The sequence below is a fragment of the Acinetobacter sp. YH12126 genome (assembly GCF_013418745.1).
Taxonomy (GTDB): domain Bacteria; phylum Pseudomonadota; class Gammaproteobacteria; order Pseudomonadales; family Moraxellaceae; genus Acinetobacter; species Acinetobacter amyesii.
The window spans coordinates 1-57,671 of record NZ_VPBM01000004.1 but is presented as its reverse complement, the minus strand read 5'-3'; the positions used below and the strand labels follow the sequence as shown (position 1 = coordinate 57,671).

Genomic DNA, 57,671 nt, shown 5'->3' with positions numbered 1-57,671 from the left:
ATCAAATAGAGTCATTGGTTGGATGTAAGCCAAACCAATAATAATAATGTGCCAGAGTCCAAGCGTTTTTTGCAGTTTAGCTGCCGATTGAGTCCCAGAGATATTTGTCAACGGCGTTATCCTCTTATCGTTGATCAAGGATCAGTCATATTCTAAGGATCGTTTGAGACGAACGATCCCCCCTACGTTTTAAAACAAAAGTGCGCCAATCTACTCCAAATTGGTACATTTTGTCAGTAACTTTGAAATTATTTTTAGCAGAAATTATGCCAGTTTGATTAAAAAATAACTGATATTGCGTTCTGCAATTGAAAAGCCCGATGTTTAAAAAAACATCAGGCTTAATTTTTCGCTATATTCGCTTATTTTTCAGCAATTACCAAGCTTTTTTTAGAATAGTTTTGAGGTCTTCTAAGCTGGCTTCTTTAGGATTATAAATAATAGATCCATCATTCAGTGCTTTCTCTGCCACTTCATCTAATTGAGCTTCAGTCACTTTACCTGTTTCACTCAAAGTACGTGGTAATTTGGTCAAACTAAACAAGCGGTCACGCATGGCTAAAAGCGTTGAAATGGCTTTTTCAGCGCGGAGGTTGGCCGGTGTTTGTGCATAAATATCAGGACCAGCCAGTGGTAATAGCAATTCAGCAATCTTATCGCCATTCACTTCTTTGTTGTATTCCAACACATACGGCAAGAATAAATTCATGCATAATCCATGGGGCAGGTGAGCAACAGCACCTAAAGCATGACCCAATGAGTGGACTAATCCAACCATCGAATTCGAAAATGCAATTCCTGCCATTGTAGACGCTTGTGCAAGTTCTAAGCGCCCATGTGCATCGCTGGTATTATCTAATACACCAAATAAGCTATTGCTAATTTTCTTGATTGCGGCAGTTGCATAGGCATCTGAAATCGGGTTCGCCGCCATGCACGTATAGGCTTCAATGGCATGCGTCATCGCATCCATCGCTGTCATTGCTGTAAGATGAGGTGGCAAAGTTTGCGTCATACGTGGGTCAAGAATTGCTGCATGTGGCATCAAATAATTCGATGCAAAAGCCATTTTAACATTCTTTTCAGGGTCAGAAACCACAGCGACCATAGTCACTTCTGAACCTGTCCCTGAGGTTGTTGGAATCACAAAAAATGGTTTTAAAAGTTTTGGTAAGTTGTGCGCACCTGAGTATTTCAGTAAGTCATCACCACCTTCAGATACCAAGATGTTGGTTGCTTTAGAGGTATCAATCACTGAACCGCCACCGACGGCAATAATGGCATCACATTGGTTGTCCCGGTAAAGTTGAGCCGCTTTACGTACGGTTTCTAGACTTGAGTCTGGCGGAACATCATCAAAAATATAGCCAATCACCGTCTCGGTACTTTCAAATGCCGCTTCAATCGGTGCAAGTAATTGATTACTGCGAACGCCTTTGTCAGTAATGATCATGGGGCGTTTAGCACCCAAAGTAGACAGTTCGAATGGAATGTGTTCTAAAGCAGCATGGCCAGCAATCACTTTTACAGGACAGAAAAATTCGTAATATGGTTTAGCCATGTGTTATGCGCTCCGTTTTAAATAAGACTGGGCTACTTTTAAATAAATATTTGCAGCACCGCTCAGTTTTTCTTTTAGGCTTAAATGTGTTGGATATTCTTTGACAGCCAATTCAGCCACCAATTTAGGTAAAATTAACGCTTCCATTTTGTTGAGACAACGCACCAGTCGGATGGCATAAGACAAATCACCATCGGCGATCATGCGGTCATTGGCAAAGGCTTGTGCGGTACTTTCTTGAAATGAGAAGACCAAAAAGGCATGATTCAAATGCTTAAACGTAATGGTTAAGTCAGGCTTTTGAGTGCCGGGTGTGAGGAGTTTGAGTTGATGGTCTTCCGTGACTTGCGCGACAAATGCAGCACCATTAGGAAAAACATTCATAGATAAAATAAAATTAACTGGAAATTTAGCAACTTCTTGTTTAATTTCTTCATCGACCTGGCTCGCCATGACCAGACCTCTGCCAATCACATCCATCATGAGTTTGACATAGGCCTGCTGGAGCACGGGTTTAACGGATTTAGTTGCAATCACGTGTACATCCCTTATCTATAATTATTAATTTAGAGCTTTTACTCTAAATTATTTTATTTGAGAAAGCAAAGTCTTTTATAGTTGTTTGACTGTTACGTCTTTAAAGTAACCACTGTTTTTCAAAGTATCAATGATATCGACGCATAAGTTTTCAAATTTAGGGTAATCTTGCACCAAATCTTGTATACGAACCATTTCTAATCCAGCATAGCCACATGGATTAATGGTATGAAAACCAAATAGATCACAATCGATATTCAGTGCCAAACCGTGATAACTGCGGCCTTTACGAATTTTAAAACCGAGAGAACCAATTTTGCGTTCTGCAACATAAACACCGGGTGCATCAGGCTTGGCATAAGCGTCGATGCCGTACTTTTTCAGCAGTTCGATCATCAAGTTTTCTGCATAGGAAACCAGCGTACGCACGTTCCAACCTAAGCGATTTAAGTCAAACATGAAATAAGCGACCAACTGACCCGGTCCATGCCAAGTGACTTGTCCACCACGGTCTGTTTGTACCACAGGGATGTTACTTTGCACCAAAATATGTTCAGGTTTGCCAGCTTGCCCCTGAGTTAATACATCGGGATGTTGCAATATCCACAGCTCATCGGGTGAGTATTCATCTCGCTGTTCGGTGAGAGTTTTCATCTCTAAAAAGCGGTCTGCATAAGGGGTAAGGTGGTTATATTGACGAATGATTAATTCGGGTTTTTGAACAGTTTCAGTCACGTATTTCGTGTCCTTTTCTATCAAAGTCATGTATGGATTATAATGAATTAGACGTACAAAAGGGGGGTTAAATACTGAATTACTTGAGGGTATTACTATTATACTTAGACATAAAAAAACACGCCCTAGAGCGTGCTTTTTTATTTAAATCAACAGAATTACAGCGCGGTACGAATGTGTTTACAAGCTGCTAAATCCGCATAGACCGCATGTACTTGTTCTAACTCTTCGAAACGTAATTGAGCAGTAATTGAATGATATTTACCTGTACGAGATGGAGTCACAGTCATTTTACTGCCATCAAAATCAGGAAAATGTTTAACAAAAATTTCATTCACTGCAAGGCGAAGTTCTTCACCTGCATTACCAATCAATTTAATAGGGTAGTCCATAGGGAAGACCCAAAGATGCTCTTGCAATTCACGTGAAGGAGCGCGATTAGTCATATCAGTCATGGGACGCCTCATTATTTAAAAATACCTGCAATGAGCAGGTATTTGGAATCATTTGCTACATGCTCATAATATGGGGCGGAAAACCCCATATTCAAGCCTGCATTGTCCTAGTTATAGGTTAATCATTCTCAAGGAATGAACGCAGATGTTCTGAGCGTGAAGGATGACGTAATTTACGCAATGCTTTCGCTTCAATCTGACGAATACGTTCACGTGTTACGTCAAACTGTTTACCCACTTCTTCCAAGGTATGGTCGGTTGGCATATCGATACCGAAACGCATTTTCAAGACTTTCGCTTCACGTTCAGTCAAGTTTTCAAGAACTTCACGTGTTGCTTCTTTTAAGCCTTCTGACGTTGCAGCGTCAATAGGAGAGGTGATATTACCGTCTTCAATGAAGTCACCAAGATGCGAATCTTCATCATCACCAATTGGTGTTTCCATTGAAATTGGTTCTTTCGCAATTTTAAGCACTTTACGAACTTTCACTTCGTCCATTTCTAAACGTTCACCTAATTCTTCTGGTGTCGGTTCACGACCCATTTCTTGAAGAAGTTGGCGAGATACACGGTTGATCTTGTTAATGGTTTCGATCATGTGTACTGGAATACGAATAGTACGTGCTTGGTCGGCAATCGAACGCGTAATCGCCTGACGAATCCACCAAGTTGCATAAGTAGAGAATTTATAACCACGACGATACTCGAATTTATCCACCGCTTTCATCAAGCCAATGTTACCTTCTTGGATCAAGTCGAGGAATTGCAAACCACGGTTGGTGTATTTTTTCGCAATCGAAATTACCAAACGTAAGTTCGCTTCAACCATTTCCTTTTTCGCACGGCGAGCTTTCGCTTCACCAATCGACATACGTTTAGAAATGTCTTTGATGCCTTTAACATCTAAACCAAGTTCTTTCTCGATGTCAGCGATTTTTTGTTGGAATGCCAGAACGTCAGGGCGGACTTTTTCAAGATAGCCTTTCATTTCTGCAGGTGCTTTAGCAATTTGTTCATCTAACCAAGCAAAGTTAGACTCTTGGCCTGGGAATGACGTACGGAATTGAGTACGGTCCATACGACCACGACGTACTGCATAGCGCATAACTTCACGTTCAGAAGTACGGATTTGGTCATGGGTATTACGAATCAAATCAGAGATGATGTCGAATAAACGTGGTGTGAATTTGAACATCATGAACACAGTTGCAAGTGCTTCAAGTGCAGCAGCAGCTTCTTTACTGTTACGACCATGTTTTTCAATTGCAGCTTTAGTGACTAACCATGCTTGTTCAAGCTCAGTGAAACGTGCTTTAGCAATTTCAGGATCTGGACCAGATTCGCCTTCAGAATCATCATCACCTTCAGACTCTTCTTCTTCATCGTCATCATCAAGTTTGACATCTTTAGTTGGCTTGTTGGTTGACGCTTCATCTTCATCGATCTCAGAATCATCTTCATCGATCACTTCTGGGATGGCTTCGTCAGATTCTGGATCTAAATAACCAGAAAGAATATCAGCTAAACGGCGTTCACCCGCTTCATAATCTTTATATTCTTGCAATACAACTTCGACTGCATTTGGCCAATAAGCAATAGAATGTAAAACGTCACGAATACCTTCTTCGATGCGTTTTGCAATGCTAATTTCGCCTTCACGTGTCAAAAGCTCAACTGTACCCATTTCGCGCATATACATACGCACAGGGTCAGTGGTACGACCGGGTTCATTTTCAACAGATGCAAGTACAGCAGCGGCTTCTTCTTCAGCAACTTCGTCAGTCGCTTCGCTGCCACCTTCAAACATTGTATCGTCAGTTTCTGGTGCACGATCATGTACCGGAATACCCACGTCATTCAACATCTGAATGATGTCTTCAATCTGTTCACTTTCAGTGATTGAGTCCGGGAGATGATCGTTAACCTCGGCGAAAGTTAGGTAACCTTGCTCTTTGCCTCGGCTAATCAGAGCCGCTACTTGAGAAGTAGGGGAAGTCATATCGCTCATCTTTGCTTACTCTTCGTTGAATCTGTGGCAGTAAAAAACCGTGCATTTTAGCACGATCGTCTCATTAAATCTTGTTAATAGCTGACTTATCCCATTAGGACGGTACAGCATCAAGCTGTCCAATGAGATATTAAAAATTTAAATTCAGTAATTTAGGTGGGGCTGAAATTGTTGTTTTCAAGTTCATCCCATGCATCGATTATTTTACGAGCCATCTTTGACTGTCATAAAAATGAAGGACGCAGGGTGGATTATATCATGCCACAGGTTTTGGTAAGAAAAAAAGACCTATTTTTAAAGTTTAGTTGTTAAAAAAACAAATAAAACTTGACAATATTTTATATCCCATATAAATAGCGGCTAGACCCCTTCAATTTTTTTCATTATGAGGTAGTTTTGGTGTCTTCTACAGATTTTGAACTAGATGATAACTACGGTGATGATGATGTGAATTTCGATGAGGCCAGTGCAAAAACTAGCGCGAAAGAATCGTTAGAAAAGCGCCGACTTATTGATGACCTTCTGGCTCAGCGCCGTCTTGAACGTGAGCTTAAAGATTTTGATTACGACATCGACGATGACGATGATTTTGATGACGAAGAAGACTAAATAGCGATTTAGCATAGCGGTTGAAAATGCTATGCTTACGCATTAAGTTTCTAACTCTGGATTTGAAATGAGTGCTTTAGATTTAGACCTTTTGAGTGACTATCTAGACGGCGATGACAACGAGCATGGTCTAGATTTTGCAGCGACTCATGGTTTTTTATGTGCAATTGCAGTAGGCCCAGCTTTTGATAAATGGCTAGACGAACTTTTTGATAACAATCAGAAAAAAGTACCTGCTGAAATTATTGCACAAGTAAAAGCATGGCTCGAATCGATTCGTCAGAATCTTGCCAATGAAGATGGTATTGAATTTCCATTTGAAATTGAAGAAGCCGATGTTGAATCAAGTCTTGGTGACTGGAGTGTTGGCTTCGTTGATGCCATGTTCCTAAACGAAGATGCATGGTTCACCGACGAGTTTGAAGAACAATTGGTAGATTTAACTTTGCCAATCATGGTGTTCAGCGGCATTGATGAAGAAGATCCACAAATGGAATCTTTCCGTCGTAATGGTCAGTTGATGGATGAACTTGCAGAAGAAATCCCAACCAATTTGAACGAATTATATTTGATGTATCACACACCAAATTAATTTCGACGAAATTTAAAAAAAGCACCTTGGGGTGCTTTTTTTAGCGCTATACCTTTTCAATTCAAAGTTAGTCTAAAGGCTTAACTACGTTTGGCTTTTAAGAAGCTCTTTGCCATCCATCCAAAAGATAAAGCCAACATGAGGTAATGGATGAATAAGGTAAAGCTGATAGCAAGCAGCCAGACCCAAGCGGGTAATTGCGTTAGCGCCATTTGAATAAAGGCTTGGGTTTCAGGGAAGATCAAGAGACAAATGACAGTCGCGACGACACTAATCAGTACGGAAGCTAAAATACAGCTCCAAATCAAAGTTCGCTTTTCTAACTTATTTGGCACTCGCTGATGGTCTTTAACAAAGCTAGATGCTGCAGCAAGACCGCCCACGATGAGACAGGTAATAGATGAACCACCAGGTAAATCAAAGAAAGATTCGATGGCTGCGACAGCAACCATGGCGAGTGCATAAGCAATGCTAAATGTGATGATGTATTTTTTCATTATTCAATGTTCATATTTTCGTTATATAAAGGGAGAGTATAACTTACCCGAAGTTTCTTCACTGAATTTTAAGTTTTAGTGAAGGGTATTGATTCAAATTCTAACGGAATAATTTAAAAAAATTTATAATTTTTTAGCGCAGTAGTCTGCATACCAACCATAGGCAATATGAAATATTGTGCCATGAATGGCGACCAAACAAAGCATAACCACAGCAGTTAGCCCGATGCCTGCATGATCTACAGACTTCATAATGCTTTCGGCATTGGGATTCATTAGCACCAAAAACAGCACAAAAAAGCTACCAATGATGATTGCAACGGCACTGGAGCCCCAAACCAGTTGAATCTTTTCATGGTTGCTAGGCACGCGTTGTTCTTTCTTTACAAAATGCCCAACGCTGATTAATGCACATGCCACCAATGTAGGAATTAATGTAATACCACCAAGATTTAATCCAAAAATTAATACGGTAATCAAAAGCACCAAGGCGATGCTATAAACAGCAGCAAAGTGTAGGAGATAGTGTTTCATTTAAGCCCCAAAACAAAAAATTAACGAGGTCGACGTTGATGTCGACGGTACAAAATCCAACTAATAATGATGACTGTGATTAGAATAATCACATGGCCAACTTTACTAAATATTTGCTGCATTAACTGCTGATTTTCACCTAAATAAAAACCCATACAAGCTAAAAAAGTGGTCCAAATAATTGTACCTAAACCACTATAAAACATAAACTTCCAAAATGGCATGCGGCTCATTCCAGCAGGAATACTAATGAGAGAACGCACAGCTGGAATCATTCGTCCGAAAAATACAATGCGGTGACCGTATTGCTCAAACCATGCTAGAGATTTTTTTACATCTGCCGATTTGATAAATAAATACTTTCCATAGCGATCGACGAAGTGAAAGATGGATTCATGCTTAAATTTATAACCAATCCAATATAGCAATGCAGCCGCCAGTAAAGAACCGACACAACCTGAAATAATGACACCAATGAGGAGTAGTTGACCTTGGGAGGCAGAATAGCCAGCCGACGGCATAATGATTTCAGAGGGGATTGGGGGGAAGACATTGTCAAGAAACATGAGTAGGGCAATACCGAGATAACCCAATTGTTCCATGATTGAAATGATCCATTCAGTTAAAGTCATGGTAGCTAAGGCAGAGAAAAGGTGTATTTATCCTATGTTGAAAAGCGCAGTGGGTAAAGTTCCGTTTTAAATATTCCTGAAACCACATAAGTAAAACAACAAATATTGAGTTCACCTTGTATTAGGTAGCACGTAGGCTGAATTAGAAGGAAAAGTATGAATACGTGATGGCCTTAAGATATGCTGAATGATATAAGGCTGAATAATTGAAAGGCTTAGATCATAGTTTTTATAGTATTGAGTGTACGCTGTTCAGTTTGGATTTTATTTAGATTTCGGAGCTTTAGCAGCTTTAAAAATCGTTTTATATACTGAACAGTGTAGGACTAGGTTGCAATAAGTGACGTTGTAAGGTGCGTAAATTAATCATCATGTTCCATATTTAACAGTGTGTGAATATAGACTTGACGTAAGCTCAGAGATAAAGCAAATGGAATCACACAAAGTCCAAGAATGTTGAGCATAGTGGGTTGTAAATGCAATGTATAAGCAATAAATAAGGCAAAAATTGCACCAATGCATGTAGCAACACTGACTATCAAAATATGCGACTGTTGGTTAAGGAGATGTTTTAATTCTCCTGCACTTTCTTTTACATGGGGAGCGGGTAAAGCAAGGCGCCTTGAGGTTGCAATTGGAGAGTTGATTAATTTTGGCATAATGCTTTCCTTTTCAATTATCTATAATGATTTTCTCGGATCAATTGATCAGAATAAGCATAAATGCGCGAACTGATTCTCGTAAATAACCAGATATAGTTATTTTGTCAAAAAAATTAAGTCACTGTTGAGAATGCGTAAAAAAAGCCCTAAAAATAGGGCTTTTATTTATATATCGTTACAACAAATTTTCCTTAGAGACGCTTACGTTTTGCTGCCACAATTTGTGATTGACGCATACGGAAGCCTGCTTTTTGCTGTTCAGTAGTTTTGTCGATACAGTATTTGCATGATACGCCGTGTTCGTAGCTCGGAAGTTCAACTTCAGCAGGAGCCAGTGGCCAACCGCATGCGTGACATTTGATATTTTCGCCTTCTTCCATACCGTGAGTGACAGCAGTACGACCGTCAAATACGAAACATTCACCTTCCCACATGCTTTCTTCAACAGGGGTTTCTTCTAAATATTTTAAGATACCGCCTTTAAGGTGATAAACCTCATTAAAGCCTTCTTGAAGTAAAAGTGAGGTTGATTTTTCACAGCGAATACCGCCTGTACAGAACATGGCAATTTTCTTATCTTTATGCTGCTCAAGCTCTTTTTTCACGTATTCAGGGAATTCACGGAAAGTCTCAGTTTTCGGGTCAATCGCACCCTTAAATGTACCTGCTTTGTACTCATAGTCGTTACGTGTATCAATTAGGATTACGTCATCACGTGTAATTAGTTCATTCCATTCTTTAGGATCAAGATAGTGACCGACTAAATCACGTGGTTTCACTTCCACACCTAAAGTCACTATTTCTTTTTTCAGTTTGATCTTCATTTTACGGAATGGTTTATCCGTACTATGCGATTCTTTGTATTCCATCGCATTAAAGCCTTCATTGAGAAGGAATTGATGGATGATATCTACAGATTTACGGTCACCGGCAACAGTACCGTTAATACCTTCACCTGCCACAATTAGAGTACCGCAAAGGTTGATGGTTTTTACCAAGTCTAAAAGACGTTGTTGAAGATCGGCAGGATCTTGAACTTCTTTGAATTGATAAAGTGCGGCAACAACCCAACCAGAGGTCGCTTGCTGTTCTACAGGTGCAAGCTGTTCTACAGTAGCGTTCATGGAGTACTCCAAATGAATAAACAGGATAAAAATTAAGGCGCACATTCTACCGTGATTTGAATGAATAAGCGAGTAAAGCGGTGGCTTTTAACCACACATTTGATCATAGCTTCATTTCAGTAGTTTTAGCGTGTATAGTCATGCCGAGTTGTTTTTATCCCATAAATATTGCTTGAATGGAGCCGGTTTTGAGTACTGATCGTCGAATTGCCTCGTTAACCCCATGTGCAGGGCGTTGTTCTACGGTATTTGGTGATTCAGTCTGTCGTGGTTGCCGCCGCTTTAACCATGAAGTCATAAAATGGAATACCTATACAGCAGAGCAACACACGGCCATTTGGTGTCGTTTAGATGCACAATTAGATCAAATTTTAATACCGATGTTGCCGCAAGCAGATATCATCCATGTCGAAGGCTTTGTCTTGTCTAAGCGAGTTCGCTTACGTCCAGATGCAAGCAAAGGCCGTAAACTGTATCACGCACTCAAGCTCTGCGAAAAAAACCGTCATTTCACAGATGAAAGTGGACTCGGGATACATTACAAACAGGTGCGACCGTTGTGGGATGAATTTGAGCGTCGTGTTTTAGCACTCGCCACAGCCAGCTATGATTTGGCATTTTTAAGAGCAGATGCCATTCGCTTGCATTTATTGCAAAACATGGATGAAGAGGACTAAGTCCTCTTTTTTTATGTATGAAATTTATCGTGATGTAAAAAAATAAGTGAAGGAATCTCAGCGTGAATTATTCGGAGTACTTTTTATATTGTGTGGCAGTCATTGTGATGATTGCAACGCCTGGACCTGTCATGCTGTTGGTCGCAAGTTCAGGTTTACAAGGCGGATATAAAAAGGCATTTCAAACCATTGTGGGGACAAATTTTGCGTCACTGATTTTGATTGTGCTGTCAGTGTGCATTTTAAAAGGCATTTTAAATGCTAATGCGCATTGGCTCGATGGCATCAAAATACTGGGTTGTTTATATATTGCTTATATTGGTTTTGATATTTTAAAAGAAGTAACTATACAGCCCACTGCACAATCTCTGCAGTTAAAAGCAGCACAAGGGGGTTTTAAGCAAGGACTAATTGTGGGGATTTCAAATCCTAAGGATATTATTTTCTTCGCGTCATTTTTTCCGCAGTTTGTAGGAATTACTCCTCATCTTAATCTGAGTTTAATTGTGTTGACCCTGAGTTGGATCGTTTTAGATTTCGCAACTTTGTCTTTGGTATATTTGTCTTTTCATCGATTGTCGAAATCACGCTGGTATAAAAAATTGTTGGCACTGTGTGGGTTGATTTTAGTGGTAGTTGCCATCTACGGGATCTATAGCATATTCACGGTTTAATTCTTAACTTGAAATGTGCAGTAAAAAATAAAAAAGGCTGATTCAATCAGCCTTTTTTATGAACGTGTAGAGCTTTAATTAATTCGCACTAGAGATTGTGCTGTAAACGATATTGCACAATTTCTTCAATGGTGAGTACAGTCAAATGATGGGTTTGTGCATACGCTAAAACTTGTACGCCATTCGCCATTGTGCCGTCTGGGTTGGTTAATTCACACAAAACACCTGCAGGTTTTAAACCAGCCAGACGTGCCAAATCAATGGTGCCTTCAGTATGTCCGCGACGGGTCAATACGCCGCCTTCACGCGCACGTAAAGGAAAAACATGACCCGGACGGTTTAAGTCACTAGCCACAGCACCATCTTTAATTGCGGCTTTGACTGTAGTTGTTCGGTCTTTTGCTGAAACGCCAGTAGTAACACCTTCCGCAGCTTCAATGGTTACGGTAAAGGCAGTTTTAAAATGGCTAGAGTTATCAGACACCATGGGTGGAAGTTCTAAATGATTAGCCTGAGCATCGGTTAAACACAGGCAGACAATCCCTGAACCGTCACGAATCATGCGTGCCATGGTTTCTACAGTCAGTGTTTCTGCAGCAACAATCAGGTCGGCTTCATTTTCACGGTCAAAATCGTCCATGACTAAAACAGGCTTGCCATGACGAATGTCTTCTAAGGCTTGCAGCATTCGCTGTTCTGCAGGTGGAAGGGCAGAAAAGAAAATTTCGGGTTGAATTAAACTAGACATTGAAACGCTCGCGTAAATTTTAGATACGGTTGAACATTTCAGGACATGTGAAATAGTGGCGTTACGATATATATTGAAAATGATCAATGATATAGAGATGTGACGTCGTCTTCTTTCATCCGGACTATACCGTCGGCTCAGGTATTGCACCTGATCTGCGAATCGCGTTTAAACGATTGGCTCGTGGGCTTTTTGTAGGGCTTTCAACCCAGCAAATTTACCACCGGTGGGGAATTTAACCCCGCCCTGAAGCGATGTGTCTTGAGTATAGACCTGTTTGAGTGATGATGGGGGGATTATTGCTTAGAATCATTTGCAAAATTTTAGATAAGTAAAGTTATAAGATTGGATTTGTAAGCATTTATATAAAGTGTGTCAAAGCATGCTATCGTGCCGATAAATCAACCATGATTGCATAATGATAAAAAATGACCGTTCCTCAGCATTCTCAGCAGCAGAATATAAAGCTGCATCGTTCACAGTTAGATCAAGAGTTTTCAACAGATCTGTTTCAAGATGTACAGGTTATTCGGTATCTGCAAGTGATTGGTGTTGCACTGATAGCTGCCAGTTTCGTGTATTTGATCGCGGCAAACTGGTTGATGTTGCCAAAATTCATTCAATTGGCAATTCCAATGTTGCTGTTGCTACTGAGTGCTGTGACGAGTGTATATTTTGCAAGGCATGCTTGGATTCAGCAAAGTTTAGATGCTTTAAGTGCTTTGTTGCTCGGATTGAGTTTGGCTGTGATTGGACAGGTCTATCAAACAGGTGCAGACAGTTATCTGTTATTTTTAGTCTGGGCTTTGCTGCTTTTACCTTGGTTATATCGACCGAATATCGGAGTCTTTGCGTTACTGTGTTTGATCAGTCAATTGGCATTATTTTTATATTTTAAACAAAGCTATTTAATCGTTGATCATTCTTGGGGGTATTTACTCTGTATGAATGTATTGACGGCAATTTGTGTGACCTATTGTTTGAAATATTATGCTGCACTGCGCTTAGTATTTATTGCATTTATTACACTAATGTCGATGTATTGCATGTTTTTATACTGTGGAAATGGGGTAGATCAGTATCAATGGCAATATTTAATTTTTGCCTTGTTGCTTCCAATTTATCTGATTATCTATTTTTATCGACAACAGCGTGCATTAGAAACCAGTTTACAAACTGCGGGTCTTGCCGCGAGTTTCAGTATTTTGATTTTCCAATGGGCAGAACATATTTTATCTGACTCGAGTGCAGGATTGTTGGTTTTTGCTTTGCTGATATTTGCTTGGTTTGCGGTGATCAGTTGGGCACTGATGAAATTTCTGCCACAGACTAAATTTGCGGTTATTCCTTTAGCGATTGGGGCATGGTTGGCAGGCATTATTTTATCGAGCTTATTGCTGACCTATTGGAAGGCGTTTTCGATCGTCATGGGCTTAGTTTTTGTAGCTGTGGCTTGGTGGTTGATTCGACGAGCTAAAAGTATCTTTAGTCGCCAATTTGCTTACTGCTTATGGGTATGTGGCCAATCTGCGGTCTTCATTCATACAGAGAGCTTAACCAATAGCATTTCGTTTATTTTAGTGTTGCAAATTGGCGTTATATTGCTCTGTTTGTTTAGTCGAATGCATTGGTTTATTGTTTTTATTCAACTCATTGCAGGATACGGCCTTGCAGTGGCCACACTATTTGATGCCGATCTTTTTATGAGCGATGAACATGTCATCTTAGCTGTGACTGGATTGAATTATATTCTACTGATTTTCTTGCTCGGGAGTGCAACAGCTTGGTTGCACTCGATGTATCGAAAAAGCATTGTGTTATGGATGTTATGCATCGTATTGGCGGGTGTGGTATTGCAAACTTTGTCAAATAACGTTCTACAGTTTGAACAGACCCAAAATGGTGTTCTTGACCTGTTTGTCGGTTACCTGCTGCCTGTGGTTTGGCTTGGCCTTTACATCGCAAATCAGCAAAAACAGGTGGGGAGCGAAAAATGGCCGTTACTGCTATTGGGCCTTGTGCTGATTGCGATGGGCTATTTTGGAATTTTCTTGTTATTGGTTTTATTGGCATGGGCGCAGGTCTATCAGCAATCTTTGGTTAAAGCCTTGAGCATCTTGTTGATCATTTTTAGCTTATGGATGCTGTATTACAATTTGGGTCTGAGTTTTTTATTGAAAAGTTTAACGATTTTGATTTCTGGCCTTTTGCTACTTGGCATTACCAAGATGTTATCTACGATACAGTATAAACAAGGGGAGATGTGTGATGACCATACTCAATAAAAAAATGCTTCCTATTGGTTTGGCTGTACTTAGTATTCTTTTATTTGTACTGATGATTGCACGTCATGAATGGCATCTGGCAAACAGTCAGAGTATTTATGTAAAGCTGCAGCCTGTCGATCCACGCTCTTTGATTCAAGGTGATTATATGGCCTTGAATTATCAGCTCTATTTTGGGGGTCAGTCATCAAAAGAGCAATCTGCCAATGGGCAGGCTGCCAAAGCGAACACAGAAGAAAATGTACACCGTGACTATTTTGTCGATCAAAAAAGTATTGTGAGTTATGTGCAGCTTGATGCACAGCGTAGGGTGATTCGAACCAGTTTCAACCCAGAGTTGTTAGCGCAGTATCCAAGCTCATCCACAAAACTGGTGCTCAAAAATCCTGACAATAGATTTGAGGGTTTATATCCCGCTGCGAGCAGCTTTTTATTTGCTGAAGGCTTGGAGTCGTGCTATCGCGATGCGCAATATGCAGAGCTAAAGGTACAAGAAAATGGTCAGCCTTTGTTGGTGGGTTTGGTCGGAGAGCATTTACAGCCCTTTGATTGTAAACAAAACCAAGCATGGTGGAAGGGCCCGAGAGCAGGGGAGATAAGTTGAGCTGTTGAGTTGTATGTAGTGATATGCGTCTAATACTGAATTTTTGCAGTCAATAATGCATAGTTCAGCCATAAAAAAGCCCGCAAATTTTGCGGGCTTTTTAGAATCTTTAAATGCTTGAATTAAGCAACTTGAACTGGAATACAGTTCGCTGTGTGGTTCACAGTGTTGTTTGGGTTCGCATAGACTAAACGTGGCTTATGTGCATTTGCTTCAGCTTCTGTGAAATCGCCAAAAGTTGCGATAATCATCAAGTCGCCAATATCTGCTTGGTGAGCAGCACCGCCATTTACAGAGATAATGCCAGAACCTTCTTCACCACGAATGGCATAAGTGGTAAAACGCTTACCATTAGTCACGTTCCACATATGAATTTCTTCATATTCACGGATACCGGCTAAATCTAGAAGAATACCGTCAATTGCACAAGAACCTTCATAATGTAATTCTGCTTGTGTAACGACGCAACGGTGGATTTTAGCTTTTAATAAACGAGATAGCATGGCTAGCGTCTCCTTGGTAGACCTAAGATCGTATCTTATGGTGGAACAATCTCTTGAATGCTGGGTGAGCAGTCAAATGCAAGCGCATTTTGCTCTGAAATCATTCAGATGGCAATAAGTATTGTTCAACAATTTGTGGAATTGTCAGTTCTATTTGTAAGCGTTGATCTGGTTCATGGCTTGCTGAATCTCACCACTTACCAACAATTTAGTACGCGATAAGGCATGTGCAATAGCATCATCCATTAAGCCTTGTTCACTACTTGGTGCTTTACCTAAGACATGGCCTGAGACACGTTCTTTAGAACCAGGATGACCAATACCAATACGTAAACGATGGAAATTTGGACCAATATGCGGGACGATATCGCGTAAACCATTATGACCACCATGACCACCGCCAGTTTTCAGGCGAATGACACCAGGGTTCATATCAAGTTCATCGTGTGCGATAAGCATTGCTTCAGGAGCAATTTGATAGAATTTGGCGAAGGGAACAACACTTTGACCAGAGAGGTTCATAAAGGTTGTGGGTAACAGCAGACGAACGTCTTGACCTTCGATATTACCACGACCACTGATGCCTTTATATTTAGGATCAGCTTTGAGTTGGATGCCATATTGTTCTGCAAGGCGTTCTACAAACCAGAAGCCTGCATTATGGCGGGTTTGGGCATACTCAGAACCTGGGTTACCCAAACCAACAATCAGTGAAAGTTTACTCACTCATTTACACCATTTAACACTTATGCGCGTTTGAAGTCAGCGTGCATAGGAGTGTTTTTAGCTGGGTGACGTTGTAAAGCTTGGATTTTAACGCTTTCAGCTTTACCGTCGATGTTGATTTCAACAACTTCTTCAAAGAATGCGTTGTTTTCTAAAGCTTTAACAAGTTCGCGAAGTTCCAAAGTAACTGCTACAGGTTCAGCTGCACCACCGTAGATGATTGCTGGTACTTTATTTTGAAGACGAAGGCGGCGGCTCGAACCTTTCCCTTGTACTGCTTCTTCACGTGCTACTGCATTTAATACGAAGTTTGCCATGATAGACATTCCTATTTAAGTTTAATTGACTAGACCTTCGACCAGTCTAGTGATAGAAAGCCCCACCAAAAGGCAGGGCTTTTAAATTTAGCACTATATTATAGATAAGAATCGAACATTGCGCTAATAGATTCTTCGTTGTTAATACGACGAATTGTTTCAGCAACCATACTTGCAACTGAAACTTGGCGAATCTTACCAAGAGCTTGAGCTTCTTCTGAAAGCGGAATAGTGTCTGTTACAACCAATTCGTCAATCACAGAGTTTTTCAAGTTTTCTAAAGCTTTACCAGAAAGTACAGGGTGAGTTGCGTAAGCAACAACTTTGCGAGCACCAAAAGTTTTTAGTGCGTCAGCAGCTTTACACAATGTACCTGCTGTATCCACCATATCATCAACGATGACACAGTCACGGCCTTTAACGTCACCGATCAAGTGCATTACTTGAGATTCATTCGCTTTTTGACGGCGTTTGTCGATGATCGCAAGATCGATATCACCCATTTGCTTAGCTACAGCACGCGCACGTACTACACCACCAACGTCAGGAGAAACAACCATTAAGTTGTCGTGTGACTGTTGACGAAGATCTGCTAAAAGTGCAGGAGTACCGTAGATGTTGTCTACAGGAATATCGAAGAAACCTTGGATTTGGTCAGCATGAAGGTCGATCATGACAACGCGGTCAATACCAACAGTTGTGAGCATATCTGCAACAACTTTTGCTGTAATTGGCACACGGCTTGAACGTGGACGACGGTCTTGACGAGCATAACCAAAATAAGGAATGACAGCAGTGATACGACCAGCACTTGCTCGACGCAAAGCATCAGCCATAACTAAGATTTCCATAAGGTTATCGTTAGTTGGAGCACAAGTTGGTTGTACGATGAATACGTCTTTACCACGAACATTTTCAGTAATTTCGACAGCGATTTCACCGTCAGAAAATTGACCTACAGATGCAGCACCTAGAGGGATGTGAAGGTGGCTAACGACTTTTTGGGCGAATTGTGGATGTGCAGATCCACTAAAAACGACAAGATTGGGCATGAAGCACCCTTGGCGGTTGGCAAATTGGAGAATTAGATGGCAGGGGCGGCTGGATTCGAACCAACGGATGCCGAGATCAAAACCCGGTGCCTTACCACTTGGCGACGCCCCTAATGCGGCAGAACTTTAATATTTTTACAGTATTTTGTCAAGTTTAAACAACAAAGATACTGCAAATTATGCTCTGTCTTTTTTGAAGTAAATGGCAGGGGCGGCTGGATTCGAACCAACGGATGCCGAGATCAAAACCCGGTGCCTTACCACTTGGCGACGCCCCTAAATTGATGAAATAGCGAATAAAGTAAATGGCAGGGGCGGCTGGATTCGAACCAACGGATGCCGAGATCAAAACCCGGTGCCTTACCACTTGGCGACGCCCCTAATACTTTACAGCAATTACATCTACAGGTGAAAAATGATGGCAGGGGCGGCTGGATTCGAACCAACGGATGCCGAGATCAAAACCCGGTGCCTTACCACTTGGCGACGCCCCTATATCAAACCTCAAAATGACGTAATGGTGATTCTTGCAAACTGCGAACCAAGTAAGATTTACATGGTGCATTTTTCAATATGTCATCAATATTCATATTTTCAGTCACTTCAGTAAATACACAAGCACCTGTACCTGTAAGCTTTGCTGTACCGAACTGATCTAAGTACCGCATTGCTTCATCGACTTCTGGATATAAGCTTCGTGCCACAGGCTCAAAGTTATTTCCAAAATCAGATGGCGTTTCCTGATAGCCGCAAAATTTAGTGGGCTTTGAGTCTCTTGTCAACGTTTTTTGTGAAAAAAGCAGTTGAGTGCTGATAAAACAGTCAGGTTTTAACACAATGTACTGTTTTTGAGCTAAATCTATGAATGTTAAGTGTTCACCGATGCCTTCTGCCCATGCATTTAGACCATGTACAAACACGGGAACATCTGCCCCAAGTTGTAAGCCGAGTTCTGCAAGTTGTTCGGTATTTAGACCACATTTCCATAGTTGATTGAGCACAATAAGGGTGGTGGCTGCATTGGATGAACCACCACCGAGCCCTGCACCCATGGGAATATTTTTTTCAATGTGGATTTTTTGTGCAGTCAGTGCTTTAGCAAACGGTTTGAGTATTTGAGCAGCACGATAAATTAAATTTTGCTCTAGATTGACGCTGTTTAAGCCCTCAATTTGAATAAAATCTTCATCAGCTGAATTTGCACGTGGATGAAATTCCATCCAATCCGATAAATCGATGAGCTGAAAAATCGTTTGTAATTCGTGATATCCATTAGGACGTCGGCCAATAATGTGCAAAAACAAATTGAGTTTTGCAGGAGAAGGTACACGAATCATGGAAGTCATAGTTCAGCTTTTAGGCAAATTAACGATTTTGAATCACCATTGTAATACGGTTTTCCTGACCGGATTCAAGTGCTTGTTTTAAAATTAACTTGTTCGGTACCGTTGCAGTTTCATTATAACTCAGGTCAACCGTCCAACCATCTTCAATAATCTGTTGTGGGCGCTGCGCAGTATCGCGTTGAATTTTTGCTTGTGTGGTTGCAGGGCGCGCCTGTACCCAGTCGACGAGGTGGGTAATGGGAGCTTGCCAACCGGTAGCACGCTCGAGTAATTCTTCTGGTGTTGCTGCTTCAATCAAACCGGTTTTTGCACTATTGAGTTGAACTTGACCGGGTTTACCGCTGATTTGAGTTTTTCCAACACCTAATATGCCACTCAGTTCGATATCATATTCATTGCGGTCTTGAACCCAAGTAAAAAAAGCACTTCCTGACTGTTGTGGCGTGCGCACACCAATCTTACCTTGTAAGTTGAATTGATTTGCAGCGACTTCTTCAGGGCTGGGTTGATCGGGTGTTTTAATATATTGCTGACAACCGGTAAAAAATAAAGCGCAGCAGGTCAGGGCAGATACCCCAAATTTTGAAGATACTTGCATAAAGTCTTTTTAACTCTTTTTCATGGGTTGGGGTAACAATAACGAATGTAGTTGCTCTAATTGCGGATCATTCGGATGTTTTTGTTGGAGTTGTTGTAACAACGAGTCAAATTTATTCATATCACCTTGCATGAAGACTGATCGTGCGTAGCGAATGCCAATTTTTAAACTATTACTCAGTTCATATGCTTTGGCCAAAACAGATGCAGATGTACTAAAATCATTTTGCAAATAACAAATATAACCGAACGTATCTAAAATTGAGGCTTGCTCAGGAGCATATTCTAAGGCATGTTCGACGTATTTTCGGGCTTCATCTAAGCGTCTATTTTGTACCGCCAAGGTATAGGCATATGCATTTAAATAGGTCGGGCTATTGGGTTCAATTTCAAGTAATTGTTTTAGTAATTGGTCGAGTCTATCTTTATCTTGATGGGCGTCGAGCAGTAGAACTTCGGCATAAATGAGCTCAGGATCTTCGGGCAAGTTTCTTACCGCTTCATCAAGCAAACGGACTGCTGCTTTTTTATTGTTCATGCGTTTTAAAATATTCGCCTGAGCAAGATATAAGAAACTGGCATGTTGAGGATAATTAACCCGCTCTTGGGTTAAAAAGCGCAGTGCATCATGCAGTTTATTTTGCTGGCTAAAAATGCTGATCATATTGCGCCGTGAAACTGTATAAAGACTGCCATCAACAAGGCGATAATAGGCTTTTGCCGTTTCATAATGCTGTTTGCGTTCAGCATTTACTGCGAGATAGTAATACGCTTCATTTTGGTATTTGCTCGAATAACGTAACTCCACCAAATACTTTTCGGCTTTTTCATAAAGCTCTAAGTCAATACTGGTCAAACCTGCCATAAATAGCGGTTCTTCAGCAGATGGCCACTTTTTAAGAATATCTTCGAGTTTTTTTAGACCTAATTCTGACTGATTGATTTTAATTAAATATTTTGCTTCTGCTAAGCGAACTTCCATATTGTTGCGGTGTTTACGGCTGGATTTTTCGAACCATTTTAAGGTTTCTTCTTCATCACCTAACGACATAAGTAAATTGGCTTTCATTAAAATATAGCCAGTCACTTTCGGGCGTTTTTTCAATGCTAAATTAATGGTGTCTAAGGCATCAGCAAAGGCACCATTTTGAGCTTGTAAACCTGCGACTAAGACCAAAATAGAAGGGTTGGTTTTCTCCTTGCTAGCGGTCAGTGCTTGAATCAGATAAGCGCGATCTTCCTCTGATTCAGGGGAAATACCCGCCAAAATTTGTTCTAAATCTGCATTTGGGTCAATGGTTAAAATTTTATCAAGTGTTTCGGCGGCAAGCTCATATTCATGGGCTTTCAAAGCAATATGTGATAAATAAAATAATGCTGGTACATCTTCAGGTTCTTGCACAACCCAATGTGTAGCAATATCTAAGGCTGCTTGTAAATCATTTTGCTCAATAGCAACGTTTAAAGCACGCTGTTTGACCATGGTGGATTTACTTTTGATTGCAAGCACGGTGTAATTATGAAGCGCGGTTGGGATGTCGTTATAAGCTAAGGCAAATTCTGCAATCATACTTTGTTTAATTGCATCATATCCTGAATTTGCATGGTAAACTTCTCCCACAGCCCGAATTGGGGCAGTAGAAGCCATGCTACCAACAAGTAAGAATGTGGTAGAATACTGCTTTATTGTCTGGCCGTTCAGTCGGCTATTTGTTAGACGCAATTTTTCTTGATCCAAGTAATGCTTTTTATGACGCCGATAATGCACAATAGCATAAATTTAGCGAAATGATGATCTGATATGTCTTTCTTTGCATTGGGTGTCAACCATCAAACCGCCTCTGTAGAACTGCGCGAACAGATTGCATTTAACCCTGAAAAGTTAACAGCGCTGCTTGAACAGCAAAGCCATGCACCTGAACTTAATGACATGGTGGTGGTGTCTACATGTAATCGTACTGAGGTCTATGCGATGTCTGAAAATGCAGACATGGTATTGAATTGGCTTGCCCAATCAAATGGTATTGATGTAAAGCAATTGTCAAGTCATGTGTATCGTTATGAAAATGCACAGGCGGTGACACACCTCATGCGTGTGGCTAGCGGCTTGGATTCGCTCATGCTTGGTGAGCCTCAAATCTTAGGTCAAGTTAAAACGGCTTTGTCCTTAGCCAAAGATGCCGAAACTGTCTCCCCAAATTTAAACCGTATTTTTGAATATGCCTTTTATGCGGCAAAACGAGTGCGTTCTGAAACAGCGGTAGGAAGTCATGCGGTGTCGATGGGCTATGCCGTTGCTCAGCTCGCTTTACAGGTTTTTAGTCAGCCTGAAAAATTGACGGTCATGATTGTTGCTGCTGGTGAAATGAATAGCTTGGTTGCGAAGCATTTGGCCGAAATGGGTGTGGGTAGAATTATTATCTGTAACCGTACACGTGCCCGTGCTGAAGCTTTATCCCAAGAGATTGCTCATCGTGTAGAAGTTGAAATAATTGATTTTGCAGATTTGGCAGACAATTTACATCGCGCAGATGTAATTTCAAGTTGTACTGGAAGCTTGCATCAAGTGATTTATTTTGCGGATGTCAAAGCAGCATTGAAAAAACGCCGTTATAAACAAATGTTGTTGGTCGATTTGGCGGTACCCCGTGATATTGAAGCCAAAGTCGAAAGTTTAGATGGCGTTTATTTATATGGTGTAGATGATCTGCAAACAGTCATAGAAGAAAACTTGGCTCAGCGTCGTCAGGCGGCAGTTGAAGCCGAAGTGATGGTCAATCAGCTTGCGACAGATTTAATCACACAGCAAAAAGTGAATTTGGCTGGCTCGACAATTCATGCATACCGTGAACATGGGGAGTCATTACGTCAAGAAGAGCTGGCTTTGGCCTTGAATCGTCTACAAAAGGGTGAAGATGCGGCTACAATTATGCAAGAAATGTCGCATCGTTTAACCCAAAAATTATTGCATCCGACCTCTATCGTGCTGCGCAATGCTGCGATGGCGGAAGATCCTGCTTATTTTGAAATGTTAGAACAAAATTTAGTTAATGTGGCTGAAAATCGCCGTAAACCAAAGAAATAAATAAAGCTATTCATTGAATAACGGTCATTCACAGTTTGAACTTGAAGTTAAAAATTAATCTTCAAGGAGGGTGAGCGATCTTTTTTTATCAATATCATAAATACGTTGTTTTAAATTACGCATTTCAGCAAGGCTAGAAAACTTATTCGACTTGATCTTGAGTTGTAAGAATTGATATTGCAATTTTGTCGATAAATCTGCCGCAAGTTTATCTGCTTGTTCAGGTGATGACGTATAGTCACTGATATTGGCATGTTCTAAAATATGTTGTAATTCATGATGATGTGCTGCACAAGCACCGAGTACATAATAGGTGGATAACTCTGGATCATCAGGCAATTCATCAAAAATCACATTGAAAATATTTAACACATGATAAAGCAATAGGTCTTGTGAAACTAAGGCGCGTAAAGGCTCAAAGTGAATGTAGAGATAAGGATGATTGATTAAAATCGCAATCACATATTCTTCAGCATCAATTTTTGTACTAAAGCTCAGAGACGCATCATTATTGACTTGAGGCTGCCACTTTCGGCTAAACCCTAATTTTTCACGGAAATATTGTTGTAGCAAATAACGATATGAACCACCTTTCGGCAACAGTTCAGTGAGCTGTCTGAGTTCACCCATCACCTTGCTTTTACCTTCAGGCGAAGCAACATTATGATTTTGCGTTAAATGTGCAAAAACAAACTCAGAAAGTAGCGGTGAGGTGTGCAGTAACCGTCGAAAATTTTCAATACCTTCACGGCGGATCAATGAATCTGGGTCGTGGTCATTCGGCAAAACAAAAAATTTTAGTTCACGTCCATCATTCAGTAATGGAAGGGCAATTTCGAGCGTACGTCGAGCTGCTTTTTGACCTGCGGCATCTCCATCAAATGCAATGGTAATACGGCTATTTTGCTTAAATAAAATGTTTAAATGTTCAGTATTACTGGCTGTCCCTAAAGTCGCTACAGCGCCATGAATGCCATATTGCTGTAGGGCAATCACATCCATATAACCTTCGACCATTAACCAGTCTTGTGCTTTTTGTTTACGGCCTTCATATAAACCATAAAGTAACTGGTTTTTATGGAAAACTTCAGAGTCTGGAGAGTTGATGTATTTCGGTTTGATTTCATCATTCAAGGCACGACCACCAAAACCGACCACACGACCTTTCGCATCTCGAATCGGGAAAATCACCCGCTCGCGCAGTAGGTCAAAGTCACGACCACTGTCACTGGTTCGAATCAAACCGAGAAGTTTGAGTCCTTCGATATCTTGTGGAAAGGCTTTTTCCAGATGTTGCCAATCTTCAGGGGCATAGCCTAAACGCCAATAGGCGATGGTGTCTGCACTGAGACCCCGTTGTTTAAAATAAGCTTGACCAATTGGACTGAGCGGCAGTTGTTGCTCATAAAACTGTGCGACATTTTCCAGCAAGTCATATAAGTTTCCGTCTTGCGGCACATCTTCAAAACCACTTGTAACTTGGTCAAAGTGAGCAAAGGGATCGCTCCCATAAAAGGCGTCTTCGTTATTTTGAAACTCAGCAAATGGGTCGTGTTCGAAATTTACTGCAGCAGGAGCGGTGTGTGTTTCGCCTGTTTTGGGCGGCAGAGCTTTTGCTTCGATTGCAGGTTTTTGTACAGGTTTTGGTTTGGATTCGCGTTTATATTTGAGTTTATTGGAATCGTTATTGTCTTTCGGTAGTTCAATACCCGTTTGGCTAGATAAATCCTTCATTACTTCGATGAAGTTACGGCTACCAATATCCATTAAAAAACGGATGGCATTACCATTGGCCTGACAACCAAAGCAGTGAAAATATTGTTTATCACGATAGACATGGAAAGATGGCGATTTTTCCTGATGGAATGGGCAGCATCCTGAGTAGGTGCGTCCAGTCTTTTTCAATTTCACAAATTGACCAATCACATCGACAATATCGGTGCGATCTAAAATTTGATCAATTGTATGTTGAGGAATGGCCATGCTGTTTTATCTGTCTATCTATTGAATTTGGGCAGTTCGTGAAATATGTTGAAATCAGCAATGCTGTAAGTTCAGGTGGAGATGCAGTACAGCATCGTCCATCGAACTATTGTATACCTTTTAATCTAACCGAATCTGTAGATCCTGAAAAGATAAAAGGGCAAGTATTCTAACTTGCCCTTTGTGAAAAATCGACCTTCGTTGCGACTATATTATTCAGCTGCTTCGGTCGATTGTGTTTTTTCATCTTTTGGACGATCGAGTAAGCCAAAGCTTAAACGATTGGTTAAACTGCGTTTTTCTTCATCGGTTTCAACTACGTCTGTAGAGGTTTGCTCAGACATCGTCTGTGCTTCTTTACCGAAAATACCCAAAGTTGCACGGTTAAGGAAGCTGCCTTCACTACGTGCAGCACGCATATTGACCGTACCGTCTGACTTCACAAGTTTTGGATAGTTCAGTTTAAGTACTTCAATGTATTGCTGAGACGTGGTTTTATCACCAAGTTTGTCGTAACCATAGGCTACAGTCGCTAGAGCTTCTGGAACTTGCGGTGCTTGCGGATAATGTTCGATCACCCAAAGTGAACGTTCAACAGCAGCTAACCATGCTTTACGCTTCACATTAAAACGCGCCGCATTCATTTCGCTTTCAGCCAATTCTTGACTGATGAACTTCATACGTTGTGCGGCATCGACTGCATATTCACTCGATGGATAGCGACGAATAAAGTCGACAAAGTTTTGATATGCCACTTTGAGATAGCTCACATCACGATGCGATTGTTTTAAAGAGGTATAGCGAAGCAAACCATTATAGTTTTGCTCCATGTTTGAAACACCACGCACGTAGTACGCATAATCAACTTGCGGATGCTGTGGGTTCATACGAATAAAACGGTCTGCAAGTGCAATCGCACCTTCATAGTCTTTTTGCTGAAACTTTACATACAATAGTTCAAGTTGTGCTTGCTGCGCATAGTTACCTGTAGGGTAGTAGGTCTCTAGAGCTTCAAGGTGTTTTGCTGCATCTGTATATTGGTTACGTTCAAGCGCTTTTTGTGCTTTTTCGATATAAATCTGTTCGCTTGATTGTGGACCTGTGTCGACCATTTCTTTCTTTGGATTACTGCTACAGCCTACCATTGCCGATGCAATGCCTATTGTTAGAGCAAGCATTGTCATTTTATATTTTGGTAGCGACATAAAAATTCCTCTGTTAATACGGGCAATGAGCTACAATTGAACTATTAAACCACTTTTGTCTGAATGAGCAAATGAGTCAAGCACAATCTTCCAATTCTAATTTCCCTGAAACTGATTTCAATTTACTTGAAGATTCTGAGGATGCAGATAACCATACTTCAGACTCAACTGCAACACGTTTATCGTTGCAATTTCAATTGGATGAAAGCTATTTAGGACAACGTATTGATCAGGTTTCAGCACTGGTTTGGACTGATTTTTCTCGTGAAAAGCTAAAACAGTGGCTCAAAGAGGGCCATTTGTTGGTCAATGGTAACACTGTGAAACCAAAGTACAAATGCGAAGGAACAGAGTTACTGACTTTAGACGTCGAGTTAGAAGCACAAACACGTAGCTTACCTGAAGATATTCCACTCAATATTGTCTATGAAGATGACGATATTATGGTGATTAATAAACCTGTCGGTATGGTTGTTCATCCAGGCGCTGGAAACAGTACAGGGACATTGGTAAATGCAATTTTGCATCACTACCCAAAATCTTCAGAGTTGACCCGTGCAGGTTTGGTGCATCGTATTGATAAAGACACCTCAGGTCTGTTGGTTGTTGCGAAAAACCTCGAATCCCAATTTTCTTTAAGTAAACAATTGGCGAAGAAATCGGTTTACCGTATTTACGATTTGATCGTATATGGCAACATTATTGCTGGCGGTACAGTCGATGAACCAATTAAACGTCATCCTGTCGATCGCATTAAAATGGCTGTCTTGCCGGGCGGTAAAGATGCGGTGACTCACTATAATGTGAAAGAACGTTTCCAAAACTTTACCCGCGTTCAAGCACGTCTAGAAACGGGTCGTACCCATCAAATTCGTGTGCATTTTACTTATATCGGTCATGGTCTTGTGGGCGATCAAGTGTATGTACCACGTGTACGTATGCCTGCAGGCGCGTCGGTGTTATTAGATGACACTTTACGTGGCTTTAAACGTCAGGCTTTACATGCGGTTAAATTGGGTCTCGTTCATCCACGTACAGGTGAAGACATGATGTTTGAAGCACCATGGCCTGAAGACTTTAATCAATTGGTTGAAGTATTACGTAGCGAAAACAAAGCTTATTAAGTTTTAACCTGATTTACACGCCATAGATAGAAAAGGACGGCAACATGCAATTTGTTCAGGGACTTCCACAGGGTGTTTTTTTGGGACAAACTCGAGTTCATCATGATCAGACGCAACCCGCTGAACAACCTGAACTGGCAGGATTTAATCTGGCATTGCATGTGGGAGATGATGCAGCGCGTGTGCAAAAGCACCGGATGCAATTGCTCAAAGACTTTGCTGAATATGGCGTGAATAAAATCAGTTGGATGAACCAAACCCACAGTACGTTATGCCATCGCATTGATGAACAGATCAACTTTGTTGCACCCGAAGGCGATGGTATGGTCACGCAGTCTAAACATCATGCCCTGATGATGATGACCGCAGACTGCTTACCCGTGGTTTTGGGTAATGCTGACGGGACAGAAGTTGCCAATCTGCATGCAGGTTGGAAGGGCTTGGCTAATGGTATTGTGGAAAACACCATTGCAGCCATGCACACTCAGCCAACATGGGCTTGGTTGGGGGCAGCCATTTGCCAAGAGAGTTTTGAAATTGGCGCAGAAGTCAAAGCTGCCTTTTGTTCCAAATATCCAGAACTTGAAAGTGCATTTAAAGCTGGTGTAAAGGAAGGCAAATATTATGCTGATCTTTATGCGATAGCGCGTTATATTCTTGCATTACATGGGGTTAAAGCTGTAACCGGTGGCGACCAATGTACCTTTTTGCAAGCTGATGAATATTTTTCTTATCGCCGAGAAGCGAAAACAGGACGTATGGCAACATTCGTCTTTATGCTTTGAAAATGCTAGACTTGACTGAATCTATCGACTTTTAAATGTTATGTCTTTGACTGCTAAATCTCTTGCTGTTGTTTACCACAGTCCCTATGGGCACACTGCCAAAGTGGCGAATTTCATTGTACAAGGTGCAGAAAAAGCCGGTGTAAAAGTCTATCTCATGAATGTAGAGCATGTGGATTGGGATGAATTGGACAGTGCAGATGCCATCGTTTTTGGATGCCCAACCTATATGGGCAGTATGAGTGCGGCAATGAAATTATTCATGGAGCAATCATCTAAACGCTGGTTAGCACGGACATGGCAAGGCAAGTTAGCCGCTGGTTTTACCAATGGTGGCGGCTTAAGTGGAGATAAATTGGCAGTATTGCAGCAAATCAATTTATTCGCCATGCAGCACGGCATGTTGTGGAGCGGTCTTCCATTGATGCCAACTGGACGAAGCACAACAGATTTAAATCGGATGTCGAGCTTTTTAGGTTTAATGACACAATCGGATAATGCGCCTGTTGAAGTCACGCCACCTGCGGGTGATTTAGAAACCGCTATTTGGTTTGGTGAATATCTGGGACTGTTGTTAAATAAAGTTAATTAATTTGTAAATAAATCGTTTGAACTATCATTTATAAATCTTTGAAAACCCTAGTGATGGAAATGTTACTGGGGTTTTTATTGGCCTAAAATTCGTGAAAATTGGCATTTTGTATAATTGAGTTGTGATACGTGTCACAAATTGCCATTCATTTACGCCAACGCTATTGATTTAATCTTCTCATAAATTTCACTCGGGATGAGTGACGAATATTAAAAAGGATTAAATAATCGTGAAAAAAACAATAGTCGCAATGGCATTGACCTTATGTGTTTCTGACGTTGTTTTTGCAGCAGAAGGATTGGTGGGATTAGCCGATGAAGAATTGTCTGCCATCAATGGTGCTGCATTGATGAATATGTCCTATACCGATCCTATTTTGGTCAACCAACAAATGGTCGATGAAAATATCGGTTTCTACAAACTCAGTTTAGATGCCGTCATGGATCTGAACGTCAATGTCAAAAGTTTGCAACTCGGCTGTGGTGGGGTAAATGGGTCAAATGGCTGTGATATTGATATTAGTCATCTAGCGTTGAGTGGTAATGCAACGTCGACCGATGCCAACGGTAATCCCGTCTTTAATGGTGATCGAGCGTCAACAAGTGCCGAACTGAAAAATCCGTTTATTGAATTTGCAATTAAAAACCCAAAACAAGCCGCTTTACGCGAAGTTAAAGGCTTCCGTGTCAGTGCTGAATCAATTACAGGTTTATTGACCACTGGTATTCAAAACACGGGTGCGCCGACAGATGGGATTAAGTCACTGAGCGGTTATATGAAAATTGCACCGACTACAGGGATAGCAAAGACCCAAGCAGCGATCTTTGGGGATAGCAGTAGTGAGACTTTATCCGGTAACTTGGTGATTAATACGATTTGGAACAATGATCGTAGCTTTGTAAGTCAACCTGAAAATAGTAAGGGTTTAAAAATTCCTTCAATGAATGTGCCATTTACCGTCCCTGAAATTACCATCAACGGAAAACGACAAACTCAAGCCGTTGCCAAAAATATCAGTGCGACTGTACCGTCGATTCAACTCAACCGTGATAGTGGTAGTTTGCAGGTCAAACTTGACCGTAATTTGTTATGGGTAGAAGGGGCGCAGTTCTTTATGGATTCGGGTTCATCAATTGATGGTTTGAAAATGAACATTACCTTTGAGCAAGCCTTAAATATGATTCATAACATCCCATTAAATGGCACAGCCGGTTATTTATCACTTCAATCTCAAGATATCAGTTGGCCAGATGCCAATGCCGATGATATTGCACGTACAGGTTGGTGGATGTCATTTAAAGACCCGATCAATATTGGCAAATTGAATCCAACATCTGAAGTGGATATCTCAGGCGTCTTGCCACAAGTTGCTCAAAAAGTATCGCAAATTTTAACCAATGAACCAATTTATATTCCGTTAGGTTCTGCTGTTGGTGCAGCATTTGGTCTGCCAATTTATAAAAATGTAGGTTCAATTAACCTCAGTAATGCAGGTGCGGCCAATTTAACTTTAAAAAATCAGGTCTTGGGGAATCAGGAAGTTCGGACTAACTGTTTTGGTGGGTTGAAATTCTGCTAAATCTGCAATTTAAAAATAAAAAAACCTCCAAGATGGAGGTTTTTTTATTGAACTTATTTATGAAAAATACGGGCTTTATCGCGCTGCCAATCACGGTCTTTTTCCGTTGCACGCTTGTCGTGAAGCTGTTTACCTTTTACTAGGGCGATTTCAAGTTTGGCATGAGGACCTTTCCAGTAACATGCCAAAGGCACACATGAATAACCTTTTTGGTTAATCGCACCTTGTAGTTTTTCAATTTCACGGCGGTTCAGCAATAATTTACGAGTACGTGTTGCTTCAGGCACCACATGTGTCGAAGCACTCAGTAAAGGTTGCACTTGAGCGCCGAATAAAAATGCTTCACCATTTTTAAACGTAATATAGCTCTCTACGATAGTCATACGACCCGCACGCATTGATTTGACTTCCCAGCCTTGTAATGAAAGACCCGCTTCAAATTTTTCTTCAATGAAATAATCGTGACGCGCACGCTTATTTAGGGCAATCGTACTGCTACTATTTTTTTTAACTACTGCTTTCGTCATAATCAAAAACTTCCAAACTTAGCACTATTGTACCCGAACTTTGAATAAGATGAAGTTTTTAAATTTACAAGCTGACTTCACCTATAAATCAAGATTTTGTTAAAATACCCATCTACAAAATAACAGAGTACAACTGGATGTCTAAAACTCGTGTAATTTATCCGGGCACATTCGATCCAATTACTAATGGTCATATCGACTTAGTGACACGTGCATCACGCATGTTTGACGAAGTTGTCGTGGCAATTGCAATTGGACATCACAAAAACCCTGTGTTTAGTCTGGAAGAACGTGTTGCACTAGCGCAAGAGTCTTTAAGTCATTTGTCAAATGTTGAGTTTGTAGGTTTTGATGGGCTGTTGGTCAATTTCTTTAACGAGCAAAAAGCAACAGCCGTATTACGTGGGTTACGTGCAGTTTCAGATTTTGAATATGAATTTCAATTGGCAAATATGAATCGCCGTTTGGACAGTAAATTTGAAGCGGTGTTCTTAACCCCATCAGAGCAATATTCGTTTATTTCATCTACGCTCGTGCGTGAAATTGCACGTTTAAATGGTGATGTCACTCAGTTTGTACCACAAGCTGTCGTGGAAGCCTTTAAGCGTAAACAACAGCAAGGTTGGTAGAGTGTCTTTATATATCACTGATGAATGCATCAACTGCGATGTCTGTGAACCTGTATGCCCCAATGAGGCGATTTTCATGGGGGAACTCATTTATGAGATTAACCCTGATTTGTGTACGGAATGCGTTGGGCATCACGATAAACCGCAGTGTCAGTTGTTCTGTCCGGTGGACTGTATTCCATTGGATCCGGCACATCCTGAAACTCAGGAACAGCTTCAACAAAAGTACGAAAAACTAACTGCTCAAAAAACATCAAGCAATTAGTTGTCAGATTTGTTAAAATGCGCCCCGAAGTGAACCAGACGATCGCTGCTGTGTATAGGTCTCCGTGACTAAAGCAGGGGAGGAAAGTCCGGGCTTCATAGGGCAAGGTGCCAGGTAACGCCTGGGCGGCGTGAGCCGACGGAAAGTGCAGCAGAGAGTAGACCGCCTTCATTATGGTTTTGAGCAATCAAAATCGGAGGTAAGGGTGAAAGGGTGCGGTAAGAGCGCACCGCATGACTGGTAACAGTTCATGGCATGGTAAACCCCACCGGAAGCAAGACCAAATAGGGATCCTTTAGGCATGGCCCATGCTGGATCCGGGTAGGTCGCTTGAGCGTATGAGTGATTGTACGCCTAGAGGAATGATCGTCCTCGACAGAACCCGGCTTATCGGTTCACTTCAACAAATTTTGATCAAATACGCGCATTATGGGCTTGACGATATTTAAATATCCCTCCATAATGCGCGCACAGTTTAAGGCTATGTAGCTCAGTTGGTTAGAGCACCGCACTCATAATGCGGGGGTCACAAGTTCAAGTCTCGTCATAGCCACCATATTCAAAAAAAGACCACTCCGATTGAGTGGTCTTTTTTTTATGTCTCAATTTTCCAAATTTAAAAAAATTAACGATAAACAAAACGACGCATACCCGCACGTAAAGCAAATGCGCCATGCATATATACGCCGCCGAGCCAATACGGCACATTGTAAATATCTTCATGGCGATATTTGACTAATGTAAACTCAGCCAATAGCCCTTCAAAGAATATGCCACCAAAAGCAAGCATGATGGCCAATATCAGTAGCCATGTACGCTCATAGCTAAATAACCAGCGAATAAAAAAGCTAATGTAAAAAATCCAACAAAGTGCTTCGGGATGAAAATTGCCAAATCCGCTGAGTATATAGACTATGGCAAATAGTATTAGGCTCTCGACGAGGGGCGCAGTGCCGTCATGATGGCAACTGAGCTGAGTCATCACATAGTGTTTAAGTCGTTGTGTAAGTTGAATATAGGTAAATGCCATGAAAGCAAAGGCTATAAAAAAGCCGGGGAATACCCACCAAGCTTGATGGAAAAATAATGGGTTGGGATAACTAAGCGTCTGGGTATAGACATGAATCGCATCGCAAAAAGTTGCGACGACTGCTGCCAGCAGGGCAAGTATAAATATGCCTGAGAATTGAGTGGTTCTCGTCATCATTCATCCTGAAAAGTGTTTTTTTTATTTTGTGAGTTCTTTATAGTCTGATTGAGTAAAAAAGGCTAGGAATAAAGATGATTGTAGTATTTTTTTTTTTTGCTACATATATAGACATTTATAAGCTATTTAGCTGAGTTGGTTAAAGTGCCGTACTCATAATTGTGGAGCACAAGTTCAAGTCTCGTAATATCCACCATATTTTGAAAAAACCACTCCGATTGAGTGGGTTTTTTTATGCCTAAAATTTATGTTTGTTAGTTTGTATGTCTGAGATTGCTGATTTTAATACTTGAAGACAAATTTTTGCCGTTTCTTCTCTTGGTGAAAATTTCTCACTCATTTGTTGAAATGGGTGTATATAGTTTCTGAAATCTCTTAATTCTTTACTAAAACGATAGGTATCTTTTTCAAGTATTCCAATGGAGTGGGACACTTCGATAAAGTTATTTAGTGTCCATTGATCAAAATTTTTAACTTTTCCATCTTTTTTAGGGCTTTGTGTGGATAAATTAAAAACTTTGGGGTTTAAAGAAGCTATATTTAGAAATAATCCTTCTAATGTACTACCTGCTAATAAAACGACCGATAAATATGCTTCTGCTTTGAAAGCTTTTTCTATTTCTTGCATTCTCTTATCAATTATTGGAACTAATGCTGGTATTAAATTGAGTTTAGAGAAATCAACATTGAACTCATGTTTGATAAAATTATTTTCCAGATTTTCTTCCTCAGTATTTAAATTTTCGTCTAAATTTACCTCACTGACTGATTCTATAAAAATTTCTGTGTTTTTTCGCGCCACACGAAATTTATCGAATTGAAGATATTTGTTAAAATTAGCTATTAGAGTATCGAGCCTTTTTAGATCATCCATGTAGTTGATAGGATTAAAGAGCGTCTGAATACATATTTTTATCTTTTCAGTTTTATTAATTCTTCCTAACCGAAAATCTGTATATGCCCATCTTGATGGAAAGCCCTGACCATAAGTGTCCATGTAATCGAAGATTGAGAAAAAATCTATAATTTTGGGACCTGATCGGTATTCGGTTGTTTCGTTAATTAGGTCGCGAAGTTTTTCCAGAGTTTTTGATGATAGGTGCATATTTATTAAGAATAATTATTTGAAATAAATATAACTTTTAACTTGAATTTTGTACATAAAGAAGTAGCGAATTAACATCATCCGTCTGCAACTGTTCCCGCATCTTTAAAAACTGCTTTTCATCTAAGTCATAGAGCTTAAGGGAAAGCAGTTTTTTGATATCTTCCAGAGGGAAACGATATTTAATAATTTGAGCAGGCACGCCGCCGACAACTGCATAAGGTGGCACATCTTTAGTCACCACCGCGCCAGTAGCTACCACAGCACCTTCACCCAGTGTCACGCCTTGCATAATCATTGCACGTGAGCCGATCCAGCATCCATCACCAATGATTGTGTCACCTGCAGGGACAAAACTCCGTGTATCAAACGGAAATGCCGAAATCCAGTCGGTTCGGTGGAGTTGGTTACCACCCATCATAATCACGCATTCTGCGCCAAAACAGACAAAATTACCGATATATAGCTGGTCTATCGGCTTCTCAGCTGTTGCAGGTTTATCGTGTAGATAACGCACCACACAGCGCTCAAAACCCTGATCCCAATATGCAGAATAATATGAATAATTACCTTTGATGTGAATATTTGGGTTCTTCACTGTTTTAGAGATGAACTCAAACTCACACCAATGATTGACAGGTGAATTAATCAATTTTTCAGACATAAGGTTTAATAGCAATAATGATTCGCGTGACTATTTTAGCTGACTCACTATAAATGTCGACTACAGATAAATGCTTAAGCACGTTTTAAATGCAGCAAATGCGTGGCTTGAGTATGTCGTATTCCATCTTTACGATTCGCAAAATAACGCTGTGTAATGTCATGTGCAGATAAATCTTCTAAGACTACATAACCCAACGTTGTTGCAGCACGGTGTAACTCATTACTGTGAAATGTCCCAATAATGGGTTCACTTAAAAAATAGGTAAAGTTGGAAACAGCAAATGATCCGACACGCTCTATACCAATTAAATCTTGATAGGGAATGGAATAATCTAAAACCAATTCGCTACCTGAGGCTACAAATTCGGCAATAGTTTGCAAGGTGCTCATAGTTGTTTCTGGTTTTAAATAATGCGTCGTTCCAAGCCAAGAAAAGAAAGTTGGTTGCTTTGTATCATAAGAACTCCGTTTTAAGGCATGCGCTAAATTTTCTTTCTCAAAATCAATCGAAACAAACTCAACATGGTCTGGAATATGTCCGAGTTTCTGTAAACTTCGTATTTTTAATGTTTGAGTATCTGGGTGATCAACCTCAAAAATTTTAATATCTGAGTATTTCTGCGCTAATCGGAGGACAAAAGAATCTAAACCTGCACCAATCAGCACATATTGTTTAATTCCTTGTTGTACTGCCTTTTCTAATTGATCTTCGGCATAGCGTGAACGTGCCACCACCTGTGCAGTGAGTAATCCAAATGTTTGGTTGGGTATTTTGCTATTCAACGCTTTTATACATGCACGACTTGAAAGCAGTCGACGCCAAATTGGACTGGTTAAATGAAAGGCATAAGGGTCGGAAAAAACAGGTTCGTTCGCATATAGATAATGATTTGCGCGAATGGCAGCAGCAGCTTGTGCCGTTCGGCTTGCATGTCCAAATTTCATCGTGTGTTATGACTCTTTTTGTTTTAGATAACACTTTAATGAAATAAGTCAGTTGAACAATGACGTATTCAGTCGACTATTGTTGCTGAACGTACATTTTGGTCACTCGATAGCATACATTGGGCTAAGGAAAACATACAATAATAAAAAACCCCTCAAAAGAGGGGCTTAAAATTGCTTATCTTAATGAATTAAAGATATTCAACTTTAGAAATTTCATACTCAACTTCACCTTGTGGTGTGTTGATTTTTACATCGTCGCCTTCGTTTTTACCCAAAAGACCACGCGCAATTGGTGAATTCACAGAGATTTTGTTGATTTTAAAATCTGCTTCGTCATCACCAACGATTTTATAAGTCTTTTGTTCTTCAGTATCTAAGTTTTCAATGGTCACAGTCACACCGAAAACCACACGGCCATTTTGCTCAAGTGATTTAACATCAATCACTTGGCAAGCACCCAATTTACCTTCGATATCTTGGATACGGCCTTCACAGAAACCTTGTTGCTCACGAGCAGCGTGGTATTCAGCGTTTTCTTTCAAATCCCCATGTTCACGCGCTTCAGCAATTGCTGCAGTAATACGTGGACGATCAACACTTTTAAGTTGCTGTAATTCTTTCTCTAAGGCAATTTTGCCTTCGGGAGTCATAGGATAACGTTGCATTGTTGTCCCTCATGTTTGTAAAAAGAAAAAATCAGTAAAATTTTTACTGACCTAGAAATGAAAAAAAGCCCGCCACCGAGAGGTGGCGGGACTTCTCGGTAACTTAATTAACCTTTAGTAAGGTCTTGTAAGCGGTATACATCCATTGGCAATTTGATTGCTAAAGCTTGGCATACTGCATCAGCACCGTTAAGGGTAGTTGTGTAATACACTTTACCTTGTAATGCAGAGCGACGGATCGAGAATGAATCTTCTTGAGCCTGTTTGCCTTCAGTTGTATTGATAATGAGGTGAACTTCGCCATTTTTCAAGCGGTCTACGATATTAGGACGGCCTTCAGTCACTTTGTTCACACGTTCACATTCAATACCAGCATCTTTAATCACATCATAAGTACCGCCAGTAGCGATGACTTTGAAGCCAAGATCTGTTAACTGTTTCGCAATACCAACAGCACGAGGCTTGTCAGAATGACGAACAGATAAGAATGCATGTTTTACTTCGCCTTCCGTTGGTAGGCCTGGTAAACGGTCATTAGAGCCTAACACAGCTTTATAGAACGCTTCACCAAATGTTTTACCTACACCCATCACTTCGCCTGTAGATTTCATCTCAGGGCCAAGAATTGGGTCAACACCAGGGAATTTGTTGAATGGGAACACTGCTTCTTTTACAGAGAAGTGTTCAGGAATAATCTCTGTAGTGAATCCTTGAGATTCTAAAGATTGACCAGCCATACAACGCGCAGCAACTTTCGCTAAAGATTCACCAATGCACTTAGATACGAATGGAACAGTACGTGATGCACGTGGGTTCACTTCTAGAATGTATACGTCAGTGCCTTTAACAGCAAACTGAACGTTCATTAAACCAATTACGCCAAGCTCTTTCGCCATAGCGATGGTTTGACGGCGCATTTCGTCCTGAACTTCTTTAGATAAAGAGTAAGGAGGAATAGAACATGCTGAGTCACCTGAGTGAATACCAGCTTGTTCGATGTGCTGCATGATACCGCCGATCACAACGTCTTTACCGTCAGATACGCAGTCTACGTCAACTTCGATTGCATCATCTAGGAAGTGGTCAAGAAGTACTGGCGCTTCGTTAGATGCTTGAACCGCATCACGTAAGTAACGTTTCAATTCTTCGTCGTTGTACACGATTTCCATCGCACGACCACCAAGTACATAAGATGGACGTACCACAAGTGGGTAGCCAACTTTTGCCGCTTCAGCCATACCTTCTTCAGCAGATTTTACGATGCTGTTGTTTGGTTGACGAAGTTGTAGACGTTGAATCATTTGTTGGAAACGTTCACGGTCTTCTGCACGGTCAATCGCGTCAGGTGATGTACCGATAATTGGCGCACCAGCTTCTTCTAAAGCACGAGCCAATTTAAGCGGAGTTTGACCGCCGTACTGAACGATAATGCCTTTAGGCTTCTCGATACGTACGATTTCAAGTACATCTTCCAAAGTGATTGGTTCGAAGTACAAACGATCTGATGTGTCGTAATCCGTAGAAACCGTTTCAGGGTTACAGTTCACCATGATAGTTTCATAACCGTCTTCACGCATTGCAAGGGCAGCGTGTACACAGCAGTAATCGAATTCGATACCTTGACCAATACGGTTAGGACCGCCACCGATGACCATGATCTTGTCGCGAGTAGACGGATTCGCTTCACATTCTTCATCGTAAGTTGAGTACATGTAAGCTGTATCAGATTCGAATTCAGCCGCACATGTATCTACACGTTTGTAAACAGGGGTCACGCCCAAGTTCCAACGGTGTTTACGGAATTGTTTTTGTGAAATACCCATCAATTTCGCAATACGAAGGTCAGATAAACCTTTGCGTTTGAACGAACGGATGTTGTCAGCGTTTAAGTCACCAAAACCTAAAGATTTGATTTTCTCTTCAGTTTTGATGATGTCTTCGATTTGGATCAAGAACCAACGGTCAATATTCGTCGCAGCGAACACTTCATCTAACGTGAAACCATGACGGAATGCATCGCCAACGTACCAAATACGCTCAGGACCAGGCACTTTAAGTTCTTGAAGGATTTTCTCTTTCGCACCTTCAGTACCCACTTCGATTTTTTCATCAAAGCCAGCAGCACCCACTTCAAGACCACGAAGCGCTTTTTGTACTGACTCTTGGAAGTTACGGCCAATTGCCATGACTTCACCCACAGATTTCATCTGTGTAGTTAAAGTTGCATCAGCTTGTGGGAATTTCTCGAAGTTGAAACGAGGAATCTTAGTCACAACATAGTCAATCGCAGGTTCGAATGATGCAGGAGTTGTACCGCCAGTGATGTCATTTTTCAATTCATCAAGGGTATAACCGACTGCCAATTTCGCTGCAATTTTTGCAATTGGGAAACCGGTTGCTTTAGATGCCAAAGCAGATGAACGAGAAACACGAGGGTTCATCTCGATCACAACCATACGGCCATCTTTCGGGTTAATACCGAACTGAACGTTCGAACCACCCGTTTCTACACCAATTTCACGAAGTACTGCTAAAGAGGCATTACGTAAAAGTTGGAATTCTTTGTCTGTTAATGTTTGTGCAGGGGCAACAGTGATTGAGTCACCTGTGTGCACGCCCATTGGGTCAAAGTTTTCAATGGTACATACAATGATACAGTTGTCGTTTTTGTCACGAACAACTTCCATTTCGTACTCTTTCCAACCAATCAATGATTCATCAATTAAAAGTTGGTGAGTAGGAGAAAGGTCGAAACCGCGTTCACAGATCTCGATAAATTCTTCTTTGTTGTATGCGATACCACCGCCTGAACCACCCATCGTAAATGATGGACGGATAATCACAGGGAAACCGAAGCGTGCTTGAATTTCTAACGCTTCTTCCATTGATTCAGCGATGTCAGCTTTTGGACATTCAAGACCAATTTTACGCATTGCTTGGTCGAAGAGTTTACGGTCTTCGGCTTTTTCAATTGCTTCTTTAGTCGCACCGATCAATTCAACATTGTATTTTTCTAAAATGCCGTGCTCATCAAGGGCGAGGGCACAGTTCAATGCAGTTTGACCACCCATTGTTGGAAGAACTGCATCTGGGCGTTCTTTCTCAATGATCGCTGCAACAGTTTGCCACGTAATCGGTTCGATATACGTTGCATCTGCCATTGCAGGGTCAGTCATAATCGTTGCAGGGTTAGAGTTAACAAGAATAACTCGGTAACCTTCTTCACGAAGGGCTTTACATGCTTGCGCACCTGAGTAGTCAAACTCACATGCTTGACCGATCACAATCGGACCAGCACCAATAATTAAGATGCTTTTAATGTCTGTACGTTTAGCCATGATGCTTCCTTAATTACTTCTTAGATGCTTCGATAAGTTCGATGAAATGATCGAACAGTGGTGCGCAGTCATGTGGACCAGGGCTTGCTTCTGGGTGACCTTGGAAACTGAACGCAGGTTTGTCTGTACGATGAATCCCTTGAAGGGTTTGGTCGAACAGCGATTTGTGCGTAGCTTTCAAGTTTGCAGGAAGAGTTTCTGCATCCACTGCGAAGCCGTGGTTTTGAGAAGTAATCATCACTGTACCATTTTCTAAGTTTTGTACAGGATGGTTAGCACCGTGGTGACCGTGAGGCATTTTCACAGTTTTTGCACCTGATGCAAGTGCAAGAATTTGGTGACCTAAGCAAATACCGAATACAGGTACATTACGTGCGTCTTCTACAATTGTTTTTACAGCTTCAATTGCATAATCACATGCTGCTGGATCGCCGGGGCCGTTCGATAAGAACACGCCATCTGGATTCAGCGCAAGTACATCAGCAGCAGGAGTTTGCGCAGGCACGACAGTCAATTTACAACCGCGGTCTGCGAGCATACGTAAGATGTTGGTTTTGACACCGTAGTCGTATGCTACAACATGGAATTTAAGTTCTGGTTGAGCGAAACCTTTACCAAGCGCCCAAGAGCCTTCAGTCCACTCGAAACCGGTCGGATCACAGCATTCTTTTGCAAGGTCTAAACCATTAAGACCACCAAAAGCACGTGCTTTAGCTAACGCTTCTTCTTCAGTCGCGTTTTCACCAGCAAGGATACAACCGTTTTGCGCACCTTTTGATCGCAGAATACGCGTTAATTTACGAGTATCAATATCTGCGATAGCAACAACATTGTGTTGTTTAAGGTAATCACTTAGTGATTGCTCAGCACGGAAGTTGCTATGCAATAAAGGTAGGTCACGAATGATCAATCCGTTGGCCCATACTTTATGAATTCGACCTGACTCAGCGTCTTCATCATTACAACCTGTGTTACCGATATGTGGGTAAGTTAGGGTCACAAGTTGTTGTGCATAACTTGGGTCAGTCAAAATTTCTTGATAGCCAGTCATGGCAGTGTTGAAAACGACTTCACCAGTCGTACTACCCGATGCGCCAATTGAAGTACCTTTAAAAATAGTACCATCGGCAAGGGCTAAAATTGCTGGGGTGCTCAAACCAAAGCTCCTGAAATTTAGGCTGTAAAAAAGCGAGAAGACGAAAAAAAAGGAAGGCTGCTTAAAAACCTACCCTCCTTACATCTGCTCGCTTGAACTTAACACGGCATTATACGCAGAAAGCCACTGAAAGTCCATTGTAAATATTAGGAATAAAGCAGATAAAGCGCTTGCATTTTAGAATAAAGTTTGGTTTTGCAAAATCGTAGAAAAATGTAAGCAATTAATTATTGTCAGACAAATCATAAATTAAAATTTATCAATAAGCGCTATTGTGGTTCGGTCAGCAAAAACTATAGGTACAAAGTCATGGCAACACAACAAAAACAAACAGCGGCTAAATCCTCCCTGAAAGAAGTCGTTATCGAAGGTGCTGAAAAGCTTGAACAAGTTGCAAAAGAAGCGAGTGTCCAAGCCACAGAAGCGGTCACTGAAAGCAAAGAAAAGATCGGAGCAGAGGCAAAGCAGTTGAATGCCAGTGTGCAAGATCAATTGCGTCAGTTGAAGCAAGATGTGTTGAATAAACTTGATCAGCTAAAAGTTCAATTTGGTTCATCGCAAAAAGATTTTAGTGAACTCAAAGAATTTGTGAAAACTGAGTTTAATACGGTTATTGATGATCTTTCAAAACTTGGAAAAGAGCTGAAAGAAGATGTGACCCAAATTTCAGGAAAACACAAAGATCATCTAACAGAAACATTTAAGCGTTCTAAGGAACATACTTTGGAAGCGTGGAAAAAAATTTCACCAGTAAAAGCTGAAGTTACGGATCAAACCACAGATCTTAAAAGTTAATTGTGAATGACATGAATTTTAAAGCGCTTAAGCTAAGTCTAGTCATTCCAGGGAGCTGGATTGGGTGAGAGCGAATTAAACTTAAAGTTAACGCTATATATGCATAAGGGAGCCATTAATGGCTCCCTTATTGTGAATAGTACATTTAAGTACAAAGCACTTATTTAAAAATAAGCAGGCAATAAAAAAGCAAAAGATCGTACTTTTGCATTTTATCGAAGATCAAAACATTAAAAAGTTTAGAACTGATGTAGCCAATCACGTTTGTTGTGAAAGTCAGCATTTGGACTACTATGCTGCATGGCATAGTACTGTTTACCTTGAGGGGTTTTCAGTACTGCAGTTAGACCAATATAAAGATCTTCCCATTTAAGTTTGTACTTCAGCATAAATTCTGTCAGATCAAGACTGACATTTAAGCCATAGTGCGTCCGTTTCAACTGATTCAGTTCAATATCGTAAGCAGCTTGTGGCGGCATATCTTCTGGATAGCGATATTCTTCAAACTGGTAAACCTGCCAAGCTTGTGAAGGGGAGAGGTTGATTTCACGATAAAAGTCTTCATTGCGTACACCAATAAAAACTTCTAAGCAGGTCTGTTCCCACAAAAAATCGATTCGTGGGTGAGATGATACCAATTCTGGCCATTGAATCAATTGGTTTGGGTCTCGAATCCAATAACCCACATTTAAAGTATATGGGCTTTGTTGTTCGATAGCACCAACGACTGATACAGCCTGAAAGCGACGATCAAAAGCGCTGAGTTCGAAACTTGCCATAAATGCTTAGTTAGACAGGTGTGCGTAGCGAACAAGGTTAGACAGTTTTGCATTTTGTTTTGCCGCTTTGCGGTAAATCAACGCAATCTTACCAATCGTTTGAACAACTTCAGAACCTGAAACAGTCGCAATTTCAGTAATCATTGCAGCACGAGCTTCACGGTCTTCTGCCACAACTTTCACTTTAATTAACTCATGGTCGTTTAACGCACGGTTTAATTCTTCAACAACGCTTTCTGATAAGCCTTTGTCCGCAACCATTACAACTGGGTTTAGGGTGTGACCAATTTGACGTAAGCGTTTACGTTCTTGAATAGATAAAGCCGCCATAAATATAACCTAATTTTAAAAACGACCTAGTATAGCAAAATCAAAGTTGAAGCGCTGTATTTAATCGGCATTTTCTCGATGAAGATTATTGAAAAAAACATGATTTAAGATGCTTTTTAGATACACATGTCTACTGCAAAAGTGCTGAATTTCACGTACAATCAAGACTGAGAAGTTTTTTTTATTTAGAGAGTTATGGCTACCCGCATTACTAACCAGAAATTATCCAAAAGTAGTCGTGACTGGATGCGTGAGCATCTTGATGACCCCTTTGTGAAAAAAGCACAAAAGGAAGGATATCGTGCGCGTGCCGCTTATAAATTGCTTGAAATTCAAGAAAAATACAAATTGATCAAGCCAGGCATGACCGTTGTCGACTTAGGTGCTGCACCAGGTAGTTGGTCGCAAATTGCCGGAAAACTTGTTGGCGACAAAGGTTTGGTGATTGCTTCTGATATTTTACCCATGGATGCTTTACCCGATGTGACCTTCTTGCAAGGTGACTTTCGTGAACAAGAAGTATTCGATGAATTGTTAAAAATTTTAGATGGACGTACTGTAGACGTTGTAATTTCAGATATGGCCCCCAATACATCAGGTAATAAGGCTGTAGATCAACCGCGTCAGATCTATCTTTGTGAATTAGCAATCGACTTTGCTCAAAAGGTTCTTGGACCAAATGGACAATTTGTTGTTAAAGTGTTCCAAGGTGTTGGATTTGATGAATACCGTAAGCAAGTTGTAGACACATTTGATGTGCTGAAAACAGCAAAACCGGCGGCTTCACGTGCTCGATCTAAAGAAGTGTTTTTAATCGGGCAGGGACGTAAGAAAGCTTTCAAGTAAAGTTTACTTGCCAACTCGTTAAAAATTGTGCATTTTGTACGTTTTTAAATTATTGCGAAGCTACTCTGCAGCGTAAGTATTAGAGTCACCCATGTAAATGGGATTGAACGAATTAGATAGAAATGGGAATAAAGCTTTGAGCGATCTTTTTAAGAATGCCGTGTTGTGGCTGGTTATCCTAGGCGTGCTGGTTTTAATCTTCAGCAACGTCAATGACCGCAATCAACCGACCGCGATGAACTATTCTGAGTTCGTGGCAGCCGTAAATGCGGGTCAGATTAAACAAGTCACCATTGATGGCGAAAGAATTCGTGGCGAAAAATCAAACGGTTCTGAGTTTGAAAGTATCCGTCCTGCGGTTCAAGATCCTGAACTTATGCCGAACCTGATCAAGAACAATGTTGTTGTTGAAGGTACAGCGCCACAGCGTCAAAGTATTTTGATGCAACTTCTGATTGCAAGTTTCCCTGTTCTTTTAATCATTCTGTTATTCATGTTCTTTATGCGCAACATGGGTGGTGGAGCTGGTGGTAAGAATGGCCCAATGAGTTTTGGTAAGTCAAAAGCAAAAATGCTGTCTGAAGACCAAATCAAAGTGACATTTACTGATGTTGCGGGCTGTGATGAAGCTAAACAAGAAGTTGTTGAAATCGTTGACTTCCTAAAAGATCCATCTAAGTTCAAACGACTTGGTGCAAGCATTCCGAAAGGCGTGCTCATGGTTGGTCCTCCGGGTACGGGTAAAACTTTACTTGCTAAAGCGATTGCGGGTGAAGCGAAAGTACCGTTCTTTAGTATTTCGGGTTCTGACTTTGTTGAAATGTTCGTGGGTGTGGGTGCGTCTCGTGTCCGTGATATGTTTGAACAAGCGAAGCGTCATGCACCATGTATCATTTTCATCGATGAGATCGATGCCGTTGGTCGTCACCGTGGTTCAGGTACAGGTGGTGGTAATGATGAGCGTGAGCAAACATTAAACCAAATGTTGGTTGAAATGGATGGTTTTGAAGGCAACGAAGGTATTATCGTCATTGCTGCAACAAACCGTGCTGACGTATTGGATAAAGCTTTACTTCGTCCAGGTCGTTTTGACCGTCAAGTGATGGTATCTCTACCGGATATTAAAGGTCGTGAGCAAATCCTGAATGTACATTTGAAAAAGTTACCTTCTGTGACTGGTGTAGATGTTAAAGTCTTGGCGCGTGGTACACCGGGCTTCTCGGGTGCTCAGTTGGCTAACCTTGTAAACGAAGCGGCACTGTTTGCTGCACGTCGTAACAAGAACACGGTCGATATGCATGACTTTGAAGATGCAAAAGACAAGCTTTACATGGGTCCTGAACGTAAATCGATGGTGATTCGTGAAGAAGAACGTCGTGCGACGGCTTATCATGAAGCTGGTCATGCGATTGTTGCTGAAATCTTGCCGGGTACAGACCCTGTGCATAAAGTGACAATTATGCCGCGTGGTTGGGCACTGGGTGTGACTTGGCAGTTGCCTGAACATGACCAAACCAGCCATTACAAAGACAAAATGTTGAATGAACTTTCAATTTTGTTTGGTGGTCGTATTGCAGAAGAAGTCTTCATTAACCAAATGTCGACTGGTGCTTCAAATGACTTTGAACGTGCAACGAAAATGGCACGAGCAATGGTTACTAAATACGGTATGTCCGATAAAATGGGCGTCATGGTTTACGAAGATGATTCACAGCAGTCATTCATGGGTGGTTTAGGAAGTCGTGTGATTTCTGAAGCAACGCAGCTTGAAGTTGACCGTGAAGTTCGCCGCATTTTAGATGAACAATATAAAGTTGCACGCGATATTCTTGAAAATAACAAAGATATCGCACATGCCATGGTGAAAGCATTGCTTGAATGGGAAACCATTGATCGTGATCAAATCCGTGACATTATGGAAGGTCGTGAACCTCAACCACCAAAAGTGTACATCGCTGAAAATCCAGTGATTGATGTTACACCAACGGATGGTCCAGATGTTCCACCACCATTACCGTCATTGCCAAAAGCATAAAATTTTAAAACCACCTTCGGGTGGTTTTTTTATATAAAAATAAATGCATGTGAGCGCAATGCTGAGCAAACTTAGCGTTAAAATAAGCGCAGCAAAATCTGGGATGTGTAATATGAAGTTGGTGTCTTTGCCTAATAAAATTTTAAACTGTGGTAATTTGCAATTAGATTTGTCAGAGCCACATGTGATGGGGATTTTAAATGTCACACCGGACTCTTTTAGTGATGGTGGCAAACATAATGGTAAAGACCAAGCTATAGCACATGCCTTACAAATGATTGCTGATGGCGCGACAGTGATTGATGTCGGTGGTGAGTCAACACGTCCAGGCGCATCTGTTGTTGAGGTTGAAGAGGAAATTCGACGGGTCGTACCCGTCGTTGAAGCCTTATCCAAACACAATGTGGTGATTTCTATTGATACCTCACAACCTGAGGTGATTGAGGCAGCGATTCAGGCAGGTGCGCATATCTGGAATGATGTACGTGCATTAACTCGGCCGAATGCCTTAGAAACCGCTGCAAAACTGGGTATTCCAGTGATCATTATGCATATGCGCGGCGAACCCACCACGATGAATAATCTAGATCAGTATCAAGATGTTGTGGCTGACGTCATCGATGAATTAAAGCAACGTGTGCAAGATGCATTAGATGCAGGTGTGCGTGCAGAAAATATTATGATTGATCCGGGTTTTGGTTTTGCTAAAAATGCGCAGCAAAACTTAAAGCTTTTACAGCAATTCTATCAATTGAATGACATGGGCTATCCGATCCTTTCGGCATTATCTCGTAAGCGTTTTATCGGTGAAGCACTTGGCGGTGCAGATGCACAAAATCGCGCTGTAGGCTCGGTTGCAGCGCATCTACTCAGCATTCAACAAGGTGCATGTATGGTTCGCGCACATGACGTCAAAGCGACGGTAGATGCGATACGTGTTTGGCAAGCCATGCAGAATGCAGACTGATTTGAAAATACTGAATCCCAATAAATTTGGTGAATTGTAGTATTTGTGTTATATAAGCGCCCTGAATGTTTTGTGATAGAGTTTCGTATGTTTGCAGATTTACTGCTACCCATGTTTGATGATGAATATTACCCAGATGTGTTGGTTGCAGAGGTGAAGTTATTGGTTGTTCAATTTGCGAAGAAAATTGCAAAAGCAGATCTAAGTTCAACTGATATCTACCATTTTGCCAATGAAACGGTTGCACAGCTCAATAAGATGAAACCTCAATTTGAAGATTTAGATTCGTCTTTGGATGATACGGCTGCAGATTATATTGCAGAAGCCATGATGATGGTGCTGCAAGATGAAGGTCATATGGATATTGAAATGGAAGAGTTGGTTGCTAACCGAGAATGGTAATTGAACTTTAAAAAAAGCCCTGTAGTGACAGGGCTTTTTTGTGTCTAGGGATTTAAACAATTCATTGGGCTTTGTCTATAAAATCTTTAAAGGATGATTTGATGGATGCTGATAGTTTTTGTTCTTCTTGCATGGCTTGTAGATGAATGGCGTAGAAATACGTTTGATGCTCTTTTTGTTTTAAGGATTGTTGATAAGACCAATATGCCAGTTGGCGAAGCTTTTGTAGTTTTACTCGTTCAATGGCGCTGCTTTCAGGTTTATAAAGTAATTCAGTAAATACACATAAAAAGAGACTGAAAAAAAGTCCACAGAGACTGATGAGGTTTAATACATCTGTTTGTAGATATTTAAAGTTAATAGCGAGGAAAAGTGTGAATCCGCCAAGGAGATACAGTTGTATTTGCAGACGCGGAACTGTGGACTTACTGCTAAAACGTGCTTGATAATGTGCATACCAGACATAGCAATAGATCAAAGGAAGAATAATCAATATACCAAGATTAGACGCCATGTTTGGGTCGTGAATTGAAAGTGCCGTTGAAAGTATATGCCTAAGTACTGCGCTGCCAAGTGAGATAAAAAGTATCAGGCAAAAGCTAAAGATTAAAACGGGTGCAGTGGGCGTTAGATTGATAATTTTGAATTGCGCAAACAGCAGCCGTTGATAAAAGGCATCGGGATGCTTGAGTTGTAGTGCAGGGAGATCAAAATCTGAAGGTATTGGCATTGAATAATAATAGATTTATAAATTTTAGGCATAAAAAAACCAGCAAATTGCTGGATCTTTTATTGCACCAATCTCAGAAGTATAAGAATGGTGCCCGAGGCCAGACTCGAACTGGCACGCTTTGTGGGCGGGGGATTTTAAATCCCCTGTGTCTACCGATTTCACCACTCGGGCATGTGCGCAATAATAGAGGACGAAATGAAGCTTGGCAAGTGTATTTGATGGTGTTTGTTTTAAAATCAATCAATTCATGCATATAAGTTGAAATTATTCAAAAATAGTGATGTATTGAATGATTTTTTGAGCAGTAATTGAAAGTTTTTTGCACTAAATCAATGCTAACTTATTTCATTAGCTCATCAAGATAATGTTCAACATTTTGATGTTTTAGCTTTTTACACAGCTGATTTTCCTGGTGCAGCATTTGTATGTGTAAATTTTGGAAATGGATAAAGCGCTCAGATAACTGTTTATGATTTGCTTGATTTGGATTACTGAGTGTCAAACGAAATTTGGCTTTAAGCATTTGTTTATACGACCAATAAGCAATACGACGTGTCTCTTGTAGAAAATAGTATTCTTGCGTGTTACTTCCACCTTTGAATAGATTTTCTTTATAAAAACGCACAAAGCCGAAACTCATGGCGAAAAAGAACAATACAGATTGAACGAAGGTGCTTTGTAAAAAGGCGATATTGAGTAATTGTAATAAAATCACGATCGCAAGTCTGAACGGCGTATTCTTCAAACTTTGATACAGGGACATTGAACTGTGTTTGATTTGCTTGATGACTAAGGGCACAACCAGCATGAAAAACAGCATAATACTCAGTACAGCAATACCATGAGCTCGAAACTCACTCATATCAGGAAAATACAGTTGCACTACATGACCAATACTCATGCTCAAAGAAATAAAAATCATCGCCGCCAAAACCCAAGGAATAAGTTCTTTGAGTTCGTCTAAAATGCCTTGAGTTTTCAGTTGGCTATAAAATAAATAATTATGTTTAAAGGCTGCTGGATATTGCTGTTTCAGTTGTTGAAGGTAAAGCGCAGCCTGTTTCTTTTGAGCCATATTGTGACGTTAGTATTAAAGCGTGAAAGTAATATAGTTGATTTCGATATTTTTGACAGAATTTTTTTTCTAAATCATGTTGTATATCTGAACATTATAAGAGAAAACGCAATTTCTATAGCGAAGATCGCAGTTTTCATGCTGCTTTTATGCGAAAATACATACTTATTGAATATTAAGTTTTTATAGGCAGTTTATGACTGATCACTCTCCTGAAACATTAAGCGATATCGAAATTCTAGACATTCTTCAGTCGATGAAATCAGATGTTTTAAATACTGAAGCAAATGAAGTGATTCGTAGTGGGGGAAAAGCTGGTCGTCAAGAAGCACACAAACAAGCTTTGGTGAAATTAAATCAAGCATTTGAAGATAAATTTGTTGAAGCTGTGACTTTGGCTTTAGGCTTAAATGAAGGCCAAAGTAAAAAAATCCGCTACAAAAAAGATCGTATCCGTATTTTGAAAGTTCGTGGTATCGATTATTTAGCGATTGATGGTGCTGAAACTGCACAAGTATTGTCGCAAGTTGCACAAGCGATTGTACGTGAAGACGCAACGGTGACTCATGACCTGCATAATATTTTCCCATTTTGGAAAGAAGGCTGGCCAATGGTGCAATTCGACAATGTCTATAAAATTTTAGAAGATGACATTCGTATTCATTATGAAGCAGTTCTAGAAGCATTAATTTCAAAGCATTAATCACTACAAATGAACCTGTGAGTGTAAAACACTGGCTAGTTCATTATTGTTAAGCATAAAAAAAGCACCTGATGGTGCTTTTTTTATCTTTAACTTTTTAAGTTAAGCTCGAATAAAACGGAAACATTCCAAAGATCAGACCTGCTGCTAACATGACAAAACACGTGATTACAGCCCAGATAATGGTAAATTTCTGATGTTGTCCAAACTCGATACCCGCAAGTCCACAGAGTAAATAGGTCGAAGGGACAAGTGGAGAGAGTAGGTGTACAGGTTGCCCTACGATGGAGGCACGTGCCATTTCTACAGGTGCAATTCCATAATGAGCTGCTGCATCTGAAAGAATTGGCAAAACCCCAAAATAGAAAGCATCATTCGACATAAAGAAAGTCATCGGCATACTGATGACAGCGGTAATCGGTGCTAAATAGGGACCCATACTTTCAGGGATAATTGCCACAAGTTGTTTGGACATGGCTTCTACCATGCCTGTTCCAGCTAAAATTCCGGTAAAAATACCTGCAGCAAAAATAATGCCGACCACGTTTAAAGCACTACCTGCATGATGTGCGATTAACTTTTTCTGCAAGTCGACATTTTTGTAGTTGACGACTAGCGCAATACATAAAGCCACAATGAATAAAATAGGCATAGGTAAAATACTAAAAACCAGACAAATCATCAGAACGACGGTTAACAGTGCATTAAACCAACGTAGATCTGCGCGGTTGGCTTCTGGATTATCTGAGATTTGAATGTTTTCACCATGGCTGATATCCAATTGGACAATTCCTAGACGCTTTCTTTCCATGCGACCATACATCGTTCCTAAGAAGTACAACCAGCCGATGGCAAATAACATCGGTAAAACCATCGGAACAAATACATCACTTTGGTCGACATGAAGCGCGCTGGCGGCGCGGGCAGTAGGCCCACCCCAAGGTGTAAGATTCATAATTCCACTAGAGAGCATAATCAAACATGCCATAATCAATGGGCTCATACCTAAGCGCTTATAGAGTGGCAGCATGGCAGCAACACAGATCATATAGGTTGTAGAACCATCTCCATCCAAAGAGACAATTAACGTCAGGGTAATGGTTCCAAGAACGACTTTTAAGGGATCACCTTTGACCATTTTTAAAATAAATTTCACCGAAGGGTCGAACAAACCTGTATCAATCATGATGGCAAAATACAGAATCGCAAAAAGCAGCATGATGCCAGTTGGTGCAAGTTTTTTTACACCTTCAATCATCATGTCGCCAATTTCATTTATTTGTATGTGTGACAAGCTGTCAAAATAAAAACCAAGTAACCACGCAATCAAGGCAAAAAGTAGGGGAATTAAAGTCAGTGCGACAAGTGGGCTTAAGTGTTTCGACATGATCAAATACATAAAGCACAAGATCATGCCCAAACCGAGTACGGTTAACATGGTTCATTCCTTTGAAATATAAAGCTGTTTTTAAATCCAAGGGCAGAGCATAAAGAGAAATTTCATCAGTCAAAACAAAGGTGAGAAAATGTGAAATACATCACTATTTTGATGAAAAATAGTCATTAATAATGAAGGTATTAGGGAAGCGGGATTTTTTGATTTATTTTAATTTTTATTCAAAAAAACTGGTCTGTTTACATATATTCAACATCTGTAGAGAACTGTAAGTGCGGGTAGATCCAGTTTGATCACAATAAGTGCGCCTAAGCAAAAATAGACAGTAGCGTCCGAATCGGCCAACTAAAAAATCGGAACCAAAAAATTAAGGGATTATAAAAGAACAGACCAAAACGCATGGTTTCGTCATATTGTTGTCGACCGCGTTCATAAGAATAAGGCGTTAAAAACCAAGCAGTGACGATCAGTGCAACACCGAGCAATAGAAATAAAGGTTGTGGATGAGCTTTGAAAAAATAATAGACTAAATAAGCCCCAGTATAAAAACTAAAGCAAGTCAAAATCGCTTTAAGTGAAAAAGACATCTTCGTATTTCATCGTATTTATATTTTATTATTTTAGAAAAAAGAAGAATCGAATTAATCCGATTCTTCTGGTGTATCAAGTTCAGTTTCAGCCTGTTGTAAGCGGGTCACTAATAATTGGTCAATTTTAAAGTGGTCTACATCCACAACTTCAAATTTGTAGCCATGATAAGTAACAAAGTCAGCTGGACGTGGAATTTTACGCAGTTTAAACATCATAAAGCCCGCAAGGGTTTCATAGTTTTCTTCATCCGGCATTTCATCTAAAGCGAGTGCATGTTTTAAATCTTCGATTGGTGTACTGCCATCGATGAGCCAAGAATCCGCATCACGTTTAATAATTTGTTGCTCTGCTTCAATCGGTGTTACCCAGTCGCCCATCACGGTAATCATAATGTCGGAGAGGGTAATAACGCCGACAACCAACGCATATTCGTTAATTACAACGGCAAATTTTTCTTTGGTTGAGCGGAAGCGATCGAGTAACTCGGACAGTGTTAAGGTATCTGGAATCGTGAGAACATTACGAATAGTATTTTCGTTGAGTTGTAAAAGTGACTGATTGTTGAGGATTCGCACCAAAATATCTTTGGCATCCACATAGCCAATTACGTCATCAATATTTTCACTACAGACCAAAAACTTCGAATATGGAAATTCAGCGAGTTTTTGACGAATACTGGCTTCAGATTCTTTGAGGGTAAAGTACACCACGTTTTCACGTGTGGTCATACTTGAAGGGACGTTACGTTCTTCCAGCTCAAATACGTTTTCAATAAAGTGGTGTTCTTGCTTTTGAAGTACACCAGCTTGAGCACCGGCATCCATCACGGCTGAAATGTCGTCAAAGGTAATATTGTCATCACGTGTTGTATTCACTTTGAATAAACGAAATAACAAATTGGCAATGGCATTAATCACCCACGCCATTGGCTTACACACTTTAATAAAGATTTGAATCGGGTCAACAACAGCAACGGCAATTTTTTCAGGTGCGATCATCGCCAAACGTTTTGGCATCAAATCAGCAAATAGAATGAATAAGGATGTGACTAAAGTAAACGACAGGGTGAAACCGATAGTTTCAGTCCACGGGCCCTGATAAAAACGAGTGACTAAGCTAATGAAGTAAGGACGAAAAGCACCTTCACCCAAAATACCGCCAAGAATTGCCACAGCATTTAAGCCAATTTGTGATGCGGCGAAAAAGTCTGCTGAGTTGGCTTGTAAGTCAAGCACACGTTGTGCACGTGAATCTCCAGATTCAGCCAAAATTTTAAGTTTTACTTTTCGTGCACCCGCAAGGGCAATTTCTGTTAATGAAAGAAAACCCGCACCGACGATCAGGAGAATAATAATGACAATATTTTGGAAAAGGCTCACGAATACACCTGTTTGTGATTCATTCTATTTTTCTGTATTTCTAACACAAAAATGGGCAAGGTAGTAGTCTTAACTACTACCTATATAGTGACAGTATACGTTTGAATTAATAAGGAATTAAAGAATTAATTACTGATACTGTGAAAACTGAGAGTTATTCATTAAGTATTCGCGGTTTTCTTCTTCAATCATTTGACGTGCAACATACAATATAAGTTGACGTAACCAGCGATGAGCAGGGTGATGATGAAGTAATGGACACCAAGCCATTTTTAATTCAAATTCAGGAATATAGAATGGTGGATCGCGAAGTAATAGGTTTTGACTTTTGGCTTGAAGGCGAGCGATACGGCTTGGCAGAGTCGCAACCAAATCAACATTCGAGGCCAATAAGCCAGGCATTTGATAATGACGAGTAAAAACTGAAATTTTACGTTTTTGGCCAATACGTTCTAGAGCCTGATCAATCCAACCTAGACCCGCTTGTTTTTCAGGATTGACACCAAAACCGACACCCATACCTGTTTTAGATACCCAAATGTGTTGTGCATCTAGATAGCTCTTCAGGTTTAAATTATTTGCAGCAGGATGCTTGGCATTTAAAAGGCATGAAAAACTGTCACGCCAAACCAAAACTTGGTGGAAACTTTGCGGAATTTCATTAAAGCGGTTAATCGCCAAGTCGACTTTACCTTGTTCCATATCTCGATAAGACACATCACTAGGCGTTAAAAAATCGAGAACCACATTGGGTGCTTCTGAGCGCAAAGCTTTTACTAGGCGCGGCACCAGTGTTGCTTCAGCATAATCTGAAGTCATGATGCGGAAGACACGATTTGAGGTGTAAGGGCGGAACTCGGTACGGGGTTCCAAAATCATCGAAAGGTCAGAAAGTGCATCACGGATACGTGGCTGTAATTCAAGCGCACGCTCTGTAGGTGTCATACCTTCTGAAGAACGAATAAGAAGTGGATCATTAAATAAGTTGCGTAGACGACGTAAAATATTACTCATCGCGGGCTGAGTTACACCCAGTTGCTCGGCAGCACGAGTCACATTTTTTTCACGAAGAAGTACATCAAGATAAATTAATAGATTGAGATCGACCCGCTCCAGATTCATAAAATAAATACCGACAATAAAATCATGAAATTTATCTGATTATGCCATAACTACTAAGGCTTGTGTAAAAAATGGATGAAAAAATGACGTGTACTTTTGTACTAAAATTCAGCAGTTTTAAGACAAATTTGCTGAAGTCGTAGCACATACTTCTTAAATACTTATTACCTGTTTAGACCGATATTTTTAAAGTGAATGAAATAAAAATACGGAGCAATTTTGTTTATGTGATGCGATGTTCATAAAACAAAAAAATTAGATGAAATATCTCATTTGCATGATCATTTGAAGACAGAATAACCAAGTATTTAGCTCGGTAAATTTGGGCAAAAATGGCGTAAAAAATGCTGTTTTTTTTAAAAGTGAATGCTCAGTCGACTTAAGTCTAATGAAGAATAATTCATCAAAATGTTTGAAAAACAGACAAAAAAATTAGAAAAATATATTAATAAAAGTATTTAAATACAAATACTTATAAATATTGGTTAATTATTATAATACGACTTTAATCTACATATTTTTTAAATAAATACTGAAAATTAATGCAGAATATTGGATTAATTTTTTTAGTCAATCTACTCTGTGTCTATCGCAACGAAGTGTTCTAAATCTGAACAATCATTCGAGGGTATGATTTTAGCCTTACGTTGCAGAAAAATCCTAATATTATTACAGGAACATATCATGTCTACATACTTAACAGCGATTGATGCAATCCGTGAATTAAAAGCAAAATTCGGAAGCACTTGGCGCGATATTAGCCCAGAAGATGCTGCACGTATGCAAATGCAAAACCGTTTCAAAACTGGTTTAGACATTGCGAAATATACAGCTGCAATTATGCGTCGTGATATGGCTGCTTATGATGCTGATTCTAGCAAATACACTCAATCATTAGGTTGCTGGCACGGTTTTATCGCACAACAAAAAATGATTGCGAACAAAAAATACTTCGGTACAACTGAACGTCGTTATATCTACCTTTCTGGTTGGATGGTTGCAGCTCTTCGTTCAGAATTCGGTCCACTTCCTGACCAATCTATGCACGAAAAAACTTCAGTTCCTGCATTGATCGAAGAAATCTACACTTTCCTTCGCCAAGCTGATGCGAAAGAATTAAACGACTTATTCCGTGCGCTTAAAAAAGCAAACGAAGCTGGTGATACTGCTAAAGCTGCAGAAATTACTGCTCAAATCGACAACTTCCAAACTCACGTTGTGCCAATTATTGCGGACATCGACGCTGGTTTCGGTAACGAAGAAGCGACTTACTTACTAGCTAAGAAAATGATCGAAGCGGGTGCTTGTGCACTACAAATCGAAAACCAAGTATCTGACGCTAAACAATGTGGTCACCAAGCTGGTAAAGTTACAGTTCCACACGAAGACTTCATCGCGAAAATCCACGCTCTTCGCTATGCATTCTTAGAAATGGGTCTTGATGACGGTATCATCGTTGCTCGTACTGACTCTGAAGGCGCTGACTTGACTCAAAAAATCCCAGTGGTTAAAGAGCCAGGCGACATCGCTTCTCAATACATCAGCTACTTAGACACAACTGAAATTGACATTTCAGAAGCTCAAGAAGACGAAATCCTAATCAAGCGTAACGGTAAACTTCACCGTCCAAAACGTCTTGCTTCTGGCTTGTACCAGTTCCGTCCAGACACGCAAATCGACCGCGTTGTACTTGACTGTGTATCTAGCCTTCAAAATGGTGCTGACCTTCTTTGGATCGAAACTGCGACTCCAAACGTTGAAGAAATTGCTCACATGGTTAACCGTGTACGTGAAGTTGTTCCAAATGCGAAACTTGTTTATAACAACTCTCCATCATTCAACTGGACGTTAAACTTCCGTCAACAAGCGTACGATCGTTGGGTTGCTGAAGGTAAAGACGTATCTGCATACGACCGCGCTAAATTAATGAGCGCTGAGTACGATAACTCTGAATTAGCTGCTGAAGCTGACGAAAAAGTTCGTACATTCCAAGCAGATGCTTCTCGTGAAGCGGGTGTGTTCCATCACTTAATTACACTTCCGACTTACCACACAGCTGCGCTTTCTACACATGAACTTGCTCAAGGTTACTTCGGTTCTGAAGGAATGTTGGCTTATGTTGCTGGCGTACAACGTAAAGAAATCCGCGGTGGTATTGCATGTGTGAAACACCAAGCAATGGCTGGTTCAGACATCGGTGACGACCACAAAGAAATCTTCGCTGGTGACAACGCGCTTAAAGCGGGTGACGATGCGAAAAACACAATGAACCAATTCGCTGCTCACTAAGCATTGAACTGATTCGAAAAAAAGCCCAGCGAAAGCTGGGTTTTTTTATGGCTTTAAAATCTTCTTAAATTCATTTATTGAAGTGTGTCGATATAAAAAAGCAGGGCATAACCCTGCAAATATAATGAGACACCCTTTATTTAAGGCCAAAGGATAATTAACCAAGTAAAAAAAATAATTGCTAAAGCGACAAATTGAGCTGCACTTCCCATATCTTTGGCAATTTTAGAAAGTGGATGCTTGTCTAAAGATACCCGGTCGACCACGGCTTCAATAGCAGAATTGAATAACTCAACAATTAAGGCAAATAAACACACCACTACCATAAGGACATGTTCAACACGACTCACATCGAGTAAGCAACTGGTGGGAATAAGCACAATATTCATCCAGACAATTTGTCGAAATGCAGCTTCATTTTGATAAGCAGCTTTGAATCCGTCGAGGGAATATTGCGTTGCATTAAAAATTCGTTTAAGTCCAGATTTACCTTTAAACGGGGAAATTTCACTCATAGTACTGTACAGACGTATAGATTTAAAAACTGGCGAAAATATAGCATGCCAAGCTTAAAGTTTTCTTGCATTCAGCTTTTATTTTATTAGGCTTAAAAGTTTAGGATGATTTACATATGCCTGTATCAAGTTAGTGCTATGTTTATCCAGTATGAGACTTAAAATTTGCCTGAATTTCAGGCACAATACAGACGTTTAAAATTTTTAATTTTGAAGCATTTGCTTCATTGCATGAAATAATAAAATTGATATAGGTCAACAATGAAAAACTTTAGTTTTGCTGTGCTTGCAGCAACACTTTTAACCAGCCAGTTTGTCAGTGCAGAGCCGGCATTTATTCAAACGGAAATCAAAACGAATGTGACTCAGCCCGTGGGATTTTATTCTTTCCAAGTGGGTGCGTATAAAGTCATTGCTTTAAAAGATGGGACACTCGAATTAAGTCCTGATTTGTTTAAACAAAACTTAACTCAAGAAGAAGTCAGTGCCTTATTTCAAAAGCTTGCGGTTGATCAGAGCAAAGGTATACAAACCAGTGTCAATGCCTACCTGATTGATGATGGACAAGGCGGCATCAGTCTTGTCGATAGTGGTGCAGCTAGTTGTTTTGGTCCGAACTTAGGTTCTATTGCACAAAACATTGAAGCAGCTGGCTATAAGCTTAATCGTGTACGCAGTGTATTCTTAACCCATTTACATCCAGATCATGCATGTGGCATTGCGAAACAAGGCAAAGCCGTGTTTCCAAATGCAACGGTTTACGTCAATGAACAAGAAAGTCAGTATTGGTTAAGTGAAAACACCGTTGACACTTTAGCTGCCGAAAAACGTGAAGGTTATTTAGCAACTGTTGCAAAAATTAAAGCTGCGATTGCGCCTTATCAGACCATGCGGAGTTTTAAGACTTTTAGCGTTGGTTCTGTGATTAATGGATTAGAAGTACTACCGAGTGTTGGGCATACACCAGGGCATTATTCTTTTATCTTAAAGTCGCAAGCTAAAAGTTTTGCTATCCTCGGTGATGTGGTTCATTCCTATCATTTACAGTTTGAACAACCCAAGTTATCTGTTGATTTTGATGTCGATCCGGTCAAAGCCAGTGAAACTCGTTTAGCAATTTTTAAACGTTTTGCTCAAGAGCAAACCTTCGTTGCATTTGCACATTTACCATTTCCGGGTATTGGTAAAATTAGTGAAATGAATGATGGTCAGTTCCGTTGGAACCCGCTAAATTTAGCTCCGACAGCTCCGACAGCTCCGACAGCTCCGACAGCTCCGACAGCTCCGACAGCTCCGACAGCTCCGACAGCTCCGACAGCTCCGACAGCTCCGACAGCTCCGACAGCTCCGACAGCTCCGACAGCTCCGACAGCTCCGACA

Annotated in this window: 58 protein-coding genes, 6 tRNA genes, 1 other RNA gene, 2 pseudogenes and 1 riboswitch (1 of these 68 running past the window's edge); of the genes and pseudogenes, 24 read left to right on the top strand and 43 right to left on the bottom strand. The window is 40.5% G+C overall.

The features are described 5' to 3' along the window. The 6 genes from FTU62_RS02730 to rpoD form a co-directional block, all read right to left on the bottom strand. Window positions 1-111, bottom strand: the 5' end (the start) of a protein-coding gene (locus FTU62_RS02730) for an APC family permease (RefSeq protein ID WP_111885298.1). 1,287 nt of this gene lie to the left of the window's left edge; only the first 111 of its 1,398 coding nucleotides appear in the window; it begins with the start codon at window positions 109-111; its stop codon lies off the left edge, out of view. A 265-nt stretch (window positions 112-376) separates the two neighbouring features. After that, complete coding sequence (locus tag FTU62_RS02725; protein WP_180101771.1) at window positions 377-1,561, bottom strand: iron-containing alcohol dehydrogenase; 1,185 nt, start codon at window positions 1,559-1,561, stop codon at window positions 377-379. A 3-nt stretch (window positions 1,562-1,564) separates the two neighbouring features. Next, entirely contained in the window at window positions 1,565-2,098 is a 534-nt protein-coding gene (locus FTU62_RS02720; protein ID WP_180101770.1) for a hypothetical protein, read from the bottom strand. A gap of 75 nt (window positions 2,099-2,173) precedes the next feature. Then, on the bottom strand, window positions 2,174-2,833 hold the full coding sequence (gene lipB, locus FTU62_RS02715) for a lipoyl(octanoyl) transferase LipB (RefSeq protein WP_180023222.1): 660 nt from the start codon (window positions 2,831-2,833) through the stop codon (window positions 2,174-2,176). A 158-nt stretch (window positions 2,834-2,991) separates the two neighbouring features. Next, entirely contained in the window at window positions 2,992-3,279 is a 288-nt protein-coding gene (locus tag FTU62_RS02710; protein WP_078191448.1) for a YbeD family protein, read from the bottom strand. A gap of 127 nt (window positions 3,280-3,406) precedes the next feature. After that, the gene (gene rpoD, locus FTU62_RS02705; RefSeq protein WP_078192191.1) at window positions 3,407-5,296 is read right to left on the bottom strand and encodes an RNA polymerase sigma factor RpoD; all 1,890 of its coding nucleotides are present in this window, start codon (window positions 5,294-5,296) and stop codon (window positions 3,407-3,409) included. A 399-nt stretch (window positions 5,297-5,695) separates the two neighbouring features. On the opposite strand from rpoD, the gene FTU62_RS02700 reads away from it, so the two are divergent. Then, window positions 5,696-5,905, top strand: a complete 210-nt coding sequence (locus FTU62_RS02700; RefSeq protein WP_078191373.1) for a PA3496 family putative envelope integrity protein — start codon at window positions 5,696-5,698, stop codon at window positions 5,903-5,905. 67 nt (window positions 5,906-5,972) lie between these two features. Further along, window positions 5,973-6,497, top strand: coding sequence for a YecA family protein (locus tag FTU62_RS02695; RefSeq protein WP_078191372.1), 525 nt, complete (start codon window positions 5,973-5,975; stop codon window positions 6,495-6,497). A gap of 80 nt (window positions 6,498-6,577) precedes the next feature. Here FTU62_RS02695 and FTU62_RS02690 read toward each other — a convergent pair whose 3' ends face one another. The 5 genes from FTU62_RS02690 to FTU62_RS02670 all read right to left on the bottom strand — a co-directional run bounded on the left by FTU62_RS02690 (window position 6,578) and on the right by FTU62_RS02670 (window position 9,946). After that, on the bottom strand, window positions 6,578-6,994 hold the full coding sequence (locus tag FTU62_RS02690; RefSeq protein ID WP_180089143.1) for an ABZJ_00895 family protein: 417 nt from the start codon (window positions 6,992-6,994) through the stop codon (window positions 6,578-6,580). A 123-nt stretch (window positions 6,995-7,117) separates the two neighbouring features. Beyond that, the gene (locus FTU62_RS02685) at window positions 7,118-7,528 is read right to left on the bottom strand and encodes an ABZJ_00895 family protein (protein WP_111885304.1); all 411 of its coding nucleotides are present in this window, start codon (window positions 7,526-7,528) and stop codon (window positions 7,118-7,120) included. 20 nt (window positions 7,529-7,548) lie between these two features. Then, window positions 7,549-8,160: a DedA family protein gene (locus tag FTU62_RS02680; protein WP_078192188.1), complete on the bottom strand. Its 612-nt coding sequence runs from the start codon at window positions 8,158-8,160 to the stop codon at window positions 7,549-7,551. A gap of 362 nt (window positions 8,161-8,522) precedes the next feature. After that, a complete protein-coding gene (locus tag FTU62_RS02675) occupies window positions 8,523-8,819 on the bottom strand; it encodes a hypothetical protein (RefSeq protein ID WP_180101769.1) in 297 nt (98 codons plus the stop codon). A 194-nt stretch (window positions 8,820-9,013) separates the two neighbouring features. Further along, a complete protein-coding gene (locus FTU62_RS02670; protein ID WP_111885306.1) occupies window positions 9,014-9,946 on the bottom strand; it encodes a rhodanese-related sulfurtransferase in 933 nt (310 codons plus the stop codon). A 188-nt stretch (window positions 9,947-10,134) separates the two neighbouring features. Between FTU62_RS02670 and FTU62_RS02665 the strand changes: the two genes are divergently transcribed. Both FTU62_RS02665 and FTU62_RS02660 read left to right on the top strand, forming a co-directional pair. Beyond that, the gene (locus FTU62_RS02665; RefSeq protein ID WP_168378110.1) at window positions 10,135-10,623 is read left to right on the top strand and encodes a DUF1289 domain-containing protein; all 489 of its coding nucleotides are present in this window, start codon (window positions 10,135-10,137) and stop codon (window positions 10,621-10,623) included. 62 nt (window positions 10,624-10,685) lie between these two features. Continuing rightward, window positions 10,686-11,297, top strand: coding sequence for a LysE family translocator (locus FTU62_RS02660; RefSeq protein ID WP_180101768.1), 612 nt, complete (start codon window positions 10,686-10,688; stop codon window positions 11,295-11,297). A gap of 88 nt (window positions 11,298-11,385) precedes the next feature. On the opposite strand, the gene ribB is transcribed toward FTU62_RS02660, so the two are convergent. Continuing rightward, window positions 11,386-12,045: a 3,4-dihydroxy-2-butanone-4-phosphate synthase gene (gene ribB / locus FTU62_RS02655; RefSeq protein WP_180101767.1), complete on the bottom strand. Its 660-nt coding sequence runs from the start codon at window positions 12,043-12,045 to the stop codon at window positions 11,386-11,388. Window positions 12,046-12,148: 103 nt separating this feature from the next. Further along, a riboswitch (FMN riboswitch) is annotated at window positions 12,149-12,302 on the bottom strand. 171 nt (window positions 12,303-12,473) lie between these two features. Between ribB and FTU62_RS02650 the strand changes: the two genes are divergently transcribed. After that, complete coding sequence (locus tag FTU62_RS02650; protein WP_180101766.1) at window positions 12,474-14,330, top strand: DUF2157 domain-containing protein; 1,857 nt, start codon at window positions 12,474-12,476, stop codon at window positions 14,328-14,330. Next, entirely contained in the window at window positions 14,314-14,934 is a 621-nt protein-coding gene (locus FTU62_RS02645) for a GDYXXLXY domain-containing protein (protein WP_180101765.1), read from the top strand. The genes FTU62_RS02650 and FTU62_RS02645 overlap by 17 nt, the downstream gene beginning before the upstream one ends. 122 nt (window positions 14,935-15,056) lie before the next feature. Here the strand turns inward: FTU62_RS02645 and panD are convergent, their stop codons facing one another. From panD to FTU62_RS02590, 11 genes are all read right to left on the bottom strand, one after another. Beyond that, window positions 15,057-15,437, bottom strand: coding sequence for an aspartate 1-decarboxylase (gene panD, locus FTU62_RS02640; RefSeq protein WP_078192181.1), 381 nt, complete (start codon window positions 15,435-15,437; stop codon window positions 15,057-15,059). A 150-nt stretch (window positions 15,438-15,587) separates the two neighbouring features. Further along, window positions 15,588-16,163 (bottom strand): aminoacyl-tRNA hydrolase, encoded by a 576-nt coding sequence (pth, locus tag FTU62_RS02635; protein ID WP_168378106.1) that lies wholly within the window; start codon window positions 16,161-16,163, stop codon window positions 15,588-15,590. 20 nt (window positions 16,164-16,183) lie between these two features. Then, window positions 16,184-16,480 carry a 50S ribosomal protein L25 gene (rplY, locus tag FTU62_RS02630; RefSeq protein WP_078192179.1) on the bottom strand — a complete coding sequence of 99 codons (297 nt, stop codon included), beginning with the start codon at window positions 16,478-16,480 and terminating at the stop codon, window positions 16,184-16,186. Between the two features lie 98 nt (window positions 16,481-16,578). Beyond that, on the bottom strand, window positions 16,579-17,532 hold the full coding sequence (locus FTU62_RS02625) for a ribose-phosphate pyrophosphokinase (protein WP_078191360.1): 954 nt from the start codon (window positions 17,530-17,532) through the stop codon (window positions 16,579-16,581). A gap of 37 nt (window positions 17,533-17,569) precedes the next feature. Beyond that, window positions 17,570-17,644 (bottom strand) — tRNA-Gln (locus FTU62_RS02620). Window positions 17,645-17,735: 91 nt separating this feature from the next. Further along, a tRNA-Gln gene (locus FTU62_RS02615) sits at window positions 17,736-17,810 on the bottom strand. 28 nt (window positions 17,811-17,838) lie between these two features. Further along, window positions 17,839-17,913, bottom strand: a tRNA-Gln gene (locus FTU62_RS02610). A 38-nt stretch (window positions 17,914-17,951) separates the two neighbouring features. After that, window positions 17,952-18,026, bottom strand: a tRNA-Gln gene (locus FTU62_RS02605). A gap of 3 nt (window positions 18,027-18,029) precedes the next feature. Further along, complete coding sequence (ispE, locus tag FTU62_RS02600; protein ID WP_180101853.1) at window positions 18,030-18,869, bottom strand: 4-(cytidine 5'-diphospho)-2-C-methyl-D-erythritol kinase; 840 nt, start codon at window positions 18,867-18,869, stop codon at window positions 18,030-18,032. Window positions 18,870-18,897: 28 nt separating this feature from the next. Further along, window positions 18,898-19,476 (bottom strand): lipoprotein insertase outer membrane protein LolB, encoded by a 579-nt coding sequence (gene lolB, locus FTU62_RS02595; protein ID WP_180083771.1) that lies wholly within the window; start codon window positions 19,474-19,476, stop codon window positions 18,898-18,900. A gap of 9 nt (window positions 19,477-19,485) precedes the next feature. After that, window positions 19,486-21,198, bottom strand: a complete 1,713-nt coding sequence (locus FTU62_RS02590; protein WP_180101764.1) for a hypothetical protein — start codon at window positions 21,196-21,198, stop codon at window positions 19,486-19,488. A gap of 78 nt (window positions 21,199-21,276) precedes the next feature. Here FTU62_RS02590 and hemA point away from each other — a divergent pair, with 78 nt between their 5' ends. Next, entirely contained in the window at window positions 21,277-22,560 is a 1,284-nt protein-coding gene (gene hemA, locus FTU62_RS02585) for a glutamyl-tRNA reductase (protein WP_180101763.1), read from the top strand. Between the two features lie 54 nt (window positions 22,561-22,614). On the opposite strand, the gene FTU62_RS02580 is transcribed toward hemA, so the two are convergent. After that, window positions 22,615-24,543, bottom strand: a complete 1,929-nt coding sequence (locus FTU62_RS02580; RefSeq protein ID WP_180101762.1) for a DNA primase — start codon at window positions 24,541-24,543, stop codon at window positions 22,615-22,617. 212 nt (window positions 24,544-24,755) lie between these two features. Next, entirely contained in the window at window positions 24,756-25,748 is a 993-nt protein-coding gene (locus FTU62_RS02575) for an outer membrane protein assembly factor BamD (RefSeq protein WP_180101761.1), read from the bottom strand. Between the two features lie 71 nt (window positions 25,749-25,819). Here FTU62_RS02575 and rluD point away from each other — a divergent pair, with 71 nt between their 5' ends. From rluD to FTU62_RS02555, 4 genes are all read left to right on the top strand, one after another. Further along, complete coding sequence (gene rluD / locus FTU62_RS02570; protein ID WP_078192173.1) at window positions 25,820-26,872, top strand: 23S rRNA pseudouridine(1911/1915/1917) synthase RluD; 1,053 nt, start codon at window positions 25,820-25,822, stop codon at window positions 26,870-26,872. A gap of 44 nt (window positions 26,873-26,916) precedes the next feature. Then, window positions 26,917-27,657 carry a peptidoglycan editing factor PgeF gene (pgeF, locus tag FTU62_RS02565; RefSeq protein ID WP_180101760.1) on the top strand — a complete coding sequence of 247 codons (741 nt, stop codon included), beginning with the start codon at window positions 26,917-26,919 and terminating at the stop codon, window positions 27,655-27,657. A gap of 40 nt (window positions 27,658-27,697) precedes the next feature. Then, window positions 27,698-28,249, top strand: coding sequence for a flavodoxin family protein (locus FTU62_RS02560; RefSeq protein WP_180101759.1), 552 nt, complete (start codon window positions 27,698-27,700; stop codon window positions 28,247-28,249). A gap of 229 nt (window positions 28,250-28,478) precedes the next feature. Continuing rightward, window positions 28,479-29,828, top strand: a complete 1,350-nt coding sequence (locus FTU62_RS02555; RefSeq protein WP_373886317.1) for a hypothetical protein — start codon at window positions 28,479-28,481, stop codon at window positions 29,826-29,828. 53 nt (window positions 29,829-29,881) lie between these two features. On the opposite strand, the gene smpB is transcribed toward FTU62_RS02555, so the two are convergent. Continuing rightward, window positions 29,882-30,355, bottom strand: coding sequence for an SsrA-binding protein SmpB (gene smpB, locus FTU62_RS02550; protein WP_078191351.1), 474 nt, complete (start codon window positions 30,353-30,355; stop codon window positions 29,882-29,884). Between the two features lie 137 nt (window positions 30,356-30,492). Between smpB and coaD the strand changes: the two genes are divergently transcribed. The 4 genes from coaD (at window position 30,493) to FTU62_RS02530 (ending at window position 31,805) form a co-directional block, all read left to right on the top strand. Then, window positions 30,493-30,984, top strand: coding sequence for a pantetheine-phosphate adenylyltransferase (coaD, locus tag FTU62_RS02545; RefSeq protein ID WP_078191350.1), 492 nt, complete (start codon window positions 30,493-30,495; stop codon window positions 30,982-30,984). 1 nt (window position 30,985) lies between these two features. Then, a complete protein-coding gene (locus FTU62_RS02540; protein ID WP_078191349.1) occupies window positions 30,986-31,249 on the top strand; it encodes a YfhL family 4Fe-4S dicluster ferredoxin in 264 nt (87 codons plus the stop codon). Window positions 31,250-31,275: 26 nt separating this feature from the next. Next, window positions 31,276-31,655: RNase P RNA component class A (rnpB, locus tag FTU62_RS02535), an RNA gene on the top strand. A 73-nt stretch (window positions 31,656-31,728) separates the two neighbouring features. Continuing rightward, window positions 31,729-31,805 (top strand) — tRNA-Met (locus FTU62_RS02530). Window positions 31,806-31,874: 69 nt separating this feature from the next. On the opposite strand, the gene FTU62_RS02525 is transcribed toward FTU62_RS02530, so the two are convergent. The 7 genes from FTU62_RS02525 to carA form a co-directional block, all read right to left on the bottom strand. Next, window positions 31,875-32,453: a hypothetical protein gene (locus FTU62_RS02525; protein WP_180101758.1), complete on the bottom strand. Its 579-nt coding sequence runs from the start codon at window positions 32,451-32,453 to the stop codon at window positions 31,875-31,877. Between the two features lie 241 nt (window positions 32,454-32,694). Then, window positions 32,695-33,453, bottom strand: coding sequence for a hypothetical protein (locus FTU62_RS02520; protein WP_257223036.1), 759 nt, complete (start codon window positions 33,451-33,453; stop codon window positions 32,695-32,697). A 145-nt stretch (window positions 33,454-33,598) separates the two neighbouring features. After that, window positions 33,599-34,225 carry a CatB-related O-acetyltransferase gene (locus FTU62_RS02515; RefSeq protein ID WP_180101756.1) on the bottom strand — a complete coding sequence of 209 codons (627 nt, stop codon included), beginning with the start codon at window positions 34,223-34,225 and terminating at the stop codon, window positions 33,599-33,601. A gap of 74 nt (window positions 34,226-34,299) precedes the next feature. Beyond that, window positions 34,300-35,172 carry a class I SAM-dependent methyltransferase gene (locus tag FTU62_RS02510; RefSeq protein WP_180101755.1) on the bottom strand — a complete coding sequence of 291 codons (873 nt, stop codon included), beginning with the start codon at window positions 35,170-35,172 and terminating at the stop codon, window positions 34,300-34,302. Between the two features lie 191 nt (window positions 35,173-35,363). After that, on the bottom strand, window positions 35,364-35,840 hold the full coding sequence (gene greA, locus FTU62_RS02505; protein WP_078192164.1) for a transcription elongation factor GreA: 477 nt from the start codon (window positions 35,838-35,840) through the stop codon (window positions 35,364-35,366). Window positions 35,841-35,947: 107 nt separating this feature from the next. Continuing rightward, window positions 35,948-39,178: a carbamoyl-phosphate synthase large subunit gene (gene carB, locus FTU62_RS02500; RefSeq protein ID WP_078192163.1), complete on the bottom strand. Its 3,231-nt coding sequence runs from the start codon at window positions 39,176-39,178 to the stop codon at window positions 35,948-35,950. A 13-nt stretch (window positions 39,179-39,191) separates the two neighbouring features. Then, entirely contained in the window at window positions 39,192-40,334 is a 1,143-nt protein-coding gene (gene carA / locus FTU62_RS02495) for a glutamine-hydrolyzing carbamoyl-phosphate synthase small subunit (RefSeq protein ID WP_078192162.1), read from the bottom strand. 309 nt (window positions 40,335-40,643) lie between these two features. Here carA and FTU62_RS02490 point away from each other — a divergent pair, with 309 nt between their 5' ends. Further along, the gene (locus tag FTU62_RS02490) at window positions 40,644-41,129 is read left to right on the top strand and encodes a hypothetical protein (RefSeq protein ID WP_078192161.1); all 486 of its coding nucleotides are present in this window, start codon (window positions 40,644-40,646) and stop codon (window positions 41,127-41,129) included. Between the two features lie 239 nt (window positions 41,130-41,368). Here the strand turns inward: FTU62_RS02490 and FTU62_RS02485 are convergent, their stop codons facing one another. Both FTU62_RS02485 and FTU62_RS02480 read right to left on the bottom strand, forming a co-directional pair. After that, the gene (locus FTU62_RS02485; protein ID WP_180101754.1) at window positions 41,369-41,908 is read right to left on the bottom strand and encodes a DOMON-like domain-containing protein; all 540 of its coding nucleotides are present in this window, start codon (window positions 41,906-41,908) and stop codon (window positions 41,369-41,371) included. A 6-nt stretch (window positions 41,909-41,914) separates the two neighbouring features. Continuing rightward, entirely contained in the window at window positions 41,915-42,238 is a 324-nt protein-coding gene (locus tag FTU62_RS02480; RefSeq protein WP_078191340.1) for a YhbY family RNA-binding protein, read from the bottom strand. Between the two features lie 195 nt (window positions 42,239-42,433). On the opposite strand from FTU62_RS02480, the gene rlmE reads away from it, so the two are divergent. The 4 genes from rlmE to FTU62_RS02460 all read left to right on the top strand — a co-directional run bounded on the left by rlmE (window position 42,434) and on the right by FTU62_RS02460 (window position 46,488). Next, window positions 42,434-43,084, top strand: coding sequence for a 23S rRNA (uridine(2552)-2'-O)-methyltransferase RlmE (gene rlmE, locus FTU62_RS02475; protein ID WP_078192159.1), 651 nt, complete (start codon window positions 42,434-42,436; stop codon window positions 43,082-43,084). A gap of 136 nt (window positions 43,085-43,220) precedes the next feature. Next, window positions 43,221-45,119: an ATP-dependent zinc metalloprotease FtsH gene (gene ftsH, locus FTU62_RS02470; protein WP_218948055.1), complete on the top strand. Its 1,899-nt coding sequence runs from the start codon at window positions 43,221-43,223 to the stop codon at window positions 45,117-45,119. Between the two features lie 112 nt (window positions 45,120-45,231). Beyond that, a complete protein-coding gene (gene folP / locus FTU62_RS02465) occupies window positions 45,232-46,086 on the top strand; it encodes a dihydropteroate synthase (RefSeq protein WP_218948565.1) in 855 nt (284 codons plus the stop codon). Between the two features lie 87 nt (window positions 46,087-46,173). Beyond that, window positions 46,174-46,488 (top strand): DUF5713 family protein, encoded by a 315-nt coding sequence (locus tag FTU62_RS02460; protein WP_078191338.1) that lies wholly within the window; start codon window positions 46,174-46,176, stop codon window positions 46,486-46,488. Between the two features lie 61 nt (window positions 46,489-46,549). Here the strand turns inward: FTU62_RS02460 and FTU62_RS02455 are convergent, their stop codons facing one another. The 3 genes from FTU62_RS02455 to FTU62_RS02445 form a co-directional block, all read right to left on the bottom strand. Beyond that, window positions 46,550-47,002, bottom strand: a complete 453-nt coding sequence (locus FTU62_RS02455) for a hypothetical protein (protein WP_180101753.1) — start codon at window positions 47,000-47,002, stop codon at window positions 46,550-46,552. Window positions 47,003-47,306: 304 nt separating this feature from the next. Next, window positions 47,307-47,392: transfer RNA gene (locus FTU62_RS02450), tRNA-Leu, on the bottom strand. Window positions 47,393-47,561: 169 nt separating this feature from the next. Next, window positions 47,562-48,296, bottom strand: a complete 735-nt coding sequence (locus tag FTU62_RS02445) for a hypothetical protein (protein ID WP_180101752.1) — start codon at window positions 48,294-48,296, stop codon at window positions 47,562-47,564. Window positions 48,297-48,492: 196 nt separating this feature from the next. On the opposite strand from FTU62_RS02445, the gene FTU62_RS02440 reads away from it, so the two are divergent. Continuing rightward, window positions 48,493-48,999, top strand: a complete 507-nt coding sequence (locus tag FTU62_RS02440; RefSeq protein WP_078191335.1) for a hypothetical protein — start codon at window positions 48,493-48,495, stop codon at window positions 48,997-48,999. Window positions 49,000-49,096: 97 nt separating this feature from the next. Here the strand turns inward: FTU62_RS02440 and FTU62_RS02435 are convergent, their stop codons facing one another. The 4 genes from FTU62_RS02435 to FTU62_RS02420 form a co-directional block, all read right to left on the bottom strand. After that, entirely contained in the window at window positions 49,097-50,437 is a 1,341-nt protein-coding gene (locus tag FTU62_RS02435; protein ID WP_180101751.1) for a CitMHS family transporter, read from the bottom strand. Window positions 50,438-50,703: 266 nt separating this feature from the next. After that, window positions 50,704-50,982, bottom strand: a complete 279-nt coding sequence (locus FTU62_RS02430; RefSeq protein WP_180101750.1) for a hypothetical protein — start codon at window positions 50,980-50,982, stop codon at window positions 50,704-50,706. Between the two features lie 54 nt (window positions 50,983-51,036). Then, a complete protein-coding gene (locus tag FTU62_RS02425) occupies window positions 51,037-52,365 on the bottom strand; it encodes a hemolysin family protein (RefSeq protein ID WP_078192153.1) in 1,329 nt (442 codons plus the stop codon). A 129-nt stretch (window positions 52,366-52,494) separates the two neighbouring features. Continuing rightward, window positions 52,495-53,487, bottom strand: a complete 993-nt coding sequence (locus tag FTU62_RS02420; RefSeq protein ID WP_078191331.1) for a LysR family transcriptional regulator — start codon at window positions 53,485-53,487, stop codon at window positions 52,495-52,497. Between the two features lie 684 nt (window positions 53,488-54,171). Here FTU62_RS02420 and FTU62_RS02415 point away from each other — a divergent pair. Then, window positions 54,172-55,776, top strand: coding sequence for an isocitrate lyase (locus tag FTU62_RS02415; protein ID WP_078192152.1), 1,605 nt, complete (start codon window positions 54,172-54,174; stop codon window positions 55,774-55,776). Between the two features lie 140 nt (window positions 55,777-55,916). Here FTU62_RS02415 and FTU62_RS02410 read toward each other — a convergent pair whose 3' ends face one another. Continuing rightward, window positions 55,917-56,291 carry a diacylglycerol kinase gene (locus FTU62_RS02410; protein ID WP_180101749.1) on the bottom strand — a complete coding sequence of 125 codons (375 nt, stop codon included), beginning with the start codon at window positions 56,289-56,291 and terminating at the stop codon, window positions 55,917-55,919. 261 nt (window positions 56,292-56,552) lie between these two features. On the opposite strand from FTU62_RS02410, the pseudogene FTU62_RS02405 reads away from it, so the two are divergent. Beyond that, window positions 56,553-57,443, top strand: a pseudogene (locus FTU62_RS02405) (MBL fold metallo-hydrolase); the annotation flags it as partial. Between the two features lie 90 nt (window positions 57,444-57,533). Then, window positions 57,534-57,671: pseudogene (locus FTU62_RS17320) on the top strand (hypothetical protein); the annotation flags it as partial.

What these genes read in the sequence shown, in the direction of transcription:
- FTU62_RS02725 (WP_180101771.1), bottom strand. Translation starts at nt 1,561, where the DNA reads ATGGCTAAACCATATTACGAATTTTTCTGTCCTGTAAAAGTGATTGCT.
- FTU62_RS02710 (WP_078191448.1), bottom strand. Translation starts at nt 3,279, where the DNA reads ATGACTAATCGCGCTCCTTCACGTGAATTGCAAGAGCATCTTTGGGTC.
- rpoD (WP_078192191.1), bottom strand. Translation starts at nt 5,296, where the DNA reads ATGAGCGATATGACTTCCCCTACTTCTCAAGTAGCGGCTCTGATTAGC.
- FTU62_RS02695 (WP_078191372.1), top strand. Translation starts at nt 5,973, where the DNA reads ATGAGTGCTTTAGATTTAGACCTTTTGAGTGACTATCTAGACGGCGAT.
- FTU62_RS02690 (WP_180089143.1), bottom strand. Translation starts at nt 6,994, where the DNA reads ATGAAAAAATACATCATCACATTTAGCATTGCTTATGCACTCGCCATG.
- FTU62_RS02685 (WP_111885304.1), bottom strand. Translation starts at nt 7,528, where the DNA reads ATGAAACACTATCTCCTACACTTTGCTGCTGTTTATAGCATCGCCTTG.
- FTU62_RS02680 (WP_078192188.1), bottom strand. Translation starts at nt 8,160, where the DNA reads ATGACTTTAACTGAATGGATCATTTCAATCATGGAACAATTGGGTTAT.
- FTU62_RS02675 (WP_180101769.1), bottom strand. Translation starts at nt 8,819, where the DNA reads ATGCCAAAATTAATCAACTCTCCAATTGCAACCTCAAGGCGCCTTGCT.
- FTU62_RS02670 (WP_111885306.1), bottom strand. Translation starts at nt 9,946, where the DNA reads ATGAACGCTACTGTAGAACAGCTTGCACCTGTAGAACAGCAAGCGACC.
- ribB (WP_180101767.1), bottom strand. Translation starts at nt 12,045, where the DNA reads ATGTCTAGTTTAATTCAACCCGAAATTTTCTTTTCTGCCCTTCCACCT.
- FTU62_RS02650 (WP_180101766.1), top strand. Translation starts at nt 12,474, where the DNA reads ATGACCGTTCCTCAGCATTCTCAGCAGCAGAATATAAAGCTGCATCGT.
- FTU62_RS02645 (WP_180101765.1), top strand. Translation starts at nt 14,314, where the DNA reads ATGACCATACTCAATAAAAAAATGCTTCCTATTGGTTTGGCTGTACTT.
- panD (WP_078192181.1), bottom strand. Translation starts at nt 15,437, where the DNA reads ATGCTATCTCGTTTATTAAAAGCTAAAATCCACCGTTGCGTCGTTACA.
- rplY (WP_078192179.1), bottom strand. Translation starts at nt 16,480, where the DNA reads ATGGCAAACTTCGTATTAAATGCAGTAGCACGTGAAGAAGCAGTACAA.
- FTU62_RS02625 (WP_078191360.1), bottom strand. Translation starts at nt 17,532, where the DNA reads ATGCCCAATCTTGTCGTTTTTAGTGGATCTGCACATCCACAATTCGCC.
- ispE (WP_180101853.1), bottom strand. Translation starts at nt 18,869, where the DNA reads ATGATTCGTGTACCTTCTCCTGCAAAACTCAATTTGTTTTTGCACATT.
- lolB (WP_180083771.1), bottom strand. Translation starts at nt 19,476, where the DNA reads ATGCAAGTATCTTCAAAATTTGGGGTATCTGCCCTGACCTGCTGCGCT.
- hemA (WP_180101763.1), top strand. Translation starts at nt 21,277, where the DNA reads ATGTCTTTCTTTGCATTGGGTGTCAACCATCAAACCGCCTCTGTAGAA.
- FTU62_RS02580 (WP_180101762.1), bottom strand. Translation starts at nt 24,543, where the DNA reads ATGGCCATTCCTCAACATACAATTGATCAAATTTTAGATCGCACCGAT.
- FTU62_RS02575 (WP_180101761.1), bottom strand. Translation starts at nt 25,748, where the DNA reads ATGTCGCTACCAAAATATAAAATGACAATGCTTGCTCTAACAATAGGC.
- rluD (WP_078192173.1), top strand. Translation starts at nt 25,820, where the DNA reads ATGAGTCAAGCACAATCTTCCAATTCTAATTTCCCTGAAACTGATTTC.
- pgeF (WP_180101760.1), top strand. Translation starts at nt 26,917, where the DNA reads ATGCAATTTGTTCAGGGACTTCCACAGGGTGTTTTTTTGGGACAAACT.
- FTU62_RS02560 (WP_180101759.1), top strand. Translation starts at nt 27,698, where the DNA reads ATGTCTTTGACTGCTAAATCTCTTGCTGTTGTTTACCACAGTCCCTAT.
- smpB (WP_078191351.1), bottom strand. Translation starts at nt 30,355, where the DNA reads ATGACGAAAGCAGTAGTTAAAAAAAATAGTAGCAGTACGATTGCCCTA.
- coaD (WP_078191350.1), top strand. Translation starts at nt 30,493, where the DNA reads ATGTCTAAAACTCGTGTAATTTATCCGGGCACATTCGATCCAATTACT.
- FTU62_RS02525 (WP_180101758.1), bottom strand. Translation starts at nt 32,453, where the DNA reads ATGACGAGAACCACTCAATTCTCAGGCATATTTATACTTGCCCTGCTG.
- FTU62_RS02520 (WP_257223036.1), bottom strand. Translation starts at nt 33,453, where the DNA reads ATGGACACTTATGGTCAGGGCTTTCCATCAAGATGGGCATATACAGAT.
- FTU62_RS02515 (WP_180101756.1), bottom strand. Translation starts at nt 34,225, where the DNA reads ATGTCTGAAAAATTGATTAATTCACCTGTCAATCATTGGTGTGAGTTT.
- FTU62_RS02510 (WP_180101755.1), bottom strand. Translation starts at nt 35,172, where the DNA reads ATGAAATTTGGACATGCAAGCCGAACGGCACAAGCTGCTGCTGCCATT.
- greA (WP_078192164.1), bottom strand. Translation starts at nt 35,840, where the DNA reads ATGCAACGTTATCCTATGACTCCCGAAGGCAAAATTGCCTTAGAGAAA.
- carB (WP_078192163.1), bottom strand. Translation starts at nt 39,178, where the DNA reads ATGGCTAAACGTACAGACATTAAAAGCATCTTAATTATTGGTGCTGGT.
- FTU62_RS02490 (WP_078192161.1), top strand. Translation starts at nt 40,644, where the DNA reads ATGGCAACACAACAAAAACAAACAGCGGCTAAATCCTCCCTGAAAGAA.
- FTU62_RS02485 (WP_180101754.1), bottom strand. Translation starts at nt 41,908, where the DNA reads ATGGCAAGTTTCGAACTCAGCGCTTTTGATCGTCGCTTTCAGGCTGTA.
- FTU62_RS02480 (WP_078191340.1), bottom strand. Translation starts at nt 42,238, where the DNA reads ATGGCGGCTTTATCTATTCAAGAACGTAAACGCTTACGTCAAATTGGT.
- rlmE (WP_078192159.1), top strand. Translation starts at nt 42,434, where the DNA reads ATGGCTACCCGCATTACTAACCAGAAATTATCCAAAAGTAGTCGTGAC.
- folP (WP_218948565.1), top strand. Translation starts at nt 45,232, where the DNA reads ATGAAGTTGGTGTCTTTGCCTAATAAAATTTTAAACTGTGGTAATTTG.
- FTU62_RS02460 (WP_078191338.1), top strand. Translation starts at nt 46,174, where the DNA reads ATGTTTGCAGATTTACTGCTACCCATGTTTGATGATGAATATTACCCA.
- FTU62_RS02455 (WP_180101753.1), bottom strand. Translation starts at nt 47,002, where the DNA reads ATGGCGTCTAATCTTGGTATATTGATTATTCTTCCTTTGATCTATTGC.
- FTU62_RS02445 (WP_180101752.1), bottom strand. Translation starts at nt 48,296, where the DNA reads ATGGCTCAAAAGAAACAGGCTGCGCTTTACCTTCAACAACTGAAACAG.
- FTU62_RS02440 (WP_078191335.1), top strand. Translation starts at nt 48,493, where the DNA reads ATGACTGATCACTCTCCTGAAACATTAAGCGATATCGAAATTCTAGAC.
- FTU62_RS02435 (WP_180101751.1), bottom strand. Translation starts at nt 50,437, where the DNA reads ATGTTAACCGTACTCGGTTTGGGCATGATCTTGTGCTTTATGTATTTG.
- FTU62_RS02430 (WP_180101750.1), bottom strand. Translation starts at nt 50,982, where the DNA reads ATGTCTTTTTCACTTAAAGCGATTTTGACTTGCTTTAGTTTTTATACT.
- FTU62_RS02420 (WP_078191331.1), bottom strand. Translation starts at nt 53,487, where the DNA reads ATGAATCTGGAGCGGGTCGATCTCAATCTATTAATTTATCTTGATGTA.
- FTU62_RS02415 (WP_078192152.1), top strand. Translation starts at nt 54,172, where the DNA reads ATGTCTACATACTTAACAGCGATTGATGCAATCCGTGAATTAAAAGCA.
- FTU62_RS02410 (WP_180101749.1), bottom strand. Translation starts at nt 56,291, where the DNA reads ATGAGTGAAATTTCCCCGTTTAAAGGTAAATCTGGACTTAAACGAATT.